Origin of the sequence: Paraburkholderia sp. Clong3 (assembly GCF_050436485.1) — a bacterium.
Classification (GTDB): domain Bacteria; phylum Pseudomonadota; class Gammaproteobacteria; order Burkholderiales; family Burkholderiaceae; genus Paraburkholderia; species Paraburkholderia tuberum.
In genome coordinates this window covers 2982560-3039004 of sequence record NZ_JBNDMH010000003.1, presented here as the reverse complement: position 1 = coordinate 3039004, position 56445 = coordinate 2982560, and the positions used below count along the sequence as shown (strand labels likewise).

52 protein-coding genes and 5 pseudogenes (2 of these 57 only partly in view) are annotated in these 56445 nt (G+C 62.7%); 40 read left to right on the top strand and 17 right to left on the bottom strand.

The window, feature by feature from the left end; genetic code table 11:
* From OKW30_RS37395 to OKW30_RS37385, 3 genes are all read right to left on the bottom strand, one after another.
* A protein-coding gene (locus tag OKW30_RS37395; protein ID WP_184070434.1) for an efflux RND transporter periplasmic adaptor subunit crosses the window boundary here: on the bottom strand, positions 1–363 show its beginning. 789 nt of this gene lie to the left of the window's left edge; only the first 363 of its 1152 coding nucleotides appear in the window; the start codon lies at positions 361–363; its stop codon lies off the left edge, out of view.
* Positions 364–416: 53 nt separating this feature from the next.
* The gene (locus tag OKW30_RS37390; protein WP_429349112.1) at positions 417–1988 is read right to left on the bottom strand and encodes an efflux transporter outer membrane subunit; all 1572 of its coding nucleotides are present in this window, start codon (positions 1986–1988) and stop codon (positions 417–419) included.
* Between the two features lie 312 nt (positions 1989–2300).
* Positions 2301–3035: a GNAT family N-acetyltransferase gene (locus OKW30_RS37385; protein ID WP_429349111.1), complete on the bottom strand. Its 735-nt coding sequence runs from the start codon at positions 3033–3035 to the stop codon at positions 2301–2303.
* 127 nt (positions 3036–3162) lie between these two features.
* Here OKW30_RS37385 and OKW30_RS37380 point away from each other — a divergent pair, with 127 nt between their 5' ends.
* The 3 genes from OKW30_RS37380 to OKW30_RS37370 all read left to right on the top strand — a co-directional run bounded on the left by OKW30_RS37380 (position 3163) and on the right by OKW30_RS37370 (position 6049).
* Positions 3163–4755: a PLP-dependent aminotransferase family protein gene (locus tag OKW30_RS37380; protein ID WP_429349110.1), complete on the top strand. Its 1593-nt coding sequence runs from the start codon at positions 3163–3165 to the stop codon at positions 4753–4755.
* Between the two features lie 195 nt (positions 4756–4950).
* Entirely contained in the window at positions 4951–5283 is a 333-nt protein-coding gene (locus OKW30_RS37375) for a hypothetical protein (RefSeq protein ID WP_429349109.1), read from the top strand.
* 184 nt (positions 5284–5467) lie between these two features.
* Positions 5468–6049: a flavin reductase family protein gene (locus tag OKW30_RS37370; protein ID WP_018423901.1), complete on the top strand. Its 582-nt coding sequence runs from the start codon at positions 5468–5470 to the stop codon at positions 6047–6049.
* Between the two features lie 6 nt (positions 6050–6055).
* On the opposite strand, the gene OKW30_RS37365 is transcribed toward OKW30_RS37370, so the two are convergent.
* The 3 genes from OKW30_RS37365 to OKW30_RS37355 form a co-directional block, all read right to left on the bottom strand.
* Positions 6056–6553: an N-acetyltransferase family protein gene (locus OKW30_RS37365; RefSeq protein ID WP_429349108.1), complete on the bottom strand. Its 498-nt coding sequence runs from the start codon at positions 6551–6553 to the stop codon at positions 6056–6058.
* 138 nt (positions 6554–6691) lie between these two features.
* Complete coding sequence (locus OKW30_RS37360; RefSeq protein ID WP_429349107.1) at positions 6692–6955, bottom strand: PQQ-binding-like beta-propeller repeat protein; 264 nt, start codon at positions 6953–6955, stop codon at positions 6692–6694.
* Positions 6956–7112: 157 nt separating this feature from the next.
* Complete coding sequence (locus OKW30_RS37355; protein ID WP_184070421.1) at positions 7113–7496, bottom strand: hypothetical protein; 384 nt, start codon at positions 7494–7496, stop codon at positions 7113–7115.
* Between the two features lie 152 nt (positions 7497–7648).
* Here OKW30_RS37355 and OKW30_RS37350 point away from each other — a divergent pair, with 152 nt between their 5' ends.
* Both OKW30_RS37350 and OKW30_RS37345 read left to right on the top strand, forming a co-directional pair.
* On the top strand, positions 7649–8389 hold the full coding sequence (locus tag OKW30_RS37350; RefSeq protein ID WP_429349106.1) for an AraC family transcriptional regulator: 741 nt from the start codon (positions 7649–7651) through the stop codon (positions 8387–8389).
* A gap of 313 nt (positions 8390–8702) precedes the next feature.
* Positions 8703–10067 carry an MFS transporter gene (locus tag OKW30_RS37345; RefSeq protein ID WP_184030420.1) on the top strand — a complete coding sequence of 455 codons (1365 nt, stop codon included), beginning with the start codon at positions 8703–8705 and terminating at the stop codon, positions 10065–10067.
* 61 nt (positions 10068–10128) lie between these two features.
* Here the strand turns inward: OKW30_RS37345 and OKW30_RS37340 are convergent, their stop codons facing one another.
* Positions 10129–10962 carry an AraC family transcriptional regulator gene (locus OKW30_RS37340; RefSeq protein ID WP_429349105.1) on the bottom strand — a complete coding sequence of 278 codons (834 nt, stop codon included), beginning with the start codon at positions 10960–10962 and terminating at the stop codon, positions 10129–10131.
* A gap of 45 nt (positions 10963–11007) precedes the next feature.
* Positions 11008–12501 carry a DHA2 family efflux MFS transporter permease subunit gene (locus OKW30_RS37335; protein WP_429349104.1) on the bottom strand — a complete coding sequence of 498 codons (1494 nt, stop codon included), beginning with the start codon at positions 12499–12501 and terminating at the stop codon, positions 11008–11010.
* A gap of 401 nt (positions 12502–12902) precedes the next feature.
* Between OKW30_RS37335 and OKW30_RS37330 the strand changes: the two genes are divergently transcribed.
* From OKW30_RS37330 to OKW30_RS37315, 4 genes and pseudogenes are all read left to right on the top strand, one after another.
* Positions 12903–14084, top strand: coding sequence for a DUF6402 family protein (locus OKW30_RS37330; protein ID WP_429349103.1), 1182 nt, complete (start codon positions 12903–12905; stop codon positions 14082–14084).
* The gene (locus OKW30_RS37325; RefSeq protein WP_187630042.1) at positions 14081–14566 is read left to right on the top strand and encodes a hypothetical protein; all 486 of its coding nucleotides are present in this window, start codon (positions 14081–14083) and stop codon (positions 14564–14566) included. Before OKW30_RS37330 ends, OKW30_RS37325 begins: the two co-directional genes overlap by 4 nt.
* A 673-nt stretch (positions 14567–15239) precedes the next feature.
* On the top strand, positions 15240–16790 hold the full coding sequence (locus OKW30_RS37320) for a methyl-accepting chemotaxis protein (RefSeq protein ID WP_429349102.1): 1551 nt from the start codon (positions 15240–15242) through the stop codon (positions 16788–16790).
* 37 nt (positions 16791–16827) lie between these two features.
* Positions 16828–17601 (top strand): annotated as a pseudogene (locus OKW30_RS37315) (IS5 family transposase); the annotation flags it as partial.
* 459 nt (positions 17602–18060) lie between these two features.
* Here the strand turns inward: OKW30_RS37315 and OKW30_RS37310 are convergent.
* Positions 18061–18210 (bottom strand): hypothetical protein, encoded by a 150-nt coding sequence (locus OKW30_RS37310; protein WP_184070509.1) that lies wholly within the window; start codon positions 18208–18210, stop codon positions 18061–18063.
* Positions 18211–19037: 827 nt separating this feature from the next.
* Between OKW30_RS37310 and OKW30_RS37305 the strand changes: the two genes are divergently transcribed.
* The 3 genes from OKW30_RS37305 to OKW30_RS37295 all read left to right on the top strand — a co-directional run bounded on the left by OKW30_RS37305 (position 19038) and on the right by OKW30_RS37295 (position 23505).
* Positions 19038–19961 (top strand): sterol desaturase family protein, encoded by a 924-nt coding sequence (locus OKW30_RS37305; RefSeq protein ID WP_184070503.1) that lies wholly within the window; start codon positions 19038–19040, stop codon positions 19959–19961.
* 582 nt (positions 19962–20543) lie between these two features.
* A complete protein-coding gene (locus OKW30_RS37300) occupies positions 20544–21566 on the top strand; it encodes an IS30 family transposase (RefSeq protein ID WP_429289858.1) in 1023 nt (340 codons plus the stop codon).
* A 712-nt stretch (positions 21567–22278) separates the two neighbouring features.
* Positions 22279–23505 carry an ISL3 family transposase gene (locus OKW30_RS37295; protein ID WP_429348030.1) on the top strand — a complete coding sequence of 409 codons (1227 nt, stop codon included), beginning with the start codon at positions 22279–22281 and terminating at the stop codon, positions 23503–23505.
* 1100 nt (positions 23506–24605) lie between these two features.
* Here the strand turns inward: OKW30_RS37295 and OKW30_RS37290 are convergent.
* Positions 24606–25565 (bottom strand): GlxA family transcriptional regulator, encoded by a 960-nt coding sequence (locus OKW30_RS37290; protein WP_429349232.1) that lies wholly within the window; start codon positions 25563–25565, stop codon positions 24606–24608.
* Positions 25566–25674: 109 nt separating this feature from the next.
* Between OKW30_RS37290 and OKW30_RS37285 the strand changes: the two genes are divergently transcribed.
* From OKW30_RS37285 to OKW30_RS37275, 3 genes are all read left to right on the top strand, one after another.
* On the top strand, positions 25675–25980 hold the full coding sequence (locus OKW30_RS37285) for a putative quinol monooxygenase (RefSeq protein ID WP_429349101.1): 306 nt from the start codon (positions 25675–25677) through the stop codon (positions 25978–25980).
* 89 nt (positions 25981–26069) lie between these two features.
* Positions 26070–26828, top strand: a complete 759-nt coding sequence (locus OKW30_RS37280) for an alpha/beta fold hydrolase (protein WP_184070408.1) — start codon at positions 26070–26072, stop codon at positions 26826–26828.
* Positions 26829–26999: 171 nt separating this feature from the next.
* On the top strand, positions 27000–28724 hold the full coding sequence (locus OKW30_RS37275) for a cytochrome c biogenesis protein DipZ (protein WP_429349100.1): 1725 nt from the start codon (positions 27000–27002) through the stop codon (positions 28722–28724).
* A 294-nt stretch (positions 28725–29018) separates the two neighbouring features.
* Here the strand turns inward: OKW30_RS37275 and OKW30_RS37270 are convergent, their stop codons facing one another.
* Both OKW30_RS37270 and OKW30_RS37265 read right to left on the bottom strand, forming a co-directional pair.
* Entirely contained in the window at positions 29019–29666 is a 648-nt protein-coding gene (locus tag OKW30_RS37270) for a hypothetical protein (RefSeq protein WP_184070404.1), read from the bottom strand.
* 400 nt (positions 29667–30066) lie between these two features.
* Positions 30067–30291: a hypothetical protein gene (locus OKW30_RS37265; RefSeq protein ID WP_429349099.1), complete on the bottom strand. Its 225-nt coding sequence runs from the start codon at positions 30289–30291 to the stop codon at positions 30067–30069.
* A gap of 317 nt (positions 30292–30608) precedes the next feature.
* On the opposite strand from OKW30_RS37265, the gene OKW30_RS37260 reads away from it, so the two are divergent.
* The 6 genes from OKW30_RS37260 to OKW30_RS37235 all read left to right on the top strand — a co-directional run bounded on the left by OKW30_RS37260 (position 30609) and on the right by OKW30_RS37235 (position 35307).
* Positions 30609–31634, top strand: coding sequence for an AraC family transcriptional regulator (locus tag OKW30_RS37260; RefSeq protein WP_429349098.1), 1026 nt, complete (start codon positions 30609–30611; stop codon positions 31632–31634).
* 188 nt (positions 31635–31822) lie between these two features.
* Positions 31823–32359, top strand: a complete 537-nt coding sequence (locus OKW30_RS37255) for a carboxymuconolactone decarboxylase family protein (RefSeq protein ID WP_429349097.1) — start codon at positions 31823–31825, stop codon at positions 32357–32359.
* 49 nt (positions 32360–32408) lie between these two features.
* Positions 32409–33233 (top strand): isocitrate lyase/PEP mutase family protein, encoded by an 825-nt coding sequence (locus OKW30_RS37250; RefSeq protein WP_429349096.1) that lies wholly within the window; start codon positions 32409–32411, stop codon positions 33231–33233.
* 42 nt (positions 33234–33275) lie between these two features.
* Complete coding sequence (locus OKW30_RS37245) at positions 33276–33668, top strand: RidA family protein (protein WP_429349095.1); 393 nt, start codon at positions 33276–33278, stop codon at positions 33666–33668.
* Positions 33669–33783: 115 nt separating this feature from the next.
* Positions 33784–33966, top strand: a complete 183-nt coding sequence (locus OKW30_RS37240; protein WP_184070394.1) for a hypothetical protein — start codon at positions 33784–33786, stop codon at positions 33964–33966.
* A 987-nt stretch (positions 33967–34953) separates the two neighbouring features.
* A complete protein-coding gene (locus OKW30_RS37235) occupies positions 34954–35307 on the top strand; it encodes a BON domain-containing protein (RefSeq protein ID WP_184070392.1) in 354 nt (117 codons plus the stop codon).
* Between the two features lie 608 nt (positions 35308–35915).
* Here OKW30_RS37235 and OKW30_RS37230 read toward each other — a convergent pair.
* From OKW30_RS37230 to OKW30_RS37220, 3 genes are all read right to left on the bottom strand, one after another.
* Complete coding sequence (locus OKW30_RS37230) at positions 35916–36737, bottom strand: hypothetical protein (RefSeq protein WP_429349094.1); 822 nt, start codon at positions 36735–36737, stop codon at positions 35916–35918.
* Positions 36738–36996: 259 nt separating this feature from the next.
* Positions 36997–37479, bottom strand: coding sequence for a hypothetical protein (locus OKW30_RS37225; RefSeq protein ID WP_184070388.1), 483 nt, complete (start codon positions 37477–37479; stop codon positions 36997–36999).
* Positions 37480–37707: 228 nt separating this feature from the next.
* A complete protein-coding gene (locus OKW30_RS37220; RefSeq protein ID WP_260336543.1) occupies positions 37708–38370 on the bottom strand; it encodes a hypothetical protein in 663 nt (220 codons plus the stop codon).
* A gap of 320 nt (positions 38371–38690) precedes the next feature.
* Between OKW30_RS37220 and OKW30_RS37215 the strand changes: the two genes are divergently transcribed.
* From OKW30_RS37215 to OKW30_RS37155, 13 genes and pseudogenes are all read left to right on the top strand, one after another.
* Positions 38691–39482 carry a GntR family transcriptional regulator gene (locus OKW30_RS37215; protein ID WP_429349093.1) on the top strand — a complete coding sequence of 264 codons (792 nt, stop codon included), beginning with the start codon at positions 38691–38693 and terminating at the stop codon, positions 39480–39482.
* 98 nt (positions 39483–39580) lie between these two features.
* Positions 39581–39847 (top strand): hypothetical protein, encoded by a 267-nt coding sequence (locus OKW30_RS37210; protein WP_429349092.1) that lies wholly within the window; start codon positions 39581–39583, stop codon positions 39845–39847.
* Positions 39844–40614, top strand: a complete 771-nt coding sequence (locus OKW30_RS37205) for a cupin domain-containing protein (RefSeq protein ID WP_429349091.1) — start codon at positions 39844–39846, stop codon at positions 40612–40614. Before OKW30_RS37210 ends, OKW30_RS37205 begins: the two co-directional genes overlap by 4 nt.
* Positions 40611–41159, top strand: coding sequence for a 2,4'-dihydroxyacetophenone dioxygenase family protein (locus tag OKW30_RS37200; protein ID WP_184070382.1), 549 nt, complete (start codon positions 40611–40613; stop codon positions 41157–41159). Before OKW30_RS37205 ends, OKW30_RS37200 begins: the two co-directional genes overlap by 4 nt.
* Positions 41160–41182: 23 nt before the next feature.
* Positions 41183–42430, top strand: coding sequence for a CaiB/BaiF CoA transferase family protein (locus tag OKW30_RS37195; RefSeq protein WP_184070380.1), 1248 nt, complete (start codon positions 41183–41185; stop codon positions 42428–42430).
* Positions 42427–43191, top strand: coding sequence for an enoyl-CoA hydratase-related protein (locus tag OKW30_RS37190; protein WP_184070378.1), 765 nt, complete (start codon positions 42427–42429; stop codon positions 43189–43191). The genes OKW30_RS37195 and OKW30_RS37190 overlap by 4 nt, the downstream gene beginning before the upstream one ends.
* The gene (locus OKW30_RS37185) at positions 43176–44984 is read left to right on the top strand and encodes an acyclic terpene utilization AtuA family protein (protein ID WP_429349090.1); all 1809 of its coding nucleotides are present in this window, start codon (positions 43176–43178) and stop codon (positions 44982–44984) included. Before OKW30_RS37190 ends, OKW30_RS37185 begins: the two co-directional genes overlap by 16 nt.
* The gene (locus OKW30_RS37180) at positions 44981–46141 is read left to right on the top strand and encodes an acyl-CoA dehydrogenase family protein (RefSeq protein ID WP_429349089.1); all 1161 of its coding nucleotides are present in this window, start codon (positions 44981–44983) and stop codon (positions 46139–46141) included. Before OKW30_RS37185 ends, OKW30_RS37180 begins: the two co-directional genes overlap by 4 nt.
* 140 nt (positions 46142–46281) lie before the next feature.
* Positions 46282–47090, top strand: a pseudogene (locus OKW30_RS37175) (SDR family NAD(P)-dependent oxidoreductase).
* A 179-nt stretch (positions 47091–47269) separates the two neighbouring features.
* Positions 47270–47764, top strand: a complete 495-nt coding sequence (locus tag OKW30_RS37170; RefSeq protein ID WP_429349088.1) for a YbhB/YbcL family Raf kinase inhibitor-like protein — start codon at positions 47270–47272, stop codon at positions 47762–47764.
* A 201-nt stretch (positions 47765–47965) separates the two neighbouring features.
* Complete coding sequence (locus OKW30_RS37165; RefSeq protein WP_184070369.1) at positions 47966–49099, top strand: porin; 1134 nt, start codon at positions 47966–47968, stop codon at positions 49097–49099.
* A 30-nt stretch (positions 49100–49129) separates the two neighbouring features.
* On the top strand, positions 49130–49510 hold the full coding sequence (locus OKW30_RS37160; protein WP_184070367.1) for a BON domain-containing protein: 381 nt from the start codon (positions 49130–49132) through the stop codon (positions 49508–49510).
* A gap of 72 nt (positions 49511–49582) precedes the next feature.
* Positions 49583–49911, top strand: a pseudogene (locus OKW30_RS37155) (DDE-type integrase/transposase/recombinase); the annotation flags it as partial.
* On the opposite strand, the pseudogene OKW30_RS37150 reads toward OKW30_RS37155, so the two are convergent.
* A pseudogene (locus OKW30_RS37150) lies at positions 49889–50136 on the bottom strand (VOC family protein); the annotation flags it as partial. The pseudogenes OKW30_RS37155 and OKW30_RS37150 overlap by 23 nt on opposite strands.
* 677 nt (positions 50137–50813) lie before the next feature.
* The gene (locus OKW30_RS37145) at positions 50814–51698 is read right to left on the bottom strand and encodes a LysR family transcriptional regulator (protein ID WP_184039479.1); all 885 of its coding nucleotides are present in this window, start codon (positions 51696–51698) and stop codon (positions 50814–50816) included.
* 216 nt (positions 51699–51914) lie between these two features.
* Here OKW30_RS37145 and OKW30_RS37140 point away from each other — a divergent pair, with 216 nt between their 5' ends.
* The 6 genes and pseudogenes from OKW30_RS37140 to OKW30_RS37115 form a co-directional block, all read left to right on the top strand.
* Positions 51915–52661 (top strand): SDR family NAD(P)-dependent oxidoreductase, encoded by a 747-nt coding sequence (locus tag OKW30_RS37140; RefSeq protein WP_429349087.1) that lies wholly within the window; start codon positions 51915–51917, stop codon positions 52659–52661.
* A 54-nt stretch (positions 52662–52715) separates the two neighbouring features.
* Positions 52716–53597: pseudogene (locus OKW30_RS37135) on the top strand (hypothetical protein).
* 16 nt (positions 53598–53613) lie between these two features.
* On the top strand, positions 53614–54012 hold the full coding sequence (locus tag OKW30_RS37130) for a DUF427 domain-containing protein (RefSeq protein WP_187627245.1): 399 nt from the start codon (positions 53614–53616) through the stop codon (positions 54010–54012).
* 9 nt (positions 54013–54021) lie between these two features.
* A complete protein-coding gene (locus OKW30_RS37125) occupies positions 54022–54765 on the top strand; it encodes an SDR family NAD(P)-dependent oxidoreductase (RefSeq protein ID WP_429349086.1) in 744 nt (247 codons plus the stop codon).
* 204 nt (positions 54766–54969) lie between these two features.
* Positions 54970–55836 (top strand): alpha/beta fold hydrolase, encoded by an 867-nt coding sequence (locus tag OKW30_RS37120; RefSeq protein WP_429349085.1) that lies wholly within the window; start codon positions 54970–54972, stop codon positions 55834–55836.
* A 34-nt stretch (positions 55837–55870) separates the two neighbouring features.
* Positions 55871–56445: the 5' portion of an SDR family NAD(P)-dependent oxidoreductase gene (locus OKW30_RS37115; protein WP_184070358.1), read on the top strand. It continues 172 nt past the right edge of the window; the window shows 575 of its 747 coding nt (coding positions 1–575); the start codon lies at positions 55871–55873; its stop codon lies off the right edge, out of view.

The window sequence follows — 56445 nt, the reverse complement described above, 5'->3', positions numbered from 1 at the left end:
CGCGGCCTGCAACGATTGCAGCAGCGCGACGTCGCTGTCGGCGTTGAGTCGCACGAGGATCTGTCCGGCTTTCGCTTCCTGCCCCGACACGAACGCGACCTCGCGCACGAGGCCGGCGACTTCGGTCGTCACGTCTACGCCGCGCACCGCGCGCAGGCTGCCGACCGCCGCGAGCTGCGGCTGCCACGACTGATAGTGGACCACCACCGCCGAGACCGTGGCGGGCGGCGCGGTGTTGGCCGCCATGAACTTCGCGAACATGTGCGCGCGGAGCAGGTTGAAGCCGACCAGCGCGGCGAGCAGCAGGCCGACGCTGATCAACATGATCACCATCCGCTTTGTCATCGGTTTTCTTTCGGCCATCGTGATGTCCTTGCTCGGCTTGGGGCGAGGGCTGGGGTTGCGTCAGGGCACGGTCAATGTGGCGTTGCGGCGGTTGCCGTCGTTGCCGATGGCGACGACGTGTTCGACGCGCTCGCCGCCGCGGCGGCCGGCGCGGCCGCGGACTCGGGCGCGCCGGCATTCCACCAGCCGCCGCCGAGCGCCTGGAACAGCGCCGCCGTGTCGGCGTAACGCGCGGCCTGCGCCTGCGCGAGACTCACGACCGTTTGCTGATACTGGCGTTGCGCGTCGAGCAGCGCGAGGTAGCTGACACCGCCGACGCGATACTGTCCGCGCGTCAATTCGAGCGAATCGCTCGCGGCGCGCGACGCGTCGGTCTGCGCCTTGAGGCCGGTTGCGTCGTGTTCGAGCGCGCGCAGCGTGTCCGCAACGTTCTGGAACGCGAGCAGCACCGTCTCGCGGTATTGCGCGCCGGCCTGCTCGTAGGCGGCCTCGGCCGCGCGCTTCTGCGCGCTCAGCTGGCCGCCGTGAAAGACCGGTTGCAGCAAGCCCGCGCCGATGCTCCAGAGCGTGCTGCCGGCCCTGAGCACCTGCGCGGGCGTCAACGCTTCGGCGCCGTAGCTCGCCGACAGCGTGATCTGCGGATACATCGCCGCGGTCGCGACGCCGACCTGCGCGCTCGCCTGATGCAGCGTGGCGTCGGCGGCAAGGATGTCGGGGCGCTGGTGCACCAGCGACGACGGCAGGCTCACGGGCAGCGTGTCGGGCAGCGAGAACATGTCGAGCGTGAAGCCGGGCACCGAGGTATCGCTCGGCAGCTTGCCGGCGAGTACCGCAAGCTGATGGCGCGCCTGATCGAGCTGCTGTTGCAGCGGCGGCAGCGTCGCGCGGGTCTGCGCGAGCAGCGTTTCCTGCGCGAGCACGGCCGTGCGGCTCACGCCGCCGAGCGAGAATTGCTGGTCGAGCACGTTCAGCTGCTGCTCTTCCTCGGTAGCGATCCGCTCGGTCGCGTCGATCTGCGCGCGCACCGACGCTTCCTTGACCGCCGCGGTCACGATGTTGGCCGATATCGTGAGATAGGCGGCCTGCAGTTGGAAGCGCTGATAGTCGATCTGCGCATGCAGCGCTTCGAGTTCGCGCCGCGCGCCGCCGAACACGTCCAGCTTGTACGAGACGTTGACCGACGCGTTGTAGAGATTGAATTCCTCGACGAGGCCGGGCTCGCCGAACGCGATGCCGTTGACCTTTTCGCGCGTGGCGCTCAATTGCGCGTCGACGCTCGGCAGCAAGGTGCCGCCGGCTTGCGCCGTGTAATTCTCGCGAGCCTGTCGCAACGCCGCCTGCGCGGCGGCCATGTTCGGACTGTTGGCGATCGCCTCGCGGATCAGTGCGTCGAGCGGCTCGCAATGAAACAGCGTCCACCACGCGGCGGGAATGTCCTGGGCCGGCGCGAAACGCTGCGGCAGGCCTGCGGGGCCGGGCGCGGAGGCGGTCTGGTCGGGCAGCGGCGTGGTGGTGAAGGTGTCGGTGGCCGGCGCGGGCGGCGCGTGGTAGTCGGGGCCGACCATGCAGCCGGCCAGCGCGACGCAGCTGCACAGCGCAACGTAGAGGCGCCGCCAGACAATACGCTGACTCACGTCGATCATCGATCTACCTTGTATCGCCAGTGGCGGGTGGACCGGACGAAGATGTTCAGGTCACCCGAACGTTCCTGGAGTTGTCTTGCCGACGCTGGAATTTACCATGCACGGCGCGAACCGCGCTTGGCCTCGCGTTCGCTGGCCGACGAGGGTGGATACGAGATCACGTAGGAGGGCGGTGATGGCAGGTGGTGCTACCGCTGTCTGCCACGCCCGGAGCGGCATTCACGACAATTTCACGGATTCGGGCACGCGGTTGGCTCGGCATCGCGCTTGGCGAACTGGTCGAGCTGTTGCCTGGTTATCGATCGTCTGGTTTTACCGGGCCTCGTCCGCCGCTCGGCGCTGCGCGATCAGATCGGCGAGCCGCTCGACCTGCTGCCCTTGCGCATCGAAATTGCCCGCGTCGAGCCACCGCTCATAGCAAGAGCGCAATGCCGGCCACTCGCTGTCGATGATCGAAAACCATGCCGTGTCGCGATTGCGCTCGCGATAGACGATCGCCTGCCGGAAGATCCCCTCGAACGTAAATCCATAGCGCAACGCGGCCTTGCGCGACGGCTCGTTGAGCGAATCGCATTTCCATTCGAAGCGCCGATAACCGAGCTTGTCGAACACTTTGCCTAGCAGCAGGTACATCGCATCGGTCGCGATGCGCGTGCGCTTGAGCCGCGGCGAATACGTGACGTGGCCGACTTCGATCACGCCGTTGGCCGGATCGATCCGCATCAGCGAGAGCGTGCCGACCGGCTTGCCCGTCGCCAGGTCGATGACCGCGTAGTGCAGCGGATCTTTCGATGCCGCCATCTGCGTCAGACGCTCACGATAGGCCGCGAGACTGTCGAACGGGCCGACCGCCAGATAGGTCCAGTCGCGGCCGTCGGTGGCCGAGCCGTACGCATCGAAGAGGTCGGCCGCGTGGCGCTCGACGTCGACCGCTTCGAGCCGGCAATAGCGGCCGCCGAGCGGCTCGCGGCCCGGCGGCTGCGCGCCGTGCCAGCCGGGCAGGGGCGCGCCGATGGGCTGGCCGTAGGCGTTACGTGTGGGTTCCATGTCTGTTTCTCCTGTCGATGAATGGGCGATGCCGGAGGATGCCGATGCGTGTCGATGCAGGAACGATACGGCAAACGTGGTATGTTCAAAAGATCCACGACGTGCTTATTCGATAGGTCCAGCCACCATGATCGAAATCATCGGACCGCTCGTCCATGCGGACGACGCGTTCGCCGCGAGCGGCGCCAGCCGGGCCAAGCGGCCCGCGCCGCTGCAAAAGCAGCTGATCGAACGTCTGCAGCAGGCGATTCTCGCCGGTCGTCTGCCGGCCGGGTCGCTGCTGCCGTCGTCGCGGCTGCTCGCCACCGAGATGGGCGTGTCGCGCAACACGGTCGTGATCGCTTACGAGCATCTCGCCGCGGTCGGCTACGTGATCGCCGATCGCCAGGGCACGCGCGTGAGCCCGCTGTCGAGCCCCGCCGCGCGCGGCGAGCGGGCGGCGGCGTCGGCCGCGCCGGAGGTCGTATACGCGGCGCGCGTCGAGCAGTTCGCGGCGTCGCACAATCACGCCGACAACGCGTACGCGCTGACCCCCGGCACGCCCGCGCTGGACCGTTTCCCGCTTGCCGCGTGGCGGCGCGCGCTCGAACGTGGGATGGAGCGCGCATTACCACGCGCGCTCGGCTACGGCATGCCGGCCGGCGAGCCCGCGCTGCGCGACGCGATCGCCGCGCATCTGCGGATGGCGCGCGGCGTGCGCTGCGATGGCTCGCAGGTCGTGATCACCGAGGGCGCGCAGGAGGCGCTGAACCTGTGCGTGCGACTGCTGACCAATCCCGGCGATATCGCATGGATCGAGGACCCCGGCTATCGCGGCGCGAAGGCCGCTTTCAACGCGGGCGACTTGCGCACGCTGCCGATTCCCGTCGACGCCGAAGGCATGTCCGTGCCGGCCGACGCGTGGCACACGCATCCGCCGAAACTGATCTACACGTCTCCCGCGCATCAGTATCCGACCGGCGCGGTGCTGTCGGTGGCGCGGCGGCTTGCGCTGATTGCCGAGGCGCGGCGCTGCGGCGCGTGGCTGATCGAGGACGATTACGACGGCGAGGTGCGTCACACCGGCGAGCCGATCGCGAGCATGCAGGGCCTCGTCGACGCGGCGCCCGTGCTGTACGTCGGCTCGTTCAGCAAGACGATGTTTCCGGCGCTGCGCATCGGCTTCGTCGTGCTGCCTCGCGCGATCGCGGCGCACGCCGCTGTTGCGCTGCAAGAGATGCTGCGCGGCGGGCATCGGCTGGAGCAGCTGGCGCTCGCGCATTTCATCGAAAGCGGCGAATTCGGGCGGCATCTCGGGCGGATGCGGCGGCTGTACCGCGAGCGGCAGCAGGCGCTGCGCGACGCGCTGGCCGAGCATTTTCCGGCGGCGACGATTCTTGGCGGCGATTGCGGCATGCATCTGACGCTGCGGCTGCCGGCGTCGCTCGACGATCGCGCGCTCACTGCGCGGGCGCAGGCGCTGGGGTTGAGTCCGCGCGCGCTGTCGGGGTTTTCGATCGGGGCGTCGGAGCAGACGAACGGGCTCGTGATCGGGTATGGCAATACGGAGGCGGAGCGCTTGAGGCCCGCGGTGAAAGCGCTGGCGGAGGTAGTGCGGGAGATGCAGGGCGAGGCGCGACCGGCTGCGAAGCACGCGACAAAACAGGGCGGAAAACCCGTCGTCCGGCCCCGCAAAAAAACCGCCCCGCCCCGCCGCACGCCCGCCACTCCGGGCATGTAAGTTTTACGTTTGTCCGCCTGGCCCATGTCGCGCTATCGTGTCGTATGCGCGGCGACTTCGCAGTTCCGATGTGCTGGTTTGCCCGCATGTGCCGCGGTTGCCCGTCCCGTCGCGCGGCGGGTGCGGCGCCGGCGATGGGCACGAACAATGCGTTCAGTGTGGTTATCGATGACGATCTATCCGACCGGAGACGACATGAAGGAAATCGAACCGACCCCGTGGTTTGACCTTGCCATCCATACGCCCGTACGCGAAGGCTGGTACGAAGTGCAGTTGGCGAGCGGGGACACGGCGTTTGCGAAATTTGGCGACGGCGTGTGGACCGAAAAGCCGTTGCTCGTATTCACGCACTGGCGCGGCCTGTGCGCCGATCCCTCGAAAGCCGCGGACGGCGCGGCCGAGTCGGTCGGCGCCGAAGCCACCGCGGCGCAAGGCGTGCGCGCCGCCTGGAACGCGTTCTTCCCGGGACTCGGCGACGAGCAGCACAAGCCGCTCAATGCGGTGCCGAACGGCAAGGTGCCGCATTGAGGGTCCCTTGAAATTCGCTTGAAGTCCGGTCGGGCGACGGCTTGTGGGCCGCCGCCCGGCAGTTCGATTCGGCCGCCATCCGCGCGTGGTTCGAATCGCTCTCGTATCGCTCGGGCCTGCGCCGCGTCGCATTTCTTCCGCCCCGCTACAATCAGCGTCATCCTTTCGACGCCATCACGATGCCATGAACGCCACCCGAGAAACCGTGGAATTGTCGCGCGCGACTCAACTGCTCAATCACGGACCCGTCACGCTGATCACGAGCGCACACGATGGTCGATCGAACGTGATGGCCGCGTCATGGGCGATGCCGCTCGACTTCAATCCGCCGAAGGTGGTGGTGGTCGTGGATAGCCGCACACTGACGCGTCGCCTGATCGAAGCGAGCGGCGTGTTCGGGCTGCAGTTGCCGAGCCGCGGTTTCGCCGCGCAAACGCTCGCGGTCGGCACGCACGCGGGCGTCGAACTCGACAAGTTCTCCGCGTTCGATCTCGAGACCTTCCGCGCGCAAAAAATCGACGTGCCGATGCTGGCCGGCTGCATCACCTGGATGGAATGCAAGGTGATTCCGGACGACAGCCAACGGCACGATCTGATCATCGGCGAGGTGGTCGCCGCGTATGCGGATAGCCGCGTGTATTCGCGCAACCGCTGGCATTTCGGCGACGATCCCGACCTGCGCACATGCCATTACGTGGCCGGCGGTACCTTCTTCGCGACGGGCGATGCATTCGAGGTGGCGCCCGTCGCGGCGTCTGCGCAGTGACCGGGCTTAGGTGCTCCGTTCGGTTTCGCCTTCGGCGAATGCTTTGAGCGCGTCGCCGGCGAGACGATAACGTACCCATTCGCTTTGCGGATTCGCGCCGATCGACTTGTAGAAGCCGATGGCCGGCTCGTTCCAGTCGAGCACGCTCCATTCGAATCGACCGCAGCCCGTTTCGCAGGCGATTTGCGCGAGATGGCGCAGCATCTGTTTGCCCGCGCCGCTGCCACGCGATGCGGGCGATACGTACAGGTCTTCCAGATAAAGCCCCTGTTTGCCGAGCCACGTCGAATACGAAAAGAAGTACACGCAAAAACCGACTGGCTCGCCGTTCATTTCGCAGATCAGCGCTTTCGCGGGCGCGCCCTCGGAAAACAGGCTCTTCTCGATGTCTTCGACGCCGGCGACGACTTCGTGCTCGGCTTTTTCGTAGATCGCGAGTTCGGTGATGAAGCGCAGGATCAGGGGGGCGTCGGAAGCGGTGGCGGGGCGGATGTGGATCGTCAAGGTCTAGTGCTCGGTGAGTTCGGTGATGACTGCCGGCCGGCGGGCGGTACGCGCCAAATGCGCCGGCTTCGGAACAGACTCACATCGTAGCAAAGAGCCAAAGGCCCCGCCGCGAACGGACCGGGCCTCGGGCGTTTCCTACAGACCGAAGGCGAACAATTTCAGCGGCCCCGGTCCACTCGTCGAGCCAGAGCCCCAGAACACCACGCCGTCCGCAATGGCCGGCCCGGCATTGCATGCACCCCCGCTATTGAATGACCACAGGACTTTTCCGTTGGAAGAATCGAGCGCGTACATCGTGCCATTCGTGTAGTCGAGATTGCATCCGAAGACCGCGCCATTGGCGACACTGACGGCTGCCTCCGCGCGGCTTCCGAGCGGGTCCGGCGTGGTCCACTTCACTGCGCCGGAATTCGCGTTGAGCGACGCCCTTCTACATCCCTGCCGGGTTCGTCGGCGAGAGTATGACGGGGTGGTGCGATTCGCGGCTGATTGGATGATCGCCCGGCATGAGCGCGCGCTCGGACCGGAAGAGAGACCGAAACGGCACTGCCGCGCTTCAACCCTCCGGCAACACTGACTTACCGCGCCGCTTTTTCGGCTTAGGCTCGACACCCACTCGCGGGTCCCGCTCCAGCACGAGTGCCGTCAACTGCTCGACAGTGTCTTCAAACGCAGGATCCTCCTGCGGCACGTAAAGCCATTTCCCAAGCACCGGGTGAGGCTGCAACGCAGGCATATCGGTAATCAGAGCAGCATGGCGTTCCCGCGACGTACAGACGAGCAGCCCATTCCACGGCTTATCGCGATCGGCGGCAACCAGGCACAACAGCCCATCGATATACGCAGCGTCGCTACCAAACATCCGCCGACGCATATACGTCGGATCGCGTTCGAACGCGTCGAAGATCCAAAGGAGCGAATTGCTGATCGAAGAGGGCATCGGCGGACAATCTCAGGAAGCGCGGGTGAACGAAGATAAGTTTACGTAAATTCTCCAGGCTCGACAGCAAGCCAATTGAAGATCGAGCAAGTCCGGCTAGGTAGGATGTGTCCAACCTCGGCGACCATATCGACACTCGCACGATCCAGACCATGTTAGCTCACACAGACGCCGCCGCTGCCTACGTGCCCGTCGCACGCTACGTGCAGTTGATGCGCTTGCGTCGCGCGGGCCGCCGCCTCGCGTCGCAGGCGTCGTGCCCGGTTCTCGATGCCGCGCTCGACGCCGGCTTCGACAGTCCCGAAGCCTTCAGCCGTGCGTTCAAGCGTGCGTTCGGCATGGCGCCGAGCGCGTTTCGACGACATCCAACATGGCAATTCTGGAGTGCGAGTTTTGTTGTTCCCTATGTTTCGAGGAAACTGACCATGCAAGTGAAAATCGTCGATTTTGCGGAGACCCGCGTTGCCGCGCTCGAACATTGTGGTTCGCCCGGACTCGTCAACGAGAGTGCGCGCAAGTTCATCGATTGGCGTATCCAAAGCGGACAATCACCGGTGGCGTCGAGCCGGACCTTCGGCGTCGCGCACGGCAATCCAGACACGGTGCCAGCGGATGAATTCCGTTTCGATATCTGCGGAGAGATCGACGAGCCGGTCGCGCCGAATCTCTATGGCGTGCGCGAGCTCGTGATGCAGGGTGGACGGTGCGCGGTGGTTCGGCACGCAGGATCGACCGACCACATCGGCGAGACGATCTACCCGGTCTATCGCGACTGGTTGCCTTCGAGTGGGGAAGAGTTGCGGGACCATCCGCTGTTTTTCCACTACCTGAGCGTCTATCCTGAGACGCCGCTGGATCAGTGGCAGACGGATATCTACATTCCGTTGGTGTGATTGGGATGGGTGTGATGAGCATGCGAGATGCCTGCTAGTGCGGAGCAAGTTGCTCCATCGGTATCAATTGCATTGAGCGAGCATTGCCGATTCCTAATTCGGCAAAAAATGCAATTTCGAAATGTCTCTCTGAATAAAGCCCCGGTCTCTGCGAATAGTGGTTCGGAGCCGGCTTTTCTCGACCCGGCCGCCCAGCCATAACACTAGGCACAAAGCCGGTTTTCGCTGCACGTACCTCGCGTCCTCACGGGAACCACGCAATACCTCAAATGTCAAAAAAAGATGTCACCCGTCCATTTTGGGGAGATATCAAATGGCTGCCACGCAATCAGGGGCGGTGCCCCTCTCGGATGAGGAGGCACGGCGCCAGTTGCGCCGTGCTGTCATCGCCAGCACGATTGGTACCACAATCGAATGGTATGACTTCTTCCTGTACAGCATTGTCACGGGTCTTGTATTCGCGAAACTGTTCTTTCCTGAATCGGACCCGCTCGTCGGCACACTGCAAGCTTTTCTGATTTACGCTGTCGGCTTTATCGCGCGGCCGGTGGGCGCGGCGATTTTCGGCCACTATGGCGATCGCATCGGACGTAAAGCCACGTTAATCGTGACGCTGTTGCTGATGGGACTCGCGACGTTTGCCGTGGGCTTTGTTCCAACCTACGCGACGATCGGTATCTGGGGGGCAATCCTGCTCACGGCGCTGCGCTTCATTCAAGGTGTGGGCGTTGGAGGCGAGTGGGGCGGTTCGGTGTTGATGTCGATGGAGTGGGCACGTACCAACAAGCATCGCGGTTTCATCGCGTCCTGGCCGCAGTTCGGCGTACCGGCGGGATTGTTCGTCGCGAATCTGGTGGTGCTTGCCGTCAGCCAGATCTCCGGCAGCGCATTTCTCACCTGGGGCTGGCGGGTGCCGTTTTTCCTCAGTATCGTACTGGTCGCGATCGGCCTTTATATCCGCTTGAGTATCCTCGAGACGCCTATCTTCGCGAAGCTGCTCGCTGAGCGCAGGATCGAAAAGGCGCCGATGCGTGAAGTATTGCGCCGGCAGCCGAAAGACATTCTTCTGTCGGCTCTTGCGCGTATGGCGGAACAGGCGCCGTTCTATATTTTCACGGCCTTTATATTCACCTATGGTGTGATGAGTCTGGGCGTCACACGCGATCTGCTGCTCACGGCAGTGCTGGCCGCTTCGGTGCTGGAATTCTTCACGATTCCGCTGTTTGGTCACGTGTCTGATCTGATCGGACGTCGACGCATGTATGTGATCGGTGCCGCTGCTGTCGGGCTATTCGGCTTCCTCTACTTTTTCATGGTCGGAACCCATAACCCGATATGGATCTTCGCGGCCATCGTTCTTTCGCTGGTGCCGCATGCGATGATGTATGGTCCCCAAGCCGCGTTGATCGCCGAATCGTTCACGGGGCGCTTGCGCTACAGCGGTGCGTCGATGGGCTATCAGTTGGCTTCCGTCATCGCTGGCGGTCCGGCACCGTTGATTGCGACGGCGCTTTATGCTTACTTCCATTCGGGATTTGCGGTGGCGTGGTATGTCTTCGCGTGCGCGGTGATTAGCGTGGCCGCCGCCATGCGATTGGGCGATTACACGAATAAGGACATTTCGCGGGAATACGACGACGTGCATGCATTGCATGACAGCAGACATGCCACTCCGTGAACGATCAGGCGGATGGCCGGTCACAACGGCCATCCGCAACGGCCATCCGCCGAATCGACCATCAACTTTTCAGCGGCAACCAGACTTCGACTCCACCCATCCCCGTCACCGGGTCGAACTGCTCGCCATACCGTTCGAAATGCGGTGCATCGGCAGGCACGTGCCCTGACGCGGGCAACCACTGATTCCAGATCGTATTCATCGTGCGACGAATGCCTGAGATGTGTTCGCGATGAGCGAACACCGCATACCGTTGCGCGGCGATGCGCACACGACTCAACTCTGGCGGCAATGCGGAAAAATCGCTGACTTCGACGCCGCACATGTAGTCGAAGTTACCCAGTTCATCGGCGTTATAGCCAACGCCATAAGCCACCTTGCCGACCTGTCCCGGCACCCTGCCGTACCAGGCGCCAAAGCGCTGCCATTGGGATGGGATCGCCTTGCTGCTTTCGCACGTATAGCGCTCGCTCAGTCCAGCGACGAGAAACGCTCGCGCGTCTTCGAAGCGCGGCGGGTCCAGATGGGTGAGAAGGGTTTCGTCCATTTTGATCGGCTCCACGATGGTCAGGTTGTCGAGATGACCCCGCGCGCGCAGCGCGTCGGGCGTGAGCCCGAACTGTTCGCGAAACGCGCGCGTGAATGCTTCGTGAGAGCCGTAGCCGGCGTCGAGAGCGACCGCGAGGATGTCGGGCGCACCATCGGCCAGACGTCGTGCGGCCTCGCCCAAACGCCGTGCGCGAACGTAGCGCATCACCGGCATCCCGGTGGCCGCTTCGAACGCGCGCGCGAGGTGAAAGCGCGATACGCAGCCACAGCGGGCGATGTCGTCGAGCGTCAACTCGCCGGCGAAGTGGCTTTCGATATACCAGAGCGCTTTTCCAACCGGGTTCATCTCGGCTCTCATGTCAGCATGAAGCCAGCATAGTCAGCGGCGAACTCACGCATTTGATCGCGCTTGCGGTTTTGCGGTCGCGGCGGAGGGCCGAGACGATTCCGCCGCGTCACCATGCACGCCCGCGGCGCCACCCGCCTGCCCCGGCCTCAGCAACAGCCCACCCAGCACGCCGGCCGCCGCCGCAAAAACCGCCCCAAACAGAAACGCGACGTGATACCCGCTGTTCAGCGCAGCCGCCGCACTCGACGACGCCCGCATCGCCTCGCTACGCGCGGCGGCAAGACTCGCGAGCACCGCAAGCCCGAGCGCCCCGCCCATCATGAACGATGTATTGACGATGCCCGACGCGAGGCCCGAATCGGCGGGATCGACGTCGCTCATCGCGGCGAGCAGCAACGGATTGAACGCGATGCCCGCCCCAAAGCCGAGCAGCAACATGCCGGGCAACACGTCGGGTACGAAACTGCCGTCGACGGGCGCACGCGCGAACAGCGCAAGCCCGCATGCCGCGATCAGCAGGCCGGCCGCGAGCGGACGACGCAGCCCGAAGCGCATCACCACGCGCGCCGACAATCCCAGCGAAAAGAGTCCCATGATCAGGTTCGCGGGCAGAAACGCGAGCCCCACCTGCAATGGCCGATAGCCGAGCACGCGCTGCAGATACAGCGCGGAAATAAAGAACCACGCGAACATCGCCGCCGCCCACAACACGCCGACCAGGTTCGCGGTCGCGACATTGCGCAAACGCAGCAGAGCGAGCGGCATCAACGGGTGTTCGATTCTCGCCTCGATTGCGAGGAACACGGCAAGCAGCGCGAGCCCGACGAACAGCAGGCCGAGCGTTTGCGCCGAAGTCCAGCCCGCTTCGTTGCCGTTGACGATCGCATAGACCGCCAGCATCAGCGATGCAGTCACGCTCAGCGCCCCGGCCACGTCGAGCCGTTCGCCGTGCGCGTGGCCGCGCGCGGCGGGCAGTAGCGCGAGGCACAGCGCGTACACTGCAATGCCGATCGGCAGATTGACCAGGAAGATCCAGTGCCAGCTCAGCAGGTTGGTGAGCAGTCCGCCGAGCAGCACGCCGATGCTGCCGCCGCCCGCGCAGACAAAGCCATACACGCCCATCGCCTTCGCGCGTTCACCGGCTTCGGTGAACAGATTCATGATCAGCGACAACGATACCGCCGAGACGATCGCACCGCCCAGGCCCTGCACGGCGCGCGCGGCGACCAGCAGCACCTGCGAATTCGCGAGGCCGCAGGCGAGCGAAGCGAGCGTGAAGAGCGTAATGCCGCTGAGAAACAGCTTGCGGTGTCCGTACAGATCGCCAAGCCGTCCGCCGAGCAGCAGGCAGCCGCCGAACGTCAGCATGTAGGCGTTGACGACCCACACGAGCGAAGTTTCGCTAAAGCCGAGATCGGCTGCGATGGACGGCAGCGCGACGTTCACGATGGTCGTGTCGAGCACGATCATCAGGACGCCGAGGCAGAGCACGATTAGCGCGAGCCAGCGTTGCTTGCCGTGGAGGGAATGGGTCATGCGGACGCCCCTTTACGCGGATTCGGTCGATCACCTACGATGGGTTTTCGAGTCTAGCACTCGCGCATTTAGCGTCCAACTACGAAATCCTGGGCGGCGGCGTTGCGCGAAGCCGCGTGCGGTTCCGCTTCAATCACCGCCGAGGATTTCGTATTTGCCGCCGTCAAAGCGCTGGGATTGTTTTCGTGGTGAAGAAGACGTCGAACTTCGACGTCTTGATCGGCAACGGTTATCTGAATGAAATATCTTTGACGGCTCGGTGGTCTGTTCCGAGCCGTTTTCGGCATTTTCTGATTGCGATCAACTGACTTGACCGTCAAAAATCCAAAGGAGCAAGAGATAACTCCGTCCCGGGGTGCCGCGCATCCGGGCCCGAAGAAATTGAATAAGACGATCAGGTTATGAGCGACGGTGACAAAATTCCCTATTTCAAGGTGAACAAGCTTCTATGGAGGTGGACGCTATACGAAGGTGCCGAAGGTTGCACCGTTGTCCGCGAAGCGCGGCTCTCGATGGATAAAGGGCCGCCATCCCTGCCAAAGCCACCGGAACCGAAACTGACACCGAGCAGGTCTACCCCTAAACCACGCCCACCAGAACCGTTGGTCAAATTTCTCGACGACATCGAGAAGATGTCCGGCGGCTTTTCGCGTTTCAAGTCTTGGCTGAACACGCGCGAGCCGCCGAAGATAGAGCAGATAGTCCCGCCGTTCGACATTCAGGAGATTCCCGGCGCTATGCGCAAGGAATTTATGCCAGTGTCGGCAAAGCTAATGGAGCGGTGGTTTGCCGGCGAACTCAACTACGGTCCTACCGACAAAGACGTTGCCGCCGAAATCAATCAGAAGGGGGAGCACTATCCTCCAGATATGTACGACACCACAACGATCAAGCTCGACTGGGTATTGAAATATCGACGAGCCAAAGATCAATACGACGAGTTGATAACGACGCAGATCCGCACGTCACGCGCAAGACAAGCTCTTAAGGAGATTCTCCTGCCATATGCCGGAAGACCATGTCTTGATGCGAGGACCGAGTGCGGAGAGAATCTCTCGAAGCTTCACCGGCGATTCCAGTTTCAGTATGTAAAGGTCGGAAGCTCGCTATCTCAGAAGATCGGAGAGCTCCTCTACGCAGATTTCCACAACAACGGCGTCCCGGACGATCTGACCGGCGCGTTGGGATCATTCGGCATATACGCTGCCATGGGGTACGCCGACTTTTACAGGGAAGGCCGTACCAGGGTTGCAGAAATCTCAGGTATCTACGTTTATATTAAGGATAGTTACGACTTCACCGACAAGCCTGGCGAGGCGTCGCAATATCTTGGCCATTGGAGCAAAAACGGGGTGATCGTTCTGGCGTACAACGGCGCGATGTCATATCTGAACGAACCGCGATTGTATTTTTCCTATCCCGTTGCACTGGGGAATCCGAAAATCAGGGGCAACGTGTACTACCCGGTTCACAATAAGGAATTTAGAGAGTGGGCAATAAAACACCAGCGAGGAGGTGACTTCGTGATCTATTCGGATCGAAAGCTTGTTCGAATCGACCCACCGAGCAAGGTGTATTTATGAAACCCGGGCGATCGATCGGATGGGGCGCTGTAGTCCTCACAGTCGCGTTTGCCGTGCTTCTCGTCGCGACGCACACCGATCACAGGAATGCGAGCGAATGCATCAAAAGCACGTCAAAAAACGGCCGCTACACTGCAGAGCGATGCCTGCTCCAATGGAGAGGCGGCAACGACCCGGCTTATCTCGGTCAGGTCTACGACGCCGCGTCAGGCAAACTGCTAGTGCGCAGAACCTTCAGCACACCGGTTCCTGAATTGATTTGGGTGGACGACGAAGGCGTTTCATTTTCCCGCGGCGGCGACGACGCGTCGTTTATAAAGCTGCCGCCGTCATTCTATGACCGCATGATCGCCAGATTTTCGTCGATTGGATGCAGGCTGCTCGCCATTAAGGATCAGTATGATTCCGATGGTTTGTTCTTCGTTCATCACGGCGTAGGGAGCGAACGCTGGAGCGCCGACGGTTTCACGAGATTCTTATGAACGACTCGACCTTCGAACTCGCACACATGGTTCAGCAGAAATCACATTTCGAAATCTCGTGTTGAGGCTTCCCAGCACAAGCCGGCCATGACCGGCCGCGAACGTGAATGTTGAAAGGCTATATCCGGCCGACTCCCGCCGACCGCATCGGGCAGGACCCGGCCAACTGCGGCCGCTCGCTCGGGCTTTCACACAAACCTTCGAACGTCGCCTCCACCTCGGCACCGGACCTTCGTGTGCAGATCATGTCACTCGAGCCGTCGGTCTTATGGAAAGAATTGCACAGGCCGATCATGCCGAGGCAGGGCCTTGCTACCGGGATGAGATCCTGGACCCGATGCCGGGTGAGCAAACGTCATAGCGATTGATCCGTTGATGCCGGTGTGGGGCGGAATTCAACGATGTCGGCGGTGACTGCGCTCTTACGTTTATACACTGTCTGGTCGCTTGGCGCACCGGGCGAAATCTTTATTTGCTCAAGTTCCGCTGGCGTTTGCCGTAATCGTGTCATTGCGAACGGTGAGCGCGAAACCACGACCGGCCCGACGGGGAAACGGATCTGGCATGCGACCCGACGCTCGAGTGATGAGCCGATCTGCCAGGCAGGCAATCACGTTGCCGCCAGTGGCAGGTTTGAGTGAACTGACGTACCCCATCTGTGAGACTGGCATAAATGAAGCGTTTGACCTTGAACCAGAAGCTCTGGAGCATCCTGGCTCTTCTCTGGTTTGGCCTTGGTGTGCTCGTCGTCACGAGCGCGTGGATGAGCCGATCCGATATGCTCGAACAGCGCAAGAGCATGCTGTCGCAGCAGATAGATACCGCGCTGGGCGTGATTTCCTATTACCAGAAGAAGGTCGCCGACAATACTTTGTCGCTCGCCGAAGCGAAACATCAGGCGCTTGAGAACCTGCGCGGACTTCGCTATGGCGCGCACCGTAGCGGCTATTTTGGCATCTACGACTCGAATGTCACGGCACTCCTCTTGCCGTCCAAGCCACAACTTGAAAGCAAGTCCCTGGCAGACCTGGTTGATTCAAACGGTACCCACATTGCGGTCGAGATCGTCAAAAGCTCATCGCCCGGCGGCAACCACTTCAGCGAATATGTGTGGCCAAAGCCTGGCAGTGACACGCCAGTTCGCAAGATCACCTGCAGTGACTTTGTCGCCGACTGGGACTGGCACGTGTATACGGGTGTCTACGTGGACGATATCGACCATCTGTTCTATGTGACGCTCCTGCGCGATCTGTTGCTCGCAGCGATAGTGACCGCAGTTCTGACAGTCGGAATGCTATTACTGGCGCGCAGTATCCGGACGAGCCTGGGTGGCGAACCTGACTACGCGGCGGGGCTATGCAAGCGGATTGCCAACGGCGATCTCGGTGTGAACGTCGACCTTCGGCCCGGCGACACAAGCAGTCTGATGGCCTCTCTGCGGGCGATGCGTGACAGTCTGTCACGAGTCGTTCTGGAAGTGCGGGAGAACGCCGAAGGGGTGGCCACCGCAAGTGGACAGATTGCGCAGGGCAATCTCGATCTGTCGAGCCGCACCGAAGAGCAGGCAGCGTCGCTCGAGGAAACAGCTTCCAGCATGGAAGAACTGACGGCCACGGTCCGTCACAATACGGACAACGCCCGGCAGGCAGCGACGCTGGCCGGCACGGCCTCTGGCGTTGCGCGGCGCGGCGGCGAGGTGGTAGGGCGCGTGGTCGAGACGATGCAGGAGATCTCCGGCAGTTCGGCCAAAATGTCCGAGATCATCACTGTGATTGAAGGCATTGCATTCCAGACAAACATTCTTGCGCTCAACGCAGCGGTCGAGGCGGCCCGCGCTGGCGAGCAGGGCCGTGGGTTTGCTGTCGTGGCCGGCGAGGTCCGTACGCTCGCGCAGCGTAGCGCCACCGCTGCCAGGGAGATCAAGGATCTGATCGGCGACTCGGTAAGTCGTGTGGACGCCGGCTCGAAGCTCGTAGGGGAAGCGGGCCGCACCATCAATGAGATCGTCGAGTCGGTCAATCGGGTGGCCGACATCGTTGGTGAAATCTCGTCGGCTTCGGTAGAGCAGAGCACTGGCATCGAGCAGGTGAGTCAGGCGGTCAGCCAGATGGACCAGGTGACCCAGCAAAACGCCGCGCTGGTGGAAGAAGCCTCGGCGGCGGCGCAGTCGATGGCTCAACAGGCACAGGCTTTGCGTGAAACGGTGGCCTTTTTTAAGGTTTGACGATGCGAGGCCGTCCGCGTCACACATCCGTTTCTTTACCATGCAGCAATGGTTCGGTCTGTCAGACCCTGCCATGGAAGAGGCACTCTATGACGTTCCGCTGTATCGCGAGTTCGCGGGTCTCGACGGCGGGATGGTTCGCTTGCCGGATAAAAGCACGATTCTCCGGTTCCGCCATCTGCTGGAAACGCACGGACTGGCGGTGCAAATGCTGGCGCTGGTCAATGAAATCCTGACGGAGAAAGGCCTGATGCTCAAGGCTGGATCGGCAGTCGACGCCACTCTGATTGCCGCGCCCAGTTCGACAAAGAATGGCTCCGGCACGCGTGATCCGGAAATGCAATCAACGCAGAAAGGTGGCAACTGGTACTTCGGGATGAAGATGCATATCGGCGTGGACGCCGACTCGGGCCTGGTCCATACGGTCCTCGGAACGGCGGCCAATGTTCACGACATCAACGTAGCCCAGGCATTGCTGCATGGTAAAGAAACGGATGTGTACGCGGACGCCGGATATCAGGGTATCGAAAAGCGTTGTGAGGCTGACGCGGTTCGTTGGCATGTTGCAATGCGACCGGCAAAGCGCAGGAAACTGGATCTGAGTGATTCGGTGGACGCGATATACGATCAGATCGAACGCCTGAAGGCGGGTATTCGAGCCAAGGTCGAACCCCTGTTTCGCATCCTCAAGCGGCAGTTCGGTTACATGAAGACCCGCTATCGTGGTTTGATGAAGAACACCGCCCAGATCACTACGCTGTTTGCTTTGGGCAATTTATGGATGGCGCGTAGAGCTTTGCGCAAAGCTTGAAACACCGAGCCGATAAAGTCCGTATGTCTGGTTGAAGCGCTCCGGGCGCGAAAAAAGCCCCGGCGATTGACTCGCCAGCAAAGATCTGAACGCAGAGGCCGCGCTGGATGTGAAAGATAACGCTTGCAAAGAGGGTTGTGCAGACCTTCCTTAACCCTTTTGTCGCAAGATCTCTGCGCGAATCGGGTTTAGTCGTGTTTTGTGTCAAACCTATTTCATCGGGACGTGATTACAGCATCGCCACGTATCCGATTTTTATTGGTGCGTTGTCAGTCTCTAGTTTTCGTTCACTTGAGTAAGTAGCAAGGAATTCCTTGCTGTGCACTAGGGGACCGGAGGTAGCCGCATGCGACGCCGTGCCCGACGAACCGTAAGCAGGCATTCGCTGACTGCGCGACGCGATCGGCGGGAATTGCCGCTCCGGTCCACTTTGACCATTCGGGCTGCCAGGCCACGTTGTTAAGGAACCGATCCGGCACGGCTGACGGAATGGAACGCGCCATAACGGCAGATTGCAATCGCTTCAGCGTCGGACTGTGAAGCGGCCTGTGCGAAGGCAACTGACCACCGGCCGCAGACGTCGCGATAGCGGATCGAATAGATAAACATGGCAATCTCCTGTGGCATGGAGGGATCAACGAGGCCTTTGCGCCCTGTCCGGTCGGCCACACGATAGACCGTCGAGCGATTCGGATTTCGTCAGCGTTCTTCTCGGGTACCGCGTCGAAGACGCTGGTCGCTACCGCCGACATTGATCGTCTCGACGCAACTGGACCAAATCTCCTTGCGCTCGTATTCATCGTGACCCTCACCGGATACAGACGCGAAATGAACCTCGAACTCCATGGAATCAAGATAGACGGACGACGAAAAAAAAACCATTGTACGAACGGTCGCTGCAGTCGCCCGTGGGCATAACGTGCTCATACTTTCGGATGCCTCGAGGTGTCCCCGGGGCGCCCGGTAAGGCCGTCATGCGCGGGTATGAGACAGCCATTTCTAATGGTTGATGAGTGGAGCGGCGGCGAGGTACTTCAGCGCCGTGAGCGCCGAGCACTTGCCGTGCGACGAGACCGCGCACATGGCCGTTGTACCCTTCAAAGCTGCCGTTGACTTCGCGCCGGCTTCGAGGTCCGAAGTGGGTCGTCAGCGTCTATTCGATTTTTCTGTGATCGGTCATTCAAGTTCGGCGAACCATTTGCGTGGCTCGAAAGGCCGGATCAGCCGATCAGCCGATCAGCCGATCAGCCGACCGACGAACCAGCCGCCAGCGCCCGGTGCCGTCCGGCCGCCATCGCGGCCGGAACTTCATGACATTCGGCGACATAGTTTCCGCATGGTCTTTAGCTAGGCAGCCCACTACATTAGCTTCACCTGACGCGATAGCGGCGTTTTCCCGCAGGCGACGCGTCCCATCAACCCGTTACCCGCCCATCATGTTCACCACTGGAAAAATCGCGCTTTGTGTAACTCTGTTCGTCGTTGGCGTCTCGCTGATCGAGGCGTGCGTGCTCACCCGCAGACAGCGCGATAGCGCCACGCCCTTCGACTGGCATGAAGTGTGGATATCGCTGGCCGATCTGGCCGGCCGCAAGCTGTTCGCGCTGCTGCCGCTTTCGCTTGCGACGCCCATTTTTGCGCTCGCCTGGGATCACCGGATCTTTACCGTCACGCTCAACAGCGCGCTGATGGTGTTCCTGCTCTTTATCGGCCAGGAGTTCTGCTATTACTGGTATCACCGCGCATCGCACCGCATCCGTTTTTTCTGGGCGACGCATGCGGTTCACCACTCGCCGAACCAGCTGACGCTATCGTCTGCTTACCGGCTCGGCCTGACCGGCAAGCTAACCGGCTCGGCAATGTTTTTCGCGCCTCTCGTGTGGCTTGGCGTGCGTCCGGAAATCGTGCTGGCGACGCTGAGTTTCAATTTGCTTTATCAGTTCTGGCTGCATAACACGTGGACGCCGAAACTCGGCTGGCTCGAATACGTGTTCAATACGCCATCCGCGCATCGCGTGCACCACGCCTCGAACGTCGATTATCTCGATGCGAACTATGGTGGTGTACTCGTCGTATTCGACCGCTTGTTCGGCACGTATGTCGAAGAACGCGCTGATGAGCCGTGCCGCTACGGTCTCACGACACCGACGCGCTCTCACAATCCGCTCGTCGTCGAATTCGAGCACTGGGTCAGCCTCGCCCGTGATATCGCATCGGCGGGCGGCGTGTGGACTGCGATCAGCTTCGTGATCCTCCCGCCGGGCTGGCGCGCGGACGGTTCCGGTGAAACAACCGAGGCGCTGCGTCAGCGGAATCCGGCCGCACGTCGTACGGTTCCAGTCGGTACGCCGGGACGGTGAACGGATTTTGTATCAGTCGAGTGCAAAGGTCGAACGCTCTGATTCGCGCCAGCGGACGCCTTCGTTCTGGGACCGCTTATCGGCGGAGGGTTCGTCATTGCTGCTAGCTTATATCGGTGTGACGGCGAATGGCCGATCTCGTTTGGAGGATTGGTCTAAACGCGCCGCAAGGTTAGTCCACATTGCGGATCCTCCTGATCGAAAGCACGTCCCCTGTCTTCCAACCGAGTCGGTCGACTAATGCAGGCGCTCTTGCGACGGGCGACCATAGCCTGGCTCTGCCAGGTAACAGGTTGCGAGCAGTTGAAAGCGAGAATTCGGCGAAAGCATGAACTGCACGGACTCTGGTTATGCAAAAGGTGTAGCAACTGTAAAGTCGCTCAAAGGAGCGTTGGCGTGAGCGTTGAATCACGAGGAAGGAGCGCTATTAAACTCGTTGTCCGCATTCGACGCTTAAGCTTAGGTCGGGTTGTTCGCACTTTCCCAACCAATGATATAAAGCCAAATCTATGCGCCTAGCACTCTATAACCTGGCGGCCTCAATTGTGAAGTGCAACACCTTGGACCTGCTAAGGTGCGCACATGAATTCGCGAACATATCAGCAGTTGCAGCCTGAAGAACGTCTCACTATTGCCAGCATGAAACAGCAGGGGTTGAGCGTTCGGGCCATGGCCCGAACGCTCCGCCGCTCGGCTTCGAGCGTAAGCCGCGAGCTGGCACGCAATACCTGTGCTGTGCGTGGCTACGCTTCGGTTCACGCGCAGGCCATCAGTTCGAGCCGTCGGGCGGCGGCTCGCCCGCCGCACAAACTGGACCCGCAAGGCGCGCTGTGGCGCATTGTGCTCAGCCTGCTGGACTGGAAGTGGTCGCCACAGCAGATCTCCGGTACCCTGAAACGCATGTGGCCTGATGACCCGAGCATGCATGTCTCGCACGAGACGATCTACAACGCGATCTACGCCCGGCCGCGCGGCGAGCTGCGTCGCCAGCTCATCGCGTGTCTGCGCCAGACCCACAATACGCGTATGCCGCGCAGTCGCGGCAACGACAGGCGCGGCCAGCTGGCCGGCATGCTGAGCATCCATGTGCGTCCTCCTGAGGTCGACGATCGCGTCATGCCCGGACATTGGGAGGGCGACTTCATCAAGGGCGCGGGCAACCGCTCCGCCGTGGGCGTGCTGGTCGAGCGTTCCAGCCGGCTTGTGCTGCTGGCGAAGATGAACGACGCCACTGCCGCCTCCGCGCTGGCTGGCTTCAGCGCCAAACTGAACTCCATCGCCGCTCCGATGCGCCAGAGCCTGACCTACGATCAGGGCAAGGAAATGGCGCGACATACCGAACTCACTGCCGCCACCGGCGTGCGCGTGTACTTCTGCGACCCGCACAGTCCGTGGCAACGCGGCACCTGCGAGAACACCAACGGGTTGCTGCGTCAGTACCTGCCCAAAGGTACGGATCTGTCCGTGTGCAGCCAGGATGAACTTGACGCCATCGCTGACAGCATGAATAGCAGGCCACGTGCTACGCATGCATTTCACTCGCCTCTGGAGGTCTTCGCACGCATGCTCGAAGCCGCTTCACTGCCTCCGCCTGCGTTTCATTAACCCCGTTGCGCTTCACCCTTGAAACCGCCCCTTCTTTATTTTGACTTCGATTTCGGGTTAGCTAAAGATTTTCTACGTAGTGCTTGCCTTTCTTTCTTTCTTGATCAATCTATAAAGACTCTGCATCGTCGATGTCCGAGAGGAGAGAAAGCGATGCGACCGTTCGAGGTCTTCTCCGTGCGAGCGGAGGTTAGCGGTCAAATTCGAGCAGGTTGTATTTTCGCTTGAGGTCTTCTCCGCGTATGCGGAGGTTGAAGGTAAGCAGAGGTAGTGAAGATTCGCGAGTCCGTGGAATCCGAGGTCGGAAAGAATCGTTGTGTTCGACAAAAATCCAGGCTCGCGATTCGAGCTGCGAAAGCGAAGTGTCGAGGCCGGCTCCCGGGGAACGGGGGCCGGTTTTTCGTGTGTACAGACTCTGCTCTGCATATCTCGTTCGTTGAATGCAGAACCGGAACTGATTCGAGTAGACAGTCGGCCGGCAGGAGCATGTATCGAGTGACTGGCGATGTGTTCAACGTGCCCGGTGTCAACGATGTTCAATACGAGCAAATCGAAGAATTCTGCCTCTTTTGAAACCCGAGTGGGTGATTTGGCGGGTCAAGGGCGGGCGTGAGCCCGGCGCAGCGAACCCTTGAGGCGCCCTGAACCGACAAGCTGGTGCATGGCTGGTTGCGGCAGAATGCGGCAACCAGCCATGCGAGACGAAGCGAACATGACGAATCAACTCTTTGAAGCCGCCTTGGGAATCAAGGCCCCGTGGTACGTGCAAGGCGTCGACTTCGACACGGCCAAACGGCAGCTCACGATTGCCGTGGACTTTGTCGCTGGCAGCCGCTTCGCCTACCCCGGGGTCGCCGGTGAGCACCCAGTGCATGACACGCAAATCAAGCGACTGCGCCACCTGAATTTCTTCCAGCACGAGTGCTATCTGGAAGTGCGGGTACCGCGAGTGCGCTTGCCGGATGGCGCGGTACGGCTGGTGGAACCCGACTGGGTCGGCCAACTCGACGGCTTCACGTTGCTGTTCGAAGCGCTGGTGCTGATGCTGGCGCAGCAGATGCCGTTTGCCGCGGTGGCACGCATCGTCAATCTGTCGTGGCACCGCGTGCACGCCATCTGTTCGCGCTATGTGGAACTCGCGCTCGCGTCGGCGAACCTGTCGGACGTGAGCACGGTAGCTATTGACGAAACCTCGTACCGGCGCGGCCACGAGTATCTGACGCTGGTCGCCGACATGCAGGCGCGACGGGTCGTGTTCGTCACGCCCGGGCGTGACGCGAAGACGATTGAAGGCTTCGCGGCATATCTGAGCCGACACCACGGCACGCCCGAGCAGGTCACCTCGGTGAGCATCGACATGTCGCCCGCCTTCATCAAAGGCGTGGGCGAACATCTGCCCAATGCGCGGCTGACGTTCGACAAGTTTCACGTCGTCGCCCACGCGTCCAAGGCGCTTGATACGGTGCGCCGCCAACAACAGAAAGCCGACCCACAACTTAAAGGGATGCGCTGGACGCTGCTCAAGGACGCCAACAAACTGAATCTGGCGCAATTGACCGACCTCGAGGCGCTGGTCAGGCAGTACGCCACCAAGCGCACCGCCCGCGCATGGCTGTATCGCGAGCAACTGCGCGAGATTCTCGAGCGCAAGCAAATCCATGTCGTCTCCGAGATGTTGCGGCAGTGGTGCACCAACGTCATGCGCTCGAAAGTCGAGCCGATGAAGGACGTCGCGCGTCTGATTCGTCGGCACTTCGACGGCATCGTCGCCTGGACTCAGACGCGCCAGACCAACGGTTTCATCGAAGCAATCAACGGCTTGTTTCAAGCGGCCAAGCGAAAGGCTCGCGGCTACACGCGCTTCGCGACGATGCGCACGGTCCTCTTTCTCGTTGCTGGCAAGCTCGATTTCTCCGGCTTCAACCCGCATGCCTCGTGAGCCCCGTTACCCACTGCATTTTCAAAAGAGCCAGAATTCTTTCGTGGTCAAGCTAACTCATGGCACGGAGGGGACAGAGTCGCGAGGTATTTGAGCGAACTTTTTGCAAATCCAGCCTCGCACCCCTCGGCACAGCTTCGGCGTTTGCACCCGCGAGCGGCCGATACAACACTGCAAATCAAGCTTGAGTCGTTGCAGTTGGGTAATCCGATGGTTAGCGGGTTGGCGGCCCGCAGCGCGGAATTGCTAATTTTAATTTTCTCGTAGCTCGCTTGCGTTGTTTAAGGTTTTTGATCCTTCATCTGACGTTCGGGCACGAATGGATCCTCGGGTCGCCAAAGGCGTTGCGTAGTGTCGATAGCGTTACGTAAGGAAGCGTGTTCCGTCCCTTACAACGACGGTTGGTTCGAACGTTTGATTTAGTGCTTGCTGACGAGGAGGACGTTCAACGAGAAGAGAATGCGTATACGAATTTTTTGCAACGCTCGTTCAGGCGTTGGAGAGAGCGTGGATTTTGCCCCCCGCGCGAACCCGTGGTACGCAGCTGTCACGACTTTACGTGTAAGACTTCTTGCGAAAAGACCGGCGCATCCTCATTTGTTTGCGACTTCTGATTTGCGCGCGTGGGGACCGATCGCGCGAAAACGTTGTTCTATATAGGTTTGTCGTCACGACTCAAATGTGTAGTGACAAACGTGATCCAAAGTAATAGAGAATGGCCTCGAGATTTTCGGCTGACGACGGCGCGTCTTGTTCGCATCACGCCTGATGTCGTGTTCTTGGCCGACGCGTTCCCGCGCGTTGACGCTACTCAACGGGAGGCGCGCTCGTGCATGCGCGACGCCCGAGACTACAAGGTCAAGGATGTGGGCTGCACATGCCCTCGGAAAAAAACTTGACGGACCGCCTCAGGGCTGCACATGCCCCCGGAAAAAAACTTGACGGACCGCCTCAGGGCGTGAAGCGGTCTTACCTGCTTACTCTGAATGATAGCCGTTTCCAGGGCGAAGCCGTCATTCGACCCCTCGCTTCAGCTGGCAAATCCTCCCGGTGGGATCGGTCGAGCACGACCACCGGCATACTCCATTGGTCGATAAGACTCATGACGCCCGCAACTCACGGACCCCCTTACCTATGCGCCGCCGCAGCAGCGTGCGCAAGGTGACGCCGTCGGCGTAGCCGACCTGCTCGGCGATGCGATCCACGCTGACCTTGCTCGTTTTCAGCAGATGAACGGCGCGCTCGACCCGCAGATCCTGGATGTACTCGATGGGCGTTTTACCGAGCACTTCATTCAGACGTCGCGTCAATGTCCGCTTGCTCGTCGCCAATGCGTCCGCGACGTCGTCGAGTGCGATTGCCGTGTCGAGGTGTTCGCGCACCCAGCGGTCGAAACGCTCGACGAGCGGGTCCGAATGGGCCAGGTGATCGGAGATCGCATAGGCAGACTGCGACAGCCGCGAATCGAATACGAGGTAACTGGCCACGAGCGCCGCAAGCTCAGGGCTGTTGTTGCGGATCAGCCAGAGCGCAAGGTCGAGATGGCTCAGAGCGGCCCCTGCCGTCACCGTGCTGCCGCTGGGAACGATAATGCGATGCGCATCCAGGTGCACTTCAGGGTAACGCTGCCGGAACATCGGCGAGAGCCACCAGGTGGTGGTGGCTTCACGCCCATTGAGCAAGCCGCTTTCGGCCAGCACGAAGGTACCCGTACAGGCGGCTCCGATATGTGCGCCGGCACTGTGCCACGCGCGCAATGCACCAAGCGCATCGATCACGTCGGCCCGGCCGAGCGAAGGCACGAGCAGGTCCGTCGTCGTCCTGTTGAGAGCCGGTACAACAACCCAATCCGGGGCGGGTCCGTCTGTCGTGTCGCGGACGGGAACCTGCAGCCCGAGCGCGGTGCGCACCTCTGGCCGCATCCCCGCAACGGTGATTTCGAAGCCCGGTGTGGCCATCCCGGTCGCGCGCGCAAGTTCGTTGGCCGTCGTCAAGGCATCGAGCACGGTGGAGAGGCCGGTGTCGAACACCCCCTCCAGCGCAAGGACAAAAATCCGCATGGCAGGATCGATACCAAAATTGTCGATTGAGACAGTATCTCCAAGGGCGCTCTGTTTGTAAAGTCTGGACCAACGCGTGAACTCGTCGCGCGCAAACTGGAGAGCAAAGATGATCAAGAAAGCACTATTCGTACGACTTGAAGCCAAGCCGGGAAAGGAGCAGGCGGTAGCAGACTTCCTCGACGCCGGCCTGGAGATGACGAATCGGGAGGCGACCACACCGATCTGGTTCGCCCTGAAGCTCTCGGCGACGACGTTCGGCGTCTTCGACGCCTTCGCGAGCGAAGAGGATCGCCAGGCACACCTTGCCGGCGACATGGCCAACTCGCTGATGACGCGAGTCGAGGAGATGCTGGCAAGTCCGCCGTCGGTCGAGCTGATCGACGTTCTGGCGATGAAGAACGAGCTGGCCTGATTCCCGGTTATCTATCACCGATCAATCCTCGCCCGTCAAGTGTGATTGCGCGAAACGACGGGCAACTACAGACAATCCTGGAGAGTAAAATGTTTGCACTGCGAAAGAACCTGGCGATTGCGGCCCTGATTGCCCTGGGCGCCACGATGGCTCACGCCGAGGCAAAGGCGGCTGCGAAAGATGTTGTCATTGTTCACGGCGCACTGGTGGATGGCTCCGGCTGGCGGGCCGTCCACGACATCCTGGTCAAGGATGGTTACCATGTGGCGATCGTGCAGGAGCCGCTTACGGGCCTTGCAGAAGACGTCGATGCCGCCAGGCGCGTCATTGATCAGCAGCAGGGCCCGGTTGTGCTGGTCGGCCATAGCTATGGCGGCTCCGTGATCACGGAGGCAGGTGCGGACCCGAAGGTCAGCTCGCTCGTCTATGTGGCCGCACTGCAACCCGACGCCGGCGAAGCCAGCGGTCAGCTGTTGCAGAAGTTCGCCGCGCCCAACGATGCGATGCGAGCGACGCCGGACAAGTATTTCTTCCTCCCGCCGGCGAAATTCCGTGAGAACTTTGCAGCGGACGTCTCGCCATCGGACGCGCAATTCCTGGCGGACTCGCAGGATCAACTCGCCGAGAAAGCGTTGGGCGCACCGGTCTCTGTGGCGGCATGGCGAACCAAGCCCAGCTACGCCATCCTGACTACCCAGGATCATATGGTGAGCCCCCAGCTTCAGCGCTGGATGTATCAACGCTCGGGTGCCAAGGTGACCGAAGTGAGCGCAAGCCACGCTGTCTTTATCTCTCAGCCGGCCGCGGTCGCGCGAGTGATTGAGGTTGCCGCGAAGTCGACGAACTGACCGGTAATCGTCTCGATGGGGCACCTGTCGGCTTGGCGCCGACGGCCGACACCGTCGCCAGTCGGCCCGCCCCCATCGCAGATACCCACGTGGGTTGTCAAATCGCGGCAATCGCGGGTGGATGTCGCTCAGCTCGGTACATACCCCTAACCCTTCACGGATGTCGCCACCATGCTCTTACTGATCCTTGCCTACCTCGGCGGTGCACTGACCATCCTCAGTCCGTGCATCCTGCCGGTGCTGCCTTTCGTATTTTCGCGAGCAGACCGCCCGTTCGCGCGCAATGGACTGCCGATGCTGGTGGGCATGGCGCTGACTTTCGCCGTGGTCGCCACGCTGGCCGCTGTTGGCGGCGGCTGGGCCGTCCGCGCCAACCAGTACGGCCGCTTCGTCGCCTTGGCGGTGCTTGCCGTGCTTGGCCTGACGTTGCTCTCGGAGCGCGTCGCGGAATGGATCACCCGTCCGTTCGTGGCGCTCGGCAACAAGCTCACCGAGCACACCGGGAGCCAGGACGATTCGGTGCTCTCGGCGGCCGGGCTGGGCGTGGCCACAGGGCTGCTGTGGGCGCCCTGCGCCGGCCCGGTCCTGGGCCTGCTACTCACGGGCGCCGCTCTCAAGGGCGCCAGCGTCCAGACGACGCTGTTGCTGCTCACCTACGCGGCGGGCGCGGCGACCTCGCTCGCGCTGGCGCTGCTGATTGGCGGACGCGTCTTCGCCTTGATGAAGCGCTCGCTGGGCGCTGGCGAATGGGTGCGCCGCGCCTTGGGCGTGCTGGTGCTGGCAGGTGTGGCCGCCATCGCGCTGGGGCTGGATACCGGGCTGCTGACACGCGTGTCGCTGGCCAGCACGGGCGGCATCGAACAGAAGCTGATCGACGCGGTGCGTCCTCCGCCTCTCGTGCAGATCGCTGTGAAGGCCGGCGACACGCTGCCGGTGGAAGGCGATCTGCCCACGCTCGATGGCGCCACCCAGTGGCTCAACAGCCCGCCGCTCACGGCGCAGTCGCTGCGGGGCAAGGTGGTGCTGGTCGATTTCTGGACCTACTCCTGCATCAACTGCATCCGCGCGCTGCCCTACGTGCGGGGCTGGGCTGACAAGTACAAGGATTACGGCCTGGTGGTGATCGGCGTGCACGCACCCGAGTTCGCGTTCGAGAAGGATCCGGTCAACGTCATCCACGCCGTGAGGGACCTGGGCGTGGACTACCCGGTCGCAATCGACAACGGTTACGCCATCTGGAAGGCCTTCGGCAACGAGTACTGGCCCGCGCATTACTTCATCGACCCGCAGGGGCATATTCGTCACCACCACTTTGGCGAAGGCGACTACCAGCAAAGCGAGGACGTGATCCGCCGGCTGCTCACCGAGGGCGGCCAGAAGGACCTGCCGGGTGGCTACGTGCAACCGAACGCGCAGGGCGCACAGGCCGCCGCCGGCTCAGGCGATGCCAGTCGCTCGCCGGAAACCTACGTCGGCTACGCACGCGCGCAGAACTTCGCCGGCGGCCAGATGACGCAGGACACGACCTCGACGTATCATGCGCCCCCGACATTGATGGCCAACCAGTGGGCGCTCGACGGGCGCTGGTCGGTGAGCGACGAAAATGCGCGGCTCGACAGCCCCAACGGACGTATCGTCTATCGCTTCCGTGGCCGCGACTTGCACCTGGTGCTGGGCCCCGGTCGCGATGGCAAGCCCGTGCGCTTTCGCGTGCTGATCGACGGCAAGGCGCCGGGCGCCGACCGCGGCACGGACATCGATGTGTATGGCAACGGCACGGTCACCGGGCAGCGCCTCTACCAGCTCGTGCGGCAGGCCAACGGCAGCGGCGAACGCACCTTCGAGATCACCTTCCTGGCGTCTGGCGTGTTGGCTTACGCGTTCACGTTCGGCTGAGTCCCACCGTTGCCCAATGCCCGTCTCTATGCACCAACGCCGTCACGCATGCGACTGCAGGCCGAATGGCCGTATTCTGAGTCGAGCCGATGATTGATCGTCCGGGCCAACCCGCCAGCCCGTGACCGTTCATGGCCGCACACGGTCCGATCCTGAACCGACGACGGCGGCTGTCAATCGGCCCGACCGCACTCGACAGAAGACGACCGATCCCGGGGTTCCGGCTAGAAGCGCACGGTGCATCGCGCGACAGGATGTAGGGCATTAGGCCGATTGAGCGCACCTGCTGCTTTGTCACAATCCTTTGGAATTTCTCTGAATCTCAGCGTTGCAGCGCCTGGCGTAGACGAATGTCAGATCCGAAGTGTCTCGATCCAGGGCTTCGAAAGTACCCCAATCCTCGCTTGGTTCACTGAGGCGGTCACATAACAGTTCGATAACTGCATCCGGAGCGGGTGCACAGTTCATGTGCGGCTTGTGCGACATCAGAAACGTCTGCATCGTCTCGGGTTGTTCCAGGTTGAGCGGAACGTGCCACGGTAGCCGGCCAGATGTTCCATCAAACTGGACATACAAGACCGGCGGAGCTTTGAAGTGCGTGTGGAACAGCCCATGGACATGGATCGCGAAACGCTCGAAATAGTCCTCTACGCGCGACTGCAAGCTTGCGTGGGTATAAAGGAGGGTCGCGCTAGTGGTGGCTTCCAGACGAAATGTAACGAACCTCGCTTCCCCTTCTTGCGAAACCACCCCAACTCCGTACTGCCCTATCGCCTGAAACGTGGTCGCGCGAGGCGGAGTATAAAAGTATCGATCGACATAAGAGACGGGTTCCCAATCGTCATCATCATCGCGGAAGTTGCCCGCGCGAGAACTCGCGTACGCTGGATTGTTGGGATTCAATTGATTGGATCTGTTGTCCCTATCGCTTTTGCTCGACATAGTGTGCCTCCGCATCCGGTTCTGGGAGAAACAGCATATGCGTCCAACCCGGCGAGCTCAGTCTTGCGTCTGGCTTGCGAAAATCACCCTTTCGGATCCTTACGCATCAGGGAGTTGTGCAGTCCGTGAGTCGTCCGTCTCCAGGCCTCGTCGGCCATTTGCTGAGCCGATTTCACGGTATGTTCGATCCGATGCTTACTCTTCGGCGCTTGCGCAATCGCTGAAGTCAGACCGGAAAGTGTCCGTCGGACAGTCCTGGTGACCATAACTCACTCCGCGTTCTTGTCCACGTGTTAAGTCTAGGCCGTTAGGTGAAGCGCGCGCTACTGTACGTTTGAACAGTACCTTGGTGAGCCCATCATGGACATCCGGAAGCGCCACAGGCGACACGTCAAGAGCATCATTCGTCGTCTTCATCGTCTCGTTTCATCGGAGTAATGAGCCCCTGGCCTGTATCGATCCCGAGCCGTTCCAGCGCCTTGGCAAGGTCGTCAATTTCGCTGGCGAAATCCATCTGCCACTCCTCGCCTTCACTGCGCACAGTCAGCGAGTGATGCGCAACAAACGCTAACGCGCGCGGTGGATCCGCCTGCACGACGACCGAGGTGTTCCTCAACTGTTTCATGAAGTGATCTGCGCCCGTATGTCCGCACCGAGCCCAACAACTCCTTGGCAGTGTAGGTGGGCTAGCCGAGGTTACATGTTGGCGATCGTGGCACCTGTCCGGACGAGCGCTCATGACCGACTACTGCCCGATGCCGAAGGCCGTGATCGACCCACTGCGGCCGGTCGCCCGTGCTTCAACCGTACGGCCGTTGTCTGTGCAAAAGCGACGGAGAGTGATGAGTATGTGCTGCTACAGCTAGTTCTCTCCGTCTTCCCTAGGGAGGTCGCCGACACGCGACCTGGCCTGCCGTGGCAAGTCCGCAGCCCGCTGCAGTCGTGCGACAATCCGTCATCGCGTTCCAGCTTTGGCCGGCATTGCCGCGTTCTTTCGAACGAATGTCCATCTCAACGCCCTTGTCGTCGTTTGCGCGCATCTCCGCAGCACACCTCGATGAACTCATCGCGCTGCTTGAGATCCGCGTCCTAGGCCTGTCCGAGTGTCTCGTCAGCGAGGGGTTCGTGCTCGAACTCGACGGCAACGACGCGCCCGGCATCCACTACATTCTTTCCGGCAGCGGGCTTCTACACATCGGAGGCGCCGATTCGGTACCCCTTACACCGCACACGCTGCTGATCGTCCCACCGCGACATCCGCTGAAGCTCGAGGTGCCCGCAAACCAGGCGGGCATCGCACCGGTCGTCGTATCCGGCCGCGAGCATAAGCGTGTCGTCGATTCCATCAACCGGTTCCGCGCCGGATCGACTGAGCCCATGACCGTGATGATCTGCGGTTACTTCACCGCAGCTTTCGGCGCCTCGATTAATCTCTTCGAAATGCTCTCGATGCCGATCGTCGAGCAATTCGATCCGTCCGACCGGCTCGACGTCTATCTGCGCACTGCCTTCGAGGAGCTGATGGCACAGGAAATCGGCGCCGGTGCGATGTCGGGCGCGCTGCTCAAGCAGGTGATCGTTGCGCTCGTGCGCCGCTCGCTTAAAACCAGCGCGCTGTGGATGGAACGTTTCGCACTGCTCGGTGACCCCCAGATCGCGCGCGCGTTCGCCGACATGACCGCGAGGCCTTCCGCGCCGCACACTGTCGAAAGTCTTGCCCAGATCGCCTGTCTGAGCCGCTCCGCGTTCATGGCGCGCTTCTCGGCGGCCTTCGGCCAGCCGCCGATGCAGGTGCTTCGCGACATCCGAATGCGCCAGGCCGCCGCCCAACTGCGCGCCGGGGATCTCGCGCTCGACCAGGTGGCGCACAACGCCGGCTACGCGAGCCGCGGAGCTTTCATACGCGCCTTCCGCGAAATTTATGGCGCGGCGCCCGCCGAGTATCGAGCAACACCATCCTCATCCTGATCCGCACCGCGCGGATTGACTCGCCCGCTCGACGCCCGAAGCGCCGAGTGGCGACCCACGAGCCGGACTTTTGCGCACATTTGCCGGATCCTGTGCGCGGTGATCGCTCCTAGACTGCTTCTCAATGCAGGAACACCTGTTCCCGCAGCCATCATCCGCAGTTCGAACCGAACCCAAGGAGCAGTACTATGAGCCGCATCGCTATTCCGCAGAATATTCCCGCCGAGTCCAAGGCCGTCGTCGACGCCGTGTCGCGGCAACTCAAGCTCACGCCGAACCTGTTCCGCATCATGGCACAAAGCCCCCAGGCGCTGAACGGGTGGGCCGGCCTGCAGAGCGCTCTCTCCAAAACACTCGACATCAAGACGCGCGACGGCATTGCACTGGCCGTGTCGCAGGTCAACGGCTGCCAGTACTGCCTCAGCGCCCACACCTACGCAGCCACCCAGTTTGCCGGCCTTTCCAGCGATGAGATTCGCCGCAACAGACTCGGGGACTCGGACGTGCCCCGCGTGACGGCCGCGGTGGCGTTCGCGCGCAAGCTGATGCAAACGCGCGGCAAAGTAGCGACGGGGGACCTCGACGTGATGCGAGCCGCCGGGTACAGCGATGCCAATATCGTCGAGATCATCGCGCTGAGTGCGCAGTTCATGTTGACGAATTTCGTCAATAATGTGTTCGACACGGAGATCGACTTCCCGGTGGTCGAAACGGAAATCGCCTGAACGCGTTCGGAAGCCCGCAAGGGCTTCCCCCTCTTCTGGGAGTTCTGCCATGCCACGCACCACTGCCGAAAAGCGCGCCACATTCCGGGCGCTACACGAATCCGGTTGTTTCACGCTGCCGAACCCTTGGGACGCCGGCAGCGCACGTTATCTCGCGAGCCTCGGCTTCCAGGCTATCGCGACCACGAGTTCCGGCTATGCGTGGTCGACCGGCCGCGCCGACAACCAGGCGAGCCGCGACGACATCCTCGCGCACTTGCGCGCGATGGTCGAGGCCACCGATCTGCCGGTCAATGCAGATTTCGAAAGCGGCTTTGCCGACGATGCGGCCGGCGTTGCCGAGAGCGTGAAACTCGCGGTCGCCACCGGCGTGGCTGGCCTGTCGATCGAAGATGCGACCGGCGATGCCGCCGCGCCTCTGTTGCCGATAGAGATCGCCGTGGCGCGGCTCGCAGCGGCGCGGCAAGCGATCGACGATAGCGGTGGCGATACGCTGCTGATCGGCCGCGCGGAGAATTTTTTCGTTGGTGTGCCCGACCTGAACGACACGCTCGAGCGTCTGAAGGCTTACGCAGCGGCCGGCGCGGACTGCCTGTACGCGCCGGGTATCCGGACGCGCGAAGAGATCGAGGCCGTCGTCGCGGCGGTCTCGCCCAAACCGGTGAACGTACTGATTGGCGCGAACCCGGTCCTGACATTGCCAGAACTGGCAGCGCTGGGCGTGCGGCGCGTCAGCGTGGGCGGTGCACTCGCGCGGAGCGCCTGGGGCGGCCTCATGCGCTCCGCCCAGGCGCTTTCGGACGGACGCTTCGACGGCTTCGCAGATGCCCCACCGGCTTCGGATCTCCATGCACTGTTCGCTGCCGACGCTTGACGCGCGCCATTAACATCGATCCCGTCACTCAAGGAGAAACAGATGGCTCGCGAAATCATCCGTGTCGAACCATTGTCCAACTGGCTCGAGCGTTGGAAGGCACCCACCTCCATTGCCACGCGTCACGGCGACACGCTTTACGTGTCGGGCTTGCCGCCATTCGATCCGCAGACCGGCGAAGTGCTGGATGCGCCGATCGAACAGCAAACTCGACGCGTGCTGGAGCAACTGAAGCTCTGCGTCGAGACCGGCGGATCGTCGCTCGACCAGGTGCTCAAGTGCAACGTCTACTGCACATCCGTCGAGATGTTCCCGATCGTCAATGAAATCTATGCACGATTTTTTGGCCCCCGGCCACCGGCACGGATCTTCGTGAACGTGCCCGCATGGCCCGGACGTTTCGATATCGAGATAGATTGCATTGCAGCGGTTTGAGCCGTGTTGCGCACGACCATGGCACGCTCGACCGACGCACAGATCGAAGCGGCACTCACCGATAACACACGGCCTCACCGCGATCGCGCCCGCGACGGGCGAGATCGCGTCGCCGATGTGCTTCGCTTCATCGACATCGGGCCAGGCGATCTTTCTGCCGTATCGCGGATATTTCACTCGCTTGTTCGCGTCACTGGCCGGAGACCACGGACGCGTATTCGCCGCGATTCCCGCCGAGCTGACAAAGATCGAGCGCATCGAGGCGGGACAGTCGGAGGTCGAACAGTTCGCGCGGTAGCGGCACAATGCCGTGCTGCTGACAGGGATTGCCGGAAAAGCGGGCGCCCGACGGAACAGATCTACGCGTTTTGCATCGCGCGGAACTACCACGATCTCCACACGCCAAAGATGGTCCCCGTCGACGTTCATGCATTCAACGACGCCGTTTTTCGCGTGTTGATGCCGGGCGGCCATTACGTAATCGTCGATCATCGGGCGCAGCCGGGTTCGAATACGCGGGTGAGCACGACGTGCTGCATAGTCACCGCGATCCGCGGACGTCCTGCATCTTCGCGCGTGGAATCCGATACGACACCGATGGGTTTATCGTGAAATTCGGAGGCCTGCTGAGCTTACGTGTCGTGTTCGTCAATGACCGTTATCTGAATGGAACCGCCGTCTGAATGTCTTCGCGACGCTTAGGAAGAAGGTCTCTTCCTGGCCGATCTTTGTCCGACGTCGATCAACGGCACGCGAGCCACTTCTGCCCTTCGACGTGGAAAGACCGCAACAGCAACTTCCAAAGTACAGCGGCCGTTCACGCGGATGTCTATGCGCCACACGAGCCGCGCGCGACGGTCAAAAGGAGAGCTTTGACGGCCTGCCTCGAAGTACTCAGCTTCAACGTCCGATACAAAGACTACGAGCGTCATAACCACACGGGCGCTAGCTGGAGCGCAAACACGCGCCAGTTGAGGCGTTCAGCGTTCCTTGCCATGTGTATTGGAGTCGGGCGCCTCCGTGCAGCGCGTTGAGGCGTAACCTTTCAGCATGCTGGTCGTGCACGTGGTGAGGTGGCTTCCAATGCGTCACGCGTTCGGATCTGCGGTGAAGCCTCGCCAACGATACTGCGGCTGCTCATTCGCAAACTCGCCCGATGATCGGCCTGCCAGCGGGCGCGCGTCTGGATCCGGGCTTTTCCTTAATCGTGCAAGCAGCTTTGTTAGAAGCGGAATGTTGGCTATCTTTGACTCACCATCTGCCAGGCCGAACGAGAGAGGCAATCATGAAAGCATGGAACGTCGTGAATCTGCTCGTCGTCGTGGGATGCGTGACGTTGACGTCGAACGTCTACGCGCAAGCCAGCAACGCTATGCCGATGGGCTCGAGTCCGGCTGCAAGTTCAGGCAAGGCGACGCCAGCGGACAAGAAGCTGGCTCGGGATGTACGCAAGGCGTTGTCGAAAGCGCCCAACTTCAACGTGTCGAACGTATTCGTCAAGGCGCGCGGCGGTGTCGTGACATTATCCGGCAGCGTGTCGGACGGTCCTCAGATCCAGCAGGCCGCGGAAGTGGCGAAGGGCGTGCCGGGTGTAACGTCGGTGAGTAACCATCTGACGCTCTATACGAAAGGCTATTGACGCTTCGAGGCGGCGCCGGGAAGTACTGGCCGTTTTCAGCCGTGAAAAGAGGAGCCGACGCTCTCGCAGGACAAGATGTTCACCGTGCCGGTGGACTATCTCTCCTGGTGCGTGGGCCACGAACGCTCGGACCTGAAGTATCTGAAGGATTCGGTGCGCGCGATGTACCGATGAAACGTTGTTCCAAGAGCGCGAAAGGCACTTGACGACCCGATACTCGGTCGTTCAAGTCCAGTTCGAATGTTCCTTGCGCAGCTTATCCGGCCTCGGGTTGGATTTAGAAATGTTGGCGTGGATGCGAAGGAACGCGAGATAGTTCTCGTCTTCGGCCAGCATCAGGGTCGGCGTAGACGATGTAGCCGCGTTCGTTGACGAGAAGAATGTCGTTAGGCATGGCGGTGTCTCCTCGAAGATTAACAGTACTTGAAAAGCAGGGGCCGAACAACCCGTGCTACGAGCATGACTAGGTCGGTAAGGCCAGTCTTCGTGGTCAGGGTGCTGAGCCCTCGCGAATTCCGACTCGATGGGGGGAAGGATTGCGTTCGCCGTCCCAGCTCCGGCCATTCGCCGCGCGCGATACCCGTCGCGCGGTGCGCCGTACGCCCGGTTCAATGCGATCGGCCGTGGCCGCCGCCACCCCAGTAACGGCCGCCGCCCCAGCCGCCACCGCCGCCACCGCCGCCGCCGCCGCCGCCCCAGCCGCCACCGCCGCCGCCACCGCCGCCGCCACCGCCGCCGCCACCGCCGCCGCCACCGCCGCCGCCACCGCCGCCGCCGCCCCAGTTCGCGTGACCGGCGCCCGAAGCGCTGCTGCCGTAGCTACCACCTCCCCAGCTGGCGTGACTGCCGCTCCACGCACCCTGTCCATTTCCCGAGTAAGCGTGGCTGTAGTAGCCGTGTCCATAGTACCCATGGCCCGAGTAGCCGTGGCCGGCCCAGTACGTGTGATGGCCATAGTGGTAGTGGCTGTAACCGCCGCAACACCCGCCCCAGAAGGCGAACGACACCGACGGCCACCAGTAGTAGCCCGGCCAGTACCCGTAGTACGGGTATGGATACGCGTAGGGGTAGACCGGTGGATAGGCGATTGGATAGTACGCCGGCGCGCCATAGGCGGGCGCGGGGGCGAAATCGTACGTCGATGGCGGCCCGTCGGGCGACGTGCCGTCGGGCATGTTGAAGTCCTCTGGCGCCGGAGCCTGCTGCGTCGGGTCCCCGGGCGCGACGGGCACGCCATGCTGCGTGGCCGCCGTCGGCACGGCGGGATAGCCATTCGGATAGGCAGTGGAATAGGTAGCAGGATAGCCCGGGTAATACCCGTAGCCCGGATAGTAGCCGTACGGTACGTAGTAACAACCAGACAGCGCGCCGGACAACGCAAGAACTGCAACGGCGCTGCCGGCGCGCAACGCTGCATCGAGCGGGTTCATGACATGCTCCCTCGTTATTCGCGCGGCGACATGCGCCTCACACTTTCCATTCAGCTTATGTCAGGGTTCCATGTTGCACGTTATAAATTGGTAACGGCGTATTTCAGGTAGTGACCCTCCCGTAGATTGAACTGAACATCGCGAGGTCGTATCCGCCTTCAGCTTTTCGCAGATCGCCCAGATTTCCTTGAGCTTCAGCGGAGGCTTCTGATCAGTGAGCTTTGCGCTGGGCCGCGTGCAAGGCACCGTGAGGCCCGGACTAGCCTTTTTGCATCCAGTACTCGCCCTCGCATTTACTCTCATTTAGGTTCTGTGAGACGTCCGTGTTGGTCACAAAGTGAAGGATGCCGCAAATGCCACGCAGCTTCCCCGTGCCGCCAGTGAGCACCGTGCTTCCTATGACGGTGCGGACATCGGCGGACTGGCCGGTTGCAGACTGTGAGATCCCGTCAAACTTGCCGAAAATCTTGTCGCCGTCTTCCAGGTTGTAAAACCCATAGCCGATGACGGTGCCGTTGCCATCGACGGTGTCAACGGTGCCGCGCATCCATTGCTCCGTGACGCTTACGCCAGCAAACATCAACGCGCCCTTGGGAAAGGTGCGATGCAGTTCATAGAGTGCGAGCGAATGCCCCGGTATGTCTTCAACGTCCAGCAGGTGAAGCAGCGTGTATTTCGAATTTTCGCCTGACACCTCGTAGGATATTTTCTCCCGCCTTTGAGCGGAACTTGACTGGTTCATAGTCAGCCTCCATTGCGTAGTCCGTTCACCTTGCCGATGACTTTGCCACTAACTTCGGTAGCGGGCACCCGCAAAGCACTTTCAGTATCGGACGCGCCGTGGCACCCGCAAGGGATTTTCACATCCGTTTCGGCGTTCCGCCTTAACACGGTTCGGAGACCGTAGACGACCCACAAGGGACGTTAGCGTTGCTCTGAAGCAGCCCTTCACGCATGAACAACAGCAAAGTTACGGTCTCGCGATGAGTTGGTGGTGCGCCGTTACGCCAATTTCGCCGCGCTGCTTGCCGTGTGATTTTCCGTCGGAGTGATAGACCACGAGTACAGCGTTGTCGTGCGTCAGCGGCACTGGTGCGATCGTGGTGAGCGCCGCGTTGCCCTCGGCGTCTGCTACCAGGTCGTTGTCCTGACCGCTACCATCAAGCGGCGTGAAGCCGATCGGCTTCTCATTGAAGTGATTTTCGAAAAGGCTGTAGTGTCCGTTGGGCTTAAGACCAGAAAGCACGACAGTTACCTTCTCACGCCCGTCCGGCTGCGGCGTCAGGATCGCTTCCCCTCTGGCACCAAGCCAGGCGCCCAAGGTCAGATTCATCCGCTGGCCGGTAGCGGTCTTCAAAGGCAGCGTCGGCGTGTCAGCGATTAGCGCATTGCGAAGGCCAGCGCTTCGCTTAATCCCTTGCGGCCCGGTAGCGGCGGGGGCACCCGGTTGCTCGACGAAAACCTGTGGGTCCAATGGTGTCTTTTGCTGTGTCTCCCTAGAGAAGAACGCGGCATGAGTTTCAAACGGCAGCACTTTGGCTTCGTCGGCTGCATGCGCACCGAGCGCCGAGAGACCGACCGTTGCGATAAGAATCCTGATCGTGTGCGAGAGTTTCATATTTGTCGTTCGCATGTGTTCTCCGTTGTACTAGCACGAGGCTCGAGACGCCCAACGGCATTACCTGCCGAAGTCGTTGGCGTCGGTCAATCCGTCGCTTGCCAACACGAGGGTTCTCTGGGCTCGGCCAGCTTGCTGCCGAGATTGTCAGCGATCTGGCCCATGATGTCGAACGTCTCAAACTGGCCGAAAGTCGCCCAAAAGCACGACTGGTGCATGAGCAGCAAGGAAAGTTGTTTGGGTGTGCCAGAAACGCGAGCGACTGCTCGCGCATCGCTGACATATAATTCGAAAGTTGGTTAATTAGGATTTATATGATGGCGGATGAGCGACACATGGAGACCGCGCGGCCGGAGCTGCCAGCCGAGCGCGGCGTTGCGCAATATCACCGGCTGGCGTCCCTGCTGCGGCACCGAATTGCGAAGGGCGAGTACCCGCTCGGCACGCAGCTGCCGCCGATCACGCAACTCGCGGACGACCTGAGCGTCGCCGTCATCACCGTTCGGCAAGCATACGAGCTGCTTTCCAAGGAAGGGCTTATCCGCAGCCAGCGGGGCGTCGGGACCCACGTTGCAGCGCTGCCCGCCGTCACGGGCGACCTCGAACAGGTGATCAACAACCCCTTCGCCGCACCGCAGGCGCTTGCCTTCGAGATACTCGAAGTCCGGCGCCGCACCCTTGTGCCACAAGAACTGCTCGGACCGGATGGCCGGTCGGCCGACGAATACGTCTGTGTCCGCAAGCTGCACTCCTATTCCGGCGAGCCGTTCTGCTACGCCGAAATCTATGTGCCGACGCCGGTTTTCGAATCGTTGCCCAAGGACATCGCCATGCAGCGGAAACTGCTCGCCGCGGTGCTCGACAAACTTGGCGCGCGCTGCAAACGCTTGCGACAACGCGTGACCGTGATACCCGCCGATTTTCCTCTGTGCGATATGCTGAAGATCCCGTTTGCCTCGCCCGTCGCGAAGATGTCGCGACGCCTGGTTGACGGCAAAGGCAACGTGCTGTACGCCGGTGCGACCTGGTATCGGGGCGACCGCTACGTTTCCGAGATCGACCTCCCCGCGTCCGCCCTGAAAACCGTGCCTGGGATCACCGAGCCGCAGCGGCGGGCTGTCGGGTAAGCCCGGACTTGACGCCGCTTTGCGCATGCCTAAACTACTAACATTAGGCATTTAGGTTTAAGTCCCTGAAGTTGAGTCCTGATTGGAGCTCGATGCGCATGCGGAACCTTCTCTTCCTCCTGGCTACCCCCGTCCTTGAGCCGCAAGCGATGGCGGTGGCCCCTTATCCGGCCAAGCCCATCAAGATCATCGTTCCCTTTCCGGTCGGAAGCGGACGGGACGCCGGGGCGCGCGTGCTCGACCAATCGCTGCCCGCCAGCAAGGGCCAGCCCGTCATCGTGGAAAACCATCCCAATGCCTCCGGCTTCATGGCGGCGCAGGCCGCCGCCCCGGCGGTCAAGATCGCATGGAGCCAGCCCGAATGAAGCCCGTACCTACCGTGGTCAGGGCGGCCGATCTTGCCGCCTACGCGCCGGCGAACCATACCGGCACCTCTAACGTGCGCGTGATCGGCCCCGAGACTGTCGGCGCGACGGCGCTCGAAGTACTGGTCGGCACGATCGTGAAATCGCACGGCGCGCGGGCGCACGCGCACCCCCACCTGGAGCAATGCGCCTACATGATCGAGGGAACCGGCGAGTCGGGGGCGGCGGGCAGCGTGGAAGCGATGGCGCCCGGGACCTGGGCCTACGTGCCGGCCGGCGTATTCCATTCGTTTCGCGTGACCAGCGACCAGCCCGGGCGTGTGCTGGTCGTCTATACGCCGCCGTATGGCGAGAACCCGGCGCACACGATCACGGAACCCGACGACGCTGCCGCCGCGCCCGCTCACGGCAAGGTGCGCGTGCTTGCCGCCGGCGACGCCGCCACCGGCACGGTTCCCCTCATCGACCGCGAGACCGCTGGCGCGCGCTGGGTCGACATTGCGGCGCTGCGCATGCCTACCGGCAGCCCATCGGTCTGCACCGCGGAGCCTGACGCCGAGCAGGTTCTCTACGTCGAAGAAGGACGGATCGACGCACGTGTCGACGGGCAGGACTTCGGTCTCGCCCCGGGCGACTTCCTGTTTCTTCCGCGCGGGGTCGCCGCCTCCCTGCGCTGTTTGCCGGAGCAGCCTGCATCCGGCTTCCTTATCAGGGGGCGGCTTCCATCCACTGCTTCAAATCCAGTAACAACGGGAGACAATTCATGAACGCAAGAATGCTCGCGCAGCCCACCACGTCCACCGGCGCCCCGCTGCCGCTGCCCGCTCTGCCACAGGACAAGCTCCTGACCGTCAACATCGAGCAGATCCCGCTGATCAGGGATGTCTTTCCGGGTATCCACATCAAGCCGCTGCGCCTTGACCTGGAGCGCGGCGAGTGGGTCTTCATGGCCATCCTGGAACCCGGTTGCTCGCTGCCGATTCACTACCACACCGGTACGGCGCAGGTGTGGACGATCCAGGGCTGCTGGGCGTATCGCGAGTACCCCGAGCAGCGGCAGACGGCAGGCTCCTACCTGTACGAGCCCGGCGGCTCGGTGCACACCTTCTACACCCCCGAGGACAACACCGAGGACACCATCACCATCGCCTGGATCGAAGGCGCGCAAGTGAGCTTCAACGAGGACGGCACGTTCCACTCGCTCAATGACGCGGTCTCGATCCGATACGCGATCGAGGCCCTCGCGGCAGCGCGCGACATCGGACCGGTGCCCTACATCCGCGGCAATGGCGCCGACGTAGCCGGTTCCTGACCGGAAAGAGGAGCACGGACAGAATGAGCAACGACTCGAACCAGGGTGGGCCGCTGGCCGGCCTGCGCATCATCGACATCACCGAAGTCGTCATGGGACCTTCGGCCACGCAGATGCTGGCCGACCTGGGGGCCGACGTGATCAAGGTGGAGCCGCCCGGCGGCGACATGCTGCGCGCCGTCGGACCCGGCGGGCGCTCGGGCGCCGGCCCGCTGTTCCTCAACCTGAACCGCAACAAGCGCAGCGTCATGCTGGACCTGAAGCGCCCTGCCGGCAAGGAAGCGCTGCTGAAGCTGGCGCAGACGGCCGACGCGCTGGTCTACAACGTGCGGCCGCAGGCGATGCAGCGCCTCGGGCTGGATTACGAGGCGCTGCGGCTGGTGAACCCGCGCATCGTCTACGTCGGCACCTTCGGCTTCAGCCAGCGCGGCCGCTATGCGGACTCGCGCGCCTTCGACGACCTGATCCAGGCGGCCGTCGCGATCCCCGAGGCCAGCGTGCGGGCCGGTTCCGACGTGCCGCGCTATGCCCCGCTCAACCTCTCGGACCGGGCCACGGGCCTGTACGCGTTCGGCGTGATCTGCGCGGCCCTGCTCGCGCGCGAGCGCACGGGTTGCGGGCAGGCGGTGGACGTGCCGATGTTCGAGACCACCGCGCAGATGATGCTGGGTGATCATCTGTACGGCCACACGTTCATCCCGCCGCGCGGCGGCTTCGGCTATCCGCGGCTGCTCAACCCGCAGCGGCGGCCGTACGCAACGCAGGACGGCCTGGTGTGCCTCGTCGTCTACACCGACGAACAGTGGCAGGCCTTCATGCGCGTGGTCGGCGAGGCCGAGCGGTTCAACAGCGACCCGCGGTTTGCCGACGGCGAATCGCGCACGCAGCATGTCGAGGCGCTGTACGAGATCCTCGCCGACAAGCTGAAAGCGCAGACCACGCAGCAATGGCGCGAGCTGCTGGAGCCGCTCGGCATCCCGGTGTTGCCGGTGCACACCTTCGAGTCGCTGATGGACGATCCGCACCTGCAGGACATCGGGTTCTTCCAGCAGTTCGAGCATCCCACCGAAGGCATGCTGCGAACCATGGCGGTGCCCAGCGAATGGCCGCAAACCCCGCTGCCGCCGCTGCGCCCGCCGCCGCTGCTGGGTGAGCACAGCGCGCAAGTGCTGGCCGAGGCCGGCTACTCGCCGCAGCAGATCCGCGAGATGGCGCAGGCGGGCGTGACGCAAGTGGCGGCGTGCAGCGAGTCAACGGGAGTCGAAGCATGACCGAGGTCGTGCACGCCAGCCGGCAGGACGGGCGGCTGATTCTCACCATCGACCGTCCGGAGCGCCGGAATGCGCTCAACGCGGAAGTGATCGGCACCTTGCAGAAAGCGCTGGATCGCGCCCGGTCTGACGAGACGATTCGCGCGGTGGTGCTCACCGGTGCGGGCGACGAGGCGTTCTGCGCCGGCGCCGACCTGGGCGGGGATGCCTTCGCGTTCGACTACGCCACGCCGACCAGCGCCTACGCCGACCTGCTGCGCACGGCCCGCACGCTGAACGTGCCGCTCGTCGCGCGGGTCAACGGCGCCTGCATGGCCGGCGGCATGGGCCTGCTCGCGATGTGCGATCTCGCCATCACGGCCCGGCACGCGAGCTTCGGCCTGCCCGAGGTGAAGGTGGGCGTGTTCCCGATGCAGGTGCTCGCCGTGCTGCAGGCCCAGTTGCCGCTGCGCTGCCTGGCGCAGCTGTGCCTGACGGGCGAGGCCATCGACGCGGCGCGGGCACGCGAGATCGGTCTGGTGAACGAGGTGGCTGACGACCTCGACGCTGCGCTCGAGCGCCTGCTGTCACGGCTGCTCGCCAACTCACCTACCGCGCTGCGGCGCGGCATGTATGCGATGAAGGCGATGCGCTCGATGTCCTTCGAAGAGGCGATCGCCTTCGGCGAAGGGCAGATCGGCCTGCTGGCCCTGACCCAGGACGCGCGCGAGGGCCTGACCGCATTCAAGGAAAAAAGGAAACCGCAATGGACGGGCAACTGACATCGTCGACGCCGGGCAAGGTTGTGCGCATAGGTGGCGCCTCAGGCTTCTGGGGCGACAGCAGCCTCGGACCGCTGCAGCTGGTGCGCTGCGGCGCCATCGATTACCTCGTGTTCGACTATCTCGCCGAGCTCACCATGTCGATCCTCGCGGGCGCGCGCATGAAGCGGCCGGAGGAAGGCTACGCCATCGACTTCGTCACGGTGGCGCTGCGCTCGGTGCTGAAGCAGACCGTCGAGCAGGGCATCCGCATCGTCAGCAACGCCGGCGGCGTGAATCCGAGGGGCTGCGCCGCGGCGGTGCGGGCTCTGGCCGACGAACTCGGCGTACCGGTGCGGGTCGCGATCGTCGAAGGCGACGACGTGCTCCCGCTTGCCGCCGCGATGCGAGCGGCCGGCACGGTCGAAATGACCAGCGGCGAGCCCATGCCGGAGCGCCTGGTGACGGCCAATGCCTATCTCGGTGCACTGCCCATCGCGCGGGCCCTGGCCGCGGGCGCCGACATCGTCATCACCGGCCGCTGCGTCGACAGTGCGGTCACCCTCGGCGTGCTGATGCACGAGTTCGGCTGGGCGGCCGACGACTTCCACCGGCTCGCCGCCGGCAGCCTGGCCGGCCACATCATCGAATGCGGCTGCCAGGCGACAGGCGGCCTGCACACCGACTGGGCCAGCGTGCCGGACTGGGCGAACATCGGCTATCCGATCGTCGAGTGCCGCGAAGACGGTAGCTTTGTGGTCACCAAGCCCGCGGACACCGGCGGCCTCGTCACGCCCGCAACCGTCGGGGAGCAACTGCTGTACGAGATAGGCGATCCGGCCAACTATCTGCTGCCGGACGTGACCTGCGACTTCCGCCAGGTGCGCATGGAGCAGGCCGGGCCGCATCGCGTGCTCGTGACCGGCGCGCGCGGCCGCCCGCCAACCGGCACCTACAAGGTCAGCGCCACCGCGCCGGCAGGCTTCAAGGTGTCCGGGCAGCTCACCATCGTCGGGATCGACGCCGCAGCGAAGGCCAAACGCACGGGCGAGGCGCTGCTCGAGCGCGGCCGCCGGCTGCTGCATGAGAGCGGGTTCGTGGATTTCCTGGCCACCCATATCGAGCTGCTCGGCACGGAGTCGGCTTACGGGCCGCATGCGCGACCGTTGCCGACGCGCGAAGTCGTGTTGCGCCTGACGGTGACGCATGCCGACCGGCGCGCACTGGAGATGTTCAGCCGCGAGTTAGCCGCACCAGGCACATCCTGGTCACCCGGTACGACCGGTGCCGGTGGCCGTCCCTCGGTGTCGCCGGTGCTGCGGCAGTTCGCCTGGCTCATTCCGAAGGCGCGGGTGACGCCGACGGTCACGCTCGACGAGACGACGTACACCGTGACGCTGCCGTCACCGCAACCGCAGGTCGCGCCTGGACCGCTGGCGCCCATCGAGGGCGCGCTGCCCCCCGGCCCACGCCAGACCGTGCCGCTCGTGAGAATCGCGCTCGGACGCAGCGGCGACAAGGGGGACACCTCCAACATCGGCCTCATCGCGCGGCATCCGGCCCTGCTGCCGGTGCTGAAAGACCAGGTGACGTCAGAACGCGTCGCGGAGTACCTCCGCCATCTGATGCAGGGGCCGGTCCACCGTTACGAGCTGCCCGGCATCCATGCCATCAACCTCGTCTGCGAGCGGGCGCTGGGCGGCGGCGGCATGGCGTCGCTGCGCAACGACCCGCTCGGCAAGGGCATGGCGCAGATGCTGCTCGACATGCCGGTCGACGTCCCCGCAGACCTGCTGCAAAAGCGCCCCGCATGAATTTCGACTTCTCCGACGACCAGCTTGCAATCCGCGACGCCGTCGAGGCCCGCTGCGCCGACTTCGGCGCCGATTACTGGCTTGAGCGGGACCGCGATGGACGCTGGCCCAGCGAGTTCTGTGACGCCGTCGCTCGCGGCGGGTGGTTCGGCGTGACCATGCCCAAGGAACACGGCGGCGCCGGCCTCGGCATCTCCGCGGCTGCGATGGTGATGCGCACGATCGGCAAGCTCGGCTCGGCGGCGGTGTCGTCGGTCCACCTGAACCTGTTCGGCCCGCAGCCGGTGGTCGTGTTCGGCAGCGAGGCGCAAAAGCGCCGCATGCTGCCGCCGTTGATCGACGGTTCGGATCGCGCCTGCTTCGGCGTGACCGAGCCCAGCGTCGGTTCCGACACCACACGCATCAGAACCTTCGCCCGCCGCGCGGGCGACCGCTACATCGTCCACGGCCAGAAGGTCTGGACCTCGACCGCGCAGCACGCCAACAAGATCCTGCTGGTGGCCCGCACGACGGCGATCGAGGCATGCGCGCGGCCGATGGAGGGCGTCACGCTGTTCTACACCGACCTCGATCGATCGCGCGTGCGCATCAGCGAGATCGACAAGATGGCGCGCAAGGCAGTGGACTCGAACGAACTGTTCATCGACGGGCTGGAGATCCCCGTCGAGGATCGCATCGGCGACGAAGGCCAGGGCTTCAGGTACCTGCTGCACGGCCTGAATCCGGAGCGCATCCTCGTCGCGGCTGCGGCGCTCGGCGCCGCTGAGACAGCGCTGGCGCGGGCAACCGACTACGCCAGGGAACGCGTCGTGTTCGGCCGGCCGATCGGCAAGAACCAGGCGATCCAGCATCCGCTGGCGGAATGCTGGATGCACCTGCAGTCGGCCGAACTGCTGATGTGGAAGGCGGCGGCGCTCTACGACGCCGGCAAGCCCTGCGGTGTCGAGGCTACGGCGGCCAAGTACCTGGCGGCGGAGGCCAGTTTCGAGACGTCGTTGCGTGCGGTGCGCACGCACGGCGGCTACGGCTACGCGAAGGAGTACCACGTCGAGCGCGGCCTGCGCGAAAGCGTGCTTTCGTTGCTCGCACCGGTGACGCAGGAGCTCGCGCTGTGCTACGTCGCCGAGCAGGCGCTCGGATTGCCGAAGTCGTACTGACCCGCGCAGCGCGAGACAAATCGCATCCAGGGCGCGGCAAAGGCAGGTCCGACGACACCAACCGGATCAATCAGCAACGGTCCATAAACCCGAGCCTGGAGACTGCGAAATGACGATGAACCTTGCGGGAGGACAGTTTCATGAAGAGGTTTGAGGGTAAGGTCGTAATCGTCGTCGGCGCCGCTGGCCACGGCAACATGGGGCAGTGCATTGCCCGACGCTTCGCCGGCGAAGGCGCCAGCGTGATTGTGGCTGGACGACGCGCGGAGCCGTTGGATCACCTGGCAAGCGAAATCGGAGGCGCCAGCCGGCTTTGCGATTTCACGCGCAAGGAAGACGTCGAAGCCCTCGTCGCCTTCGCGCAGAGCGCTACGGCCACGTCGATGTCGGCATCAACGCCACGGGCTGGGGACTTCTCCGGCCGTTCGAAGACACGGGTGAGGAAGCACTGCAGGCGATGATGGATCTCCAGTTCAAGGGGCCCTTTCAGTTCATGCAGGCGCTCGTGAAAGCGATGAGGCAAAATCCGACGCCGGGGGGCTCGATCATCATGATTTCGTCGGCGACCGCGACGATCATGCTTGAGAACCACGCCGCCTATATGGGCACCAAGGCTGGCACCGACCACGTCGTGCGCTGTGTCGCCAACGACTTTGGCCATCTCGGAATCCGCGCCAATTCGATCTCTCCTGGCATCACTCGCACGCCGATGTCGGGTGACGCCCTGAACATCCCCGAAATATTGGGGGCCTTCGAGGCCGGCTATCCGCTCGGACGTATTGGCACTGTGGACGACGTCGCCGAAGCGCCTCTGTGGTTGGCAAGCGACGTGTGCTTCATGACGGGACAGAACCTGCAGGTCAATGGCGGTCTGACGCTGCGCCGCAATCCGACAGCGACGGAAATGGGCGCCGCCTATGCCCGGGTTATCGCGGACCTGTCCGCATGACGGAATCAATGGGGCAGACACGATTGAATATTCGTCCGCCGCCGAACGTGTCGTGCGAGGGGAGGCCGTGACGCAGCTGGAGGAAGCGGCGCCATGACAAATAAGTGCATCGGTTCTGGGGCGCATCCAGGCGATGCAGCTTCCTTGGTTCTCAAATCCAGTAAATCAAAGGAAATGGCGTGAGCATCCTCACACTGATATCGCCTGAATTCAGGGATCAGGACCGGCTGCAACTGGTGCATGAGTTCAATGGCTTCGACGGAACCGGCCAGAACCGTTCGCCCGCGCTGCAATGGCACGGCGCGCCGGCAGGCACCAGGAGCTTCGCCCTGACGCTGTACGACCCGGACGCACCCACCGGCAGCGGCTTCTGGCACTGGATCCTGTTCGATATCGATTCGTCCGTCACCCAGCTCGCCGCAGGCGTAGGCTCACCCGACGCCACTGACCTGGGCGCCAGCGGCACTCAGGCCACCAACGATTACGGCGCCACCGGCTACGGCGGTCCCTGCCCGCCCAAGGGCTTGCCGGCGCACCGCTATATTTTCACCCTGCACGCGCTGGGTGTGCCCAAGCTGGAGCTGCCGGCCAACCCGCCGAACGCGGTGGCGCGCTTCGTGATCTACCAGAACACGCTCGCCATGGCCACCCTGACTGGCCTCTACAACCGCTGAGGGTGCGCCTTGCTGTCACTGTTTGAACCGCTCGCCAGCAGCCCCAGGGCCATCTGCCCGAATCGAGGAGCACGATCTAAGCATGGGGACTGCTTCCTGCCCACTCGATGCCGGTAGAAACGCCCGGCCCAGTTTCATTCCAGCACTAGCCGTACGCCTGCCGGAAGTGTCCCGAGATTGCAACACAACTAGGAGACCGAAATGAAATCGAAGTGGGGTGGCGCCGCAGCGCTTGTCGTGTTCGCGAGCGCAGCACACGCGCAATCGTCGGTGACGCTGTACGGCATACTCGATACCGGGTTCCTGTATCAGAGCGCGAACGCGAGCAACTTTCAGTCGAAGGTGAACCTCGGGCATGTCTACGAGCTCAAGGACGGTGGCATCTATGCGAGCCTCTGGGGCCTGAAGGGCACCGAGGACATCGGCGGCGGCTACAAGGTCAACTTCAAGCTGCAGGGGTCGTTCGACACGCCCACCGGGAGGGCCGGATTGGCCGACACACCGACCGCCACCGCGATGTTCAACCAGCAGACGACGGTGGGCGTGTCGAGTCCATACGGCACGCTCGACCTGGGCCGGCAGATCCTGCCGATGATCTATGCGATGGCGGACACCGACGTACGGAACGCCCAATACTTCGGCAGCATCCTGACCGCGTGGCTCGGCCTGAACCAGGCCGCGGGCTGGCCGGGCACCAGCACGAACGGCTCGATCGGCGCGCTGTATGACGACAATGCGATCGTCTACCAGTCGCCGAAATTCTACGGCGCATCGCTTGCGCTCGAGTACGCGCCGGGCGGCGTCGCCGGGAAGTTTCAAGGCGGCACGCGCGAGTCGGCCGTGCTCAAGTATTCGAACTACGGCCTCAACGTGGCGGGGGTGTACTACAACGGACACGATGCCAACCCGTTTGCGCCCAACGGTGCCGTGACCCCGGCGACAGGCCTGAACAACAACCGGTTCTGGTACGTTGGCGCGCAATACACGTTTTACAATGTTTCCGTGTCGACGTCGTACGGCATGGGCAAGAACCCGGCGAAAAGCAGTCAAGACAGCTTCGAGATGATCTCCGCTGGCCTCGGCTACCAGTTCACCCCATTCTTCAAGGTCACGTCGGGCTTCTATTACTTGAGGGACCGAAATTTTTCCTCCAACCAGTCGAATCTGTTCGCGGTGGGCGCCGAATATAACCTGTCCAGGACCACCCTCGCCTACGCACAGGTCGGGTACGTCAACAACCGGGGCAACATGAGCCAGACGATCGTATACGCTGCGCCGGTTCCGGAAGGAACGTCGAGCACCGCAGCAATGATCGGCATCCGTCACGCTTTCTGACCCCGTGAACCACGACAATCGGAGCATCGAATGAGCACAAGCAACATGGCACTCAGGATGGCCGGCGGCATATTGCTCGCGCTGGCATCGGTTCACGTCTCGGCGCAGTCAGGCGCAGCGAGCGCGGCGTCGAATGGTGCCGCGACGGCGGCGTCGGCCGCACCGGCGGCCAAATCGGACCGGGCGGCCAGTCGCGCACTGCGCCGCAAGGTCTATTCGGCCATCGTGAAGCACAAGGAGATCAACGCCGGGAACATCAGTGTCGTCGCGAAGGGTGGTGCAGTCACCCTCTACGGGACGGTCGTCGACCCATCGCAGATCGACAAGGTGGCCGAAATCACCAAGGGCGTCCCGGGCGTCATCTCCGTGACCACCAAGCTGACGGTCGAGAAACCGTTCGGCGGCCAGTAAGCTATGGCGGTTCTGTTGCAGTAAGGCCGGTCCGCTATGATGTGCGGAACGACATGAACGACTGAAAGCTCGATGAAGACGATGAATCCGGTGGTGGCCCGAGTGCTCAAACGCCTGCATTATCCGCTGGACGTGATTCTGACTTGCGTGCGCTGGTAAGTGGTCTATCCGCTGAGCCTACGGCACCTTGAAGACATGATGGCTGAGCGCGGCGTTTGGATCGATCATTCGACTGAGCACCGCTGGGCCATCGAGCGCTGTTGCCGGTGCTGGAGAAAGCGTTTCGCCGCCGCAAGCGTCCGGTGGGTAAGAGCTGGCGGATGGACTAGACGTACATCCGCGTCAAGGGGGAATGGCGGTATCTTTACCGGGCCGTTGCTCGATGCGCAGGCACAGATGATCCATATTGCGCCCCGCACCTGGCGCACCGCTCTCTGGGCGATCGATCTTTCCGCCGACCTTCAGCAGATCGATCAGCGAGTGCCCGGCGTGTAACTGGATGAGCCCGAGATCCGCCTGTTCCTTTTCCACACTGCAACCAAGCACATCGCAGTAAAACCGGGTCTCGAATCGAGATCGGCGGCCCTGATCACGACGTGGTCGATCTCACGGATTTGAAACTCCATGGAAAAGCCTCCTCCTTCGTCCGGTTCTTCGTGCCGCTCGCGGGAACTTTCCGAGTGTAGGAGAAGGACGAGCCGGGCGTTAGCCTAGTCGCTTCGCCGAAGGTGAATCCGCTTGCTCATCGCCATGCGGATCGCACGTTGTCGGTATTTGCAGAGACGACCTGACCGTCGGTGATGTTTTTGAATGCCCCGGTGTACGCGCACGGGGCGATCAGGATTTCCAGCGGCATCATCGCGCGCGGGCCAGATCTCCGCGCTGTCCAACAGACGGCTGCTGCCCAATAGAAAGTGCGCACGAAAATCGCGTCGCGTTTGAGCGACGTTGCGTCCGGTGCAGTTCCAGTCGGCGGGCAGTCACTTTGAGTGACCGTTGTAGCTCGCGCAGCCGACGTTCGAATGTCCGCGTGACAGCGCGAGCCAACGGCCGTAGATGGCCACCCTTTGCCGACGTTCACCGCCGCTTAAGTCGAACGACCGGTTCCCGAGGTGGAGCAGCCAACGGGCTCCTCGACGCCGCGATGGCGAACGGCGGGAAGCAGTCAAAACGTCCCTCGGACCTATCCCGGTCTGGAATGAGCCGTATTCCTTTCCGCCAGTTCCCGCGCTGGTTGCGAATGGATACATTGCACAGCAACGATCTCGATCGCCGCGAGGCGGTCCATGCGATTCTCCCTCACTCAGTTGGCGGCAATCAGTTCATCCGCTCTCGACAGAAACATCTTAAGCACAGGCGATGCATTCGAACGACTGTAGCCGATCGCGAGATCGACGGTCGGCGCTTCGCCTTCCAGCGGCCGGCTCACCACCGACCACGGCAACAGGTTAATCGCATACTCGGGCATCAGCGACAGCCCGCGCGTCGAAGCGACGAGCGACATGGCCATCGCCAGGTTGTCGACGCCGTGCTCCGGCTTGGGGTCGAGCCCGTTCTCGTGCAGATAGCCCGCGACCACATCGTGCAGCACGCGCGCCTTGTTCGACGCCATCACAAACGTCTCGCCTTGCAGGTCCGACGGATGAATGGCTTGCTTCGCCGTCAGCCGATGATCGCTCGGCATCAGCACGACAAGTTTCTCGCGATAGACAACGCGATAGTCGAGATCCAGCCCCGGCTCCATGCGCACGAATGCAAGATCGAGCTTGCCGCGCGCCACGGCGTCGGCGAGATCGGGCGAATAGCCGCTCGACACCGTCACGTCGATGTTCGGCAACTCGTCGCGCAGCACCTGCATCGCGCGCGGCAGCCAGGTCATTTCCTGGCCTGTCAGAAAGCCGAGTGCGAAAACCTGCTTCGCGGGACGCGCAGCACGGCGCGCCGCTTCGATCGCGGCGTCGACCTGCGCTAGCGCAAGCCGTGCATGGTCGAGAAAAGCCTTGCCGGACGCGGTCAACTCGACGCCGCGCGCGCTGCGGCTGAACAGTTCCGCACGAACTTCGTCCTCGAGATCGCGGATCTGTCGGCTCAGCGAAGGCTGCGACGTGTACAACCGCTGTTCTGCGGCGACGGTGAGGCTGCCCGTTTCCGCAACGGCAACGAAATAGCGCAGATGACGTAGCTCCATGCGTTCTCCTGTTTTGCTCCGTTCTATCGCTCCACTTCGGGCCATGCTTCCAAGGCATGCCGGCAAGCCTACAAAGTCTTTTTCCGTTACGCAAGCAATGGCTAGATTATCTGCGAGCAGTCGCATCGAGCAGCGCGGAAGCCGGCGGCCCAGTTTCGCAGCCATACCTGCCTGTTATCGCTGACGGCCCGCCGATCAACCAGACGGAGCTTCGCCATGAATGACCTCGCAGGAAAAACCGCGCTTGTCACGGGCGCATCTCGCGGCATCGGCCGCGCCATCGCACTCTCACTCGGCCGCGCCGGCGCGCAGGTGCTCGTGCACTACAGCAGCAACGAAGCGGCGGCCGATTCGGCCGTCGCCGACATCGTCGCAAGCGGCGGCCACGCGCAGAAAATCGCCGCCGATCTGCGCACCGCCGACGGCCCGCATACGCTTGCCCGACGCGTGCGCGCCGTCGTCGGCGGACGGCTGGACGTGCTCGTCGCCAACGCGGGCATCGCCAGCGCCGCGAGCATCGAAGACACGACGGTCGAAAGCTTCGACGACCTCTTCGCCGTCAACGTGCGCGCGCCCTATTTCCTCGTCCAGCAGCTTCTGCCGATGTTGTGCAAAGGCAGCAGCGTCGTGCTGCTTTCGTCGCTGGCATCGCGTGCATCGGTTGGCGAACTGGCTGCGTACGCCGCAACCAAAGGCGCAGTCGATACGCTCGTGCGCCACTTCGCTTCCGCGCTCGGCGAGCGCGGCGTGCGCGTGAACGCCGTCGCGCCCGGCGTCGTCGCGACCGATATGTCCAGCTTCGTGACAACCGACCAAGGCCGCGATTATGCGCTGAGCCTGCAGGCCTTGAAGCGCGTCGCTCAGCCTGACGACATCGCCGGCGCGGTGAGCTTTCTTGCTTCAGACAGGGCGAAGTGGATCACGGGCGACACGCTGCGCGTCGACGGCGGATCGAAGCTCTGAGTCACGTTAGAACCGCAATGGACCCGATCCATTTCAATCGATAAGGCATCCGGAATGACTGATACAAACTTAAAACTGTTCTCGTCCACCACAGTAGGACGACTGCAACTGTCACATCGCGTCGCACACGCACCGATGACGCGCCTGCGTTCCGACTCCGACGACAGCCCGAGCGCGATGATGGTCGAGTACTACCGGCAGCGCGCGTCGCAAGGCGGTCTGCTGATTACCGAGAGCGCGCATCCTTCATACGACAGCCGTGGCTATGTCGGCGCGCCGGGCATTTACATGGACCAGCACGTCAAAGCGTGGAAAAAGATCACCGGCGCCGTTCACGCGAAAGGCGCGCATATCTTCATGCAGATCGCACACGACGGCCGTCAGTCGCACGTCGATCTGAGCCGGGGCAATGCGCCCGTTGCGCCCTCTGTCGTTCCGTACGAAACCACCGTGTTCACGCGGAACGGCTGGGTGCCAAACTCGCCGCACCGTGCGCTGGAGATCGACGAAATTCCGGCCATCGTCGAGTCGTTTCGTCGCGCGGCGGAACGCGCGAAAGCCGCGGGTTTCGACGGCGTCGAGTTGCACAACACGAACGGCTATCTCGCCGACACGTTCCTGTAGGACGGCACGAACAAACGCACCGACGCCTATGGCGGCACGATCGAAAAGCGCGCGCGTTTTTCGCTGGAACTGGTGGACGCGTTCGCGTCCGTGTGGGGCGCGGATCGTGTGGGTGTGCGTGTCTCGCCGAGCGGCCGCTGGTTCTCGTCGAACCCTGATTTGCCCGAGCGCCTGCGCCGCAATTTGCCGCTCACGCCGTATCAGCGCGACGCGTTCTGGGGCGGCGACGAACGCGCCTACACCGACTTTTCCGCGTACGACGCAGCCCGCAGCGACGCTGCCGCCGAAGCGTCGACAGACGAAACCACCTGATTCAAGGAGTCACAACATGTCGACCAGTAACACCTCCAACACAGCAAAAACCGTCAAGATTCCCGGCCCCGATCATCCGATCACGATCGAGCGCAATCCTTCGCGCGTCGTGGTCAAGGTCGCCGGCCACACGGTCGCCGACACGCGCGACGCGCTGACGCTGCGTGAGGCGCACTATCCGCGCGTGCTCTATATCCCGAGAAAAGATGTCGACATGACGTTGCTCGAACGCACCGGCCATTCGACGTACTGCCCGTACAAGGGCGATGCCGCGTACTTCTCGATCCCGTCGGGCGGCGAGCGCGCCGTCAATGCGATCTGGACTTACGAGTCGCCTTATCCCGCCGTCGAGCCGATCCGTGATCGCCTCGCGTTCTACACCGACCGTGTCGATTCGATCGAAGAACACGCATAAGGAACCGACATGAACGATCAGACAGTGGTGCTCGTCACGGGCGCATTGAGCGGCATTGGCCGCGCGACCGCTCTCGCCTTCGCGCGCTCGAAAGCACGCGTCGTGATCTCAGGCCGGCGAGCAGACGAAGGTCAGGCGCTCGCCGATACGCTCCGCTCGCTCGGTGCTCAGGCGGAGTTCATTGAAGCCGACGTGCGCGTCGAAGACGACGTGCAGGCGCTCGTCGAGCGCACGGTCGCGCGCTTCGGCAGGCTCGATATCGCGGTGAACGCGGCCGGCACGGAAGGCGAATCCGCGCCCGTCGTCGAACAGACGACCGCGCGCTATGCAGCCGTGTTCGACGCGAACGTGCTCGGCACCTTGCTCGCGATGAAGCACGAGCTGCGCGCGATGTCGGCGCAGCGCGCCGGCAGCATCGTCAACGTGTCCTCGACGATGGGCGCGCGCGGCCCGGCGGGCGCGTCGCTGTATGTCGCGAGCAAGCACGCCGTCGAAGGGCTGACGAAGTCGGCCGCGCTCGAAGCCGCTGCATCCGGCGTGCGCGTCAACGCGGTCGCGCCGGGGCCCGTGCAAACGCCGATGCTCGACAGGCTCACGCAGACGTCCGAGCGCAAGACAGCGTTTCTCGACACCGTGCCGCTCAAACGCGCCGGCACGCCTGACGAAATCGCCGAAGCAATCGTGTACCTGGCGTCGGCCGGCTTCATGACTGGCGAAGTGCTGCGCGTGAACGGCGGCCGCACCGCGTCGTGAGCCAGCCCCCGTGTCATGCCTTTCAGGCATGCCACACAGCTTATAAAGTCTTTTTCTTCGTGGTTCGACGCGCCTACATTACCTGTCAATACGGCGCGATAAGAAGCGCAGACGGCCAGCCCCCCGCAACAAGCCCGACGCACCCATACGTTTCAGCTATACCGCGCCGCATCGACTTCAACCGGTTCTGAAAGGACAACTGCCATGACCCGCCATACTCACCAGACCGCGCCGACCCAGTTCGTCGAGGCCAACGGCATCCGTTTCGCGTATCGCCGCTTCGGCAATCCCGGTGCCGTGCCGCTCGTGATGAACATCCACTTCACGGGCACGATGGATCATTGGGATCCCGCCGTCACCGACGGTCTCGCGCAAAACCGCGAAGTGATCCTGTTCAACAACGCCGGCATTTCGAGCAGCTCGGGCACGGTGCCGGAGTCGATCGAAGAGATGGCCGCCAATGCCGGCGCGTTCATCGAAGCGCTCGGACTGAAGCAGGTCGACGTGCTCGGCTTTTCGATGGGCGGACTGATCGCGCAGGAACTCGCGATCGCGAAGCCTCTGCCCGTGCGCCGCGTCATTCTCGTCGGCACGGGCCCACGCAGCGGCGAAGGCATGGCGACGCTCACACCGGAAGCACAGGAGATATTCGGCGCCTCGTATGCGAATCCCGACGACCTGTGGCTGCGCGTGCACTTTTCGCATTCGGAAGCGAGCCAGGCGGCAGGCCGTGGCTTTGTCGGACGGTTCCGTCTGCGCGCCGACAACCGCGATCCCGAAGCCAGCGACAAGGTCGCGCCCGCGCAACTCGCCGCGCTCGCGAAGTGGGGCGCGCCGCGCGAGAACCCGTACGACTATCTGGACGCGCTGAAACAGCCGACGCTCGTCGTCAACGGCGACAACGACGTGATCATCTACTCGATCAACTCGTGGCACTTGCAGCAGCACATCCCCAACGCGCAGCTGATCCTCTATCCGGACGCCAATCACGGCTCGCTGTACCAGTACCCGGAGCGCTTCGCCGCGCACGTCGATCAGTTCCTCTCGGAAGCGGACGCGCCGCAGGCGTAACGCCCTCTCACACGACATCGAACGGAATTTCATCATGACCAACCTGACAGGCAAAACCGCCCTCGTGACGGGCGCATCCCGCGGCATCGGCCGCGCCACGGCGATCGCGCTCGCCAAAGCAGGCGCGCGCGTGCTGGTCCACTACAGCAGCGCCGAGCAGGCCGCCGACTCGGTCGTCGCGGCGATTCGCGCGGCAGGCGGACAGGCCGACAAGGTCGCCGCCGATCTGCGCGACGCGCACGGGCCACATGAACTCGCGAAGCGCGTGCGCTCGCTGACGGGCGAACGGCTCGACATTCTCGTCGCGAACGCGGGCATCTCGAAGGCCGCGCCGATCGAAGAAACGACCGTCGAAGATTTCGACAACCTGTTCGCCGTCAACGTGCGCGCGCCGTTCTTCCTCGTGCAGCAGTTGCTGCCCGTGCTGGGCGACGGCAGCAGCGTCGTGTTGCTGTCGTCGCTCGCGGCGCGCGCCTCCGTGAACAATCTGTCGGCATATGCAGCGACCAAAGGCGCTGTCGACACGCTCGTGCGCCACTTTGCGTCCGCACTCGGCGAACGTGGCATTCGTGTCAACGCGATCGCGCCGGGCGTCGTCGAAACAGACAT

Bases quoted from the DNA above. Each gene is read 5' to 3' on its own strand.
- OKW30_RS37390 (WP_429349112.1), bottom strand. From the start codon at position 1,988: ATGATCGACGTGAGTCAGCGTATTGTCTGGCGGCGCCTCTACGTTGCG.
- OKW30_RS37385 (WP_429349111.1), bottom strand. From the start codon at position 3,035: ATGGAACCCACACGTAACGCCTACGGCCAGCCCATCGGCGCGCCCCTG.
- OKW30_RS37380 (WP_429349110.1), top strand. From the start codon at position 3,163: ATGATCGAAATCATCGGACCGCTCGTCCATGCGGACGACGCGTTCGCC.
- OKW30_RS37375 (WP_429349109.1), top strand. From the start codon at position 4,951: ATGAAGGAAATCGAACCGACCCCGTGGTTTGACCTTGCCATCCATACG.
- OKW30_RS37370 (WP_018423901.1), top strand. From the start codon at position 5,468: ATGAACGCCACCCGAGAAACCGTGGAATTGTCGCGCGCGACTCAACTG.
- OKW30_RS37355 (WP_184070421.1), bottom strand. From the start codon at position 7,496: ATGCCCTCTTCGATCAGCAATTCGCTCCTTTGGATCTTCGACGCGTTC.
- OKW30_RS37350 (WP_429349106.1), top strand. From the start codon at position 7,649: ATGTTAGCTCACACAGACGCCGCCGCTGCCTACGTGCCCGTCGCACGC.
- OKW30_RS37345 (WP_184030420.1), top strand. From the start codon at position 8,703: ATGGCTGCCACGCAATCAGGGGCGGTGCCCCTCTCGGATGAGGAGGCA.
- OKW30_RS37340 (WP_429349105.1), bottom strand. From the start codon at position 10,962: ATGAACCCGGTTGGAAAAGCGCTCTGGTATATCGAAAGCCACTTCGCC.
- OKW30_RS37335 (WP_429349104.1), bottom strand. From the start codon at position 12,501: ATGACCCATTCCCTCCACGGCAAGCAACGCTGGCTCGCGCTAATCGTG.
- OKW30_RS37330 (WP_429349103.1), top strand. From the start codon at position 12,903: ATGAGCGACGGTGACAAAATTCCCTATTTCAAGGTGAACAAGCTTCTA.
- OKW30_RS37325 (WP_187630042.1), top strand. From the start codon at position 14,081: ATGAAACCCGGGCGATCGATCGGATGGGGCGCTGTAGTCCTCACAGTC.
- OKW30_RS37320 (WP_429349102.1), top strand. From the start codon at position 15,240: ATGAAGCGTTTGACCTTGAACCAGAAGCTCTGGAGCATCCTGGCTCTT.
- OKW30_RS37310 (WP_184070509.1), bottom strand. From the start codon at position 18,210: ATGTTTATCTATTCGATCCGCTATCGCGACGTCTGCGGCCGGTGGTCA.
- OKW30_RS37305 (WP_184070503.1), top strand. From the start codon at position 19,038: ATGTTCACCACTGGAAAAATCGCGCTTTGTGTAACTCTGTTCGTCGTT.
- OKW30_RS37300 (WP_429289858.1), top strand. From the start codon at position 20,544: ATGAATTCGCGAACATATCAGCAGTTGCAGCCTGAAGAACGTCTCACT.
- OKW30_RS37295 (WP_429348030.1), top strand. From the start codon at position 22,279: ATGACGAATCAACTCTTTGAAGCCGCCTTGGGAATCAAGGCCCCGTGG.
- OKW30_RS37290 (WP_429349232.1), bottom strand. From the start codon at position 25,565: ATGCGGATTTTTGTCCTTGCGCTGGAGGGGGTGTTCGACACCGGCCTC.
- OKW30_RS37285 (WP_429349101.1), top strand. From the start codon at position 25,675: ATGATCAAGAAAGCACTATTCGTACGACTTGAAGCCAAGCCGGGAAAG.
- OKW30_RS37280 (WP_184070408.1), top strand. From the start codon at position 26,070: ATGTTTGCACTGCGAAAGAACCTGGCGATTGCGGCCCTGATTGCCCTG.
- OKW30_RS37275 (WP_429349100.1), top strand. From the start codon at position 27,000: ATGCTCTTACTGATCCTTGCCTACCTCGGCGGTGCACTGACCATCCTC.
- OKW30_RS37270 (WP_184070404.1), bottom strand. From the start codon at position 29,666: ATGTCGAGCAAAAGCGATAGGGACAACAGATCCAATCAATTGAATCCC.
- OKW30_RS37265 (WP_429349099.1), bottom strand. From the start codon at position 30,291: ATGAAACAGTTGAGGAACACCTCGGTCGTCGTGCAGGCGGATCCACCG.
- OKW30_RS37255 (WP_429349097.1), top strand. From the start codon at position 31,823: ATGAGCCGCATCGCTATTCCGCAGAATATTCCCGCCGAGTCCAAGGCC.
- OKW30_RS37250 (WP_429349096.1), top strand. From the start codon at position 32,409: ATGCCACGCACCACTGCCGAAAAGCGCGCCACATTCCGGGCGCTACAC.
- OKW30_RS37245 (WP_429349095.1), top strand. From the start codon at position 33,276: ATGGCTCGCGAAATCATCCGTGTCGAACCATTGTCCAACTGGCTCGAG.
- OKW30_RS37240 (WP_184070394.1), top strand. From the start codon at position 33,784: ATGTGCTTCGCTTCATCGACATCGGGCCAGGCGATCTTTCTGCCGTAT.
- OKW30_RS37235 (WP_184070392.1), top strand. From the start codon at position 34,954: ATGAAAGCATGGAACGTCGTGAATCTGCTCGTCGTCGTGGGATGCGTG.
- OKW30_RS37230 (WP_429349094.1), bottom strand. From the start codon at position 36,737: ATGAACCCGCTCGATGCAGCGTTGCGCGCCGGCAGCGCCGTTGCAGTT.
- OKW30_RS37225 (WP_184070388.1), bottom strand. From the start codon at position 37,479: ATGAACCAGTCAAGTTCCGCTCAAAGGCGGGAGAAAATATCCTACGAG.
- OKW30_RS37220 (WP_260336543.1), bottom strand. From the start codon at position 38,370: ATGCGAACGACAAATATGAAACTCTCGCACACGATCAGGATTCTTATC.
- OKW30_RS37215 (WP_429349093.1), top strand. From the start codon at position 38,691: ATGGAGACCGCGCGGCCGGAGCTGCCAGCCGAGCGCGGCGTTGCGCAA.
- OKW30_RS37210 (WP_429349092.1), top strand. From the start codon at position 39,581: ATGCGGAACCTTCTCTTCCTCCTGGCTACCCCCGTCCTTGAGCCGCAA.
- OKW30_RS37205 (WP_429349091.1), top strand. From the start codon at position 39,844: ATGAAGCCCGTACCTACCGTGGTCAGGGCGGCCGATCTTGCCGCCTAC.
- OKW30_RS37200 (WP_184070382.1), top strand. From the start codon at position 40,611: ATGAACGCAAGAATGCTCGCGCAGCCCACCACGTCCACCGGCGCCCCG.
- OKW30_RS37195 (WP_184070380.1), top strand. From the start codon at position 41,183: ATGAGCAACGACTCGAACCAGGGTGGGCCGCTGGCCGGCCTGCGCATC.
- OKW30_RS37190 (WP_184070378.1), top strand. From the start codon at position 42,427: ATGACCGAGGTCGTGCACGCCAGCCGGCAGGACGGGCGGCTGATTCTC.
- OKW30_RS37185 (WP_429349090.1), top strand. From the start codon at position 43,176: ATGGACGGGCAACTGACATCGTCGACGCCGGGCAAGGTTGTGCGCATA.
- OKW30_RS37180 (WP_429349089.1), top strand. From the start codon at position 44,981: ATGAATTTCGACTTCTCCGACGACCAGCTTGCAATCCGCGACGCCGTC.
- OKW30_RS37165 (WP_184070369.1), top strand. From the start codon at position 47,966: ATGAAATCGAAGTGGGGTGGCGCCGCAGCGCTTGTCGTGTTCGCGAGC.
- OKW30_RS37160 (WP_184070367.1), top strand. From the start codon at position 49,130: ATGAGCACAAGCAACATGGCACTCAGGATGGCCGGCGGCATATTGCTC.
- OKW30_RS37145 (WP_184039479.1), bottom strand. From the start codon at position 51,698: ATGGAGCTACGTCATCTGCGCTATTTCGTTGCCGTTGCGGAAACGGGC.
- OKW30_RS37140 (WP_429349087.1), top strand. From the start codon at position 51,915: ATGAATGACCTCGCAGGAAAAACCGCGCTTGTCACGGGCGCATCTCGC.
- OKW30_RS37130 (WP_187627245.1), top strand. From the start codon at position 53,614: ATGTCGACCAGTAACACCTCCAACACAGCAAAAACCGTCAAGATTCCC.
- OKW30_RS37125 (WP_429349086.1), top strand. From the start codon at position 54,022: ATGAACGATCAGACAGTGGTGCTCGTCACGGGCGCATTGAGCGGCATT.
- OKW30_RS37120 (WP_429349085.1), top strand. From the start codon at position 54,970: ATGACCCGCCATACTCACCAGACCGCGCCGACCCAGTTCGTCGAGGCC.